The sequence below is a fragment of the Flavobacterium sp. genome, from assembly GCF_046293665.1.
Taxonomy (GTDB): Bacteria; Bacteroidota; Bacteroidia; order Flavobacteriales; family Flavobacteriaceae; genus Flavobacterium.
The window spans coordinates 1-56652 of record NZ_JBKBOL010000002.1 but is presented as its reverse complement, the minus strand read 5'-3'; the positions used below and the strand labels follow the sequence as shown (position 1 = coordinate 56652).

Genomic DNA, 56652 nt, shown 5'->3' with positions numbered 1-56652 from the left:
AACCGTACACCAACCTAAGAAATTTGCCTTTATAGAGTATGCCCGGAAAGATAGAAAACTACCGCAGCCACTTGATGCTTCTGAAGTAAAGAAAATTATTGACAACTGCACAAATATTAAGCACAAAGCCATTATTTACCTACTATATGGATGCGGTTTAAGAGTTGGCGAAGTCATTTCATTAAAAATAACCGACATCGATAGCCAAAAAATGATTATCAACATCATAGCGGCCAAAGGCGCAAAAGACAGACAAGTAATGTTGCCCATTGAAACCTTGCTTTTACTCCGGGAATATTTCAAACAATACAACCCAAAAGAATACTTATTCAACGGCCAATTTGGCCCACAATATTCCGAAAGATCAATAAACCAGTTCTTAAAAAAATATGCAGAATTAGCCGGAATAAGAAAAAACATTCACGCACACCTACTCCGACATTCATTTGCCACTCATGCGCTTGAAAATGGAACCGACATAAGACTAATTCAAAAATTACTAGGACACAGTTCGCCAAAAACTACAGAAATATACACGCACGTTTCATCGCAGTTAATTTCAAACATTCCTAGTCCAATATCTTATTTATCATGAAACTACACCTCTATCCTCAACAATTCGAATACCTCTTTGAGTTATTCTACGGAATGAAATTAGCCGGTGCAAACGATGAAGTTTTCAACAGCATTTTTGCCGATTTAGATTTCGAAGCAAAAGAATATTACGGCGACCGTTACAAAGAAGTTACCAAAGCTTACAACGACCAGTTTCAACTTTTAAATACTAATTGATATGTTTCCAACCAATTTTAACACTAAAGACATAACATTTTCAGAACACATGGAAAATATGTTTAATTGCATTCTGCCTGATTATTTAGCCGAAGCAATGTTTAACGATCAATTTAACGGCCACGGATTCCCATCAATGAAACCTGATTTTGACGAAAACGGATTGCGTTTTGATGTTCATTTCTTGAATAAAATTGGTCTAACAATTTCAATACTTCCTATTCAAGCATTGGCGCAGTTTGTTGATTATGTTACTTATAGTAATTATAAAAATGACCAACAAAATTTTGAACAAGAAATAGCCGATTTTACCGCATTTCAAGAAACTGATTTTGAACATATAAACGCCACCGCATTGGGAAATATGGCTTTCATATACCTAAACACAGAAAACCCATTGATAAAGCAAAAAATAAAAATAATCATCATCACTTGCGCAAGAGAAACCGCTAGAGCAATGGGAATTTTAAAAAACTTCAAACCTGAGTTATCAATCCCTAAAACTGATTATAAATGTTAAGTACAGCCAAAATTCAGACAATTGCCTCAAACCTAACCGCATTGATAAGACAACCAATTTTTGATAGTAGCGAACTCATTTTAGAAGAATTAGCTAATGTAAAAACGGAAGAAGAATTTAACAGAGTTCACAACATTTTTGGATTAATGCGTATTAATCGCTTCACTCCTTTTAGAGATTTAACCCAATGGTTAAAAATGGAACTTTCAGAAGAACAATTTGAAAGGACAATGAAAAAGTTTAACACATAACCCAACCCCGCAACCTTACCAATTGCGTAAACCAAAAACACCAAACAAAACAAAACCATTAAACCATGAGCCAAAAAAGAACCAACACCGGACTTAGTTTCGGTCAACTTTTTGCCAGTAATCTTTTCCCCATCAACGCTAGTTCAACGCTACCCAATGGCAGCCATACTCAAACCGCAACGGCTACCAAAAAGAACGTTGCAGTTACGAGATTGGAGCGTTTAACTTTCGTTGAAACTACCGTGCACCACGAGCCATTAATGGCGCATTACCCCTATATAAACAAGGATGCAATGGCTATGACCATGGATAACTACCGTTTATTCGTAGCCAATTACAATGAAAAGGTAAAAGAAGAAAATAACGCCATCGAAAAGCACAACGCAGCCGTTGAGCAATACCGTTCAAAAAACGCTAACAAACTAACCGATGTGCAAAAAGAATTCTCTCGATTATTCCTAAAACACAACTCGGGAAAAAAGACCAAAGAGTATAACGATGCCGTTGAGAAGTTCAACGCCGATTATGGTATGCTGCACAAAAAAGAGAAATTCAAAACCATCAAGTACGCCACCGAAATCATTTTTCAACAAATGATTTACCTCTATTCTGTTCAGTTGGCCAAGTCAACAAACGAGTATATGAAATTAGGCGTTTCAGAACCAACTCCGGTCAAGCAAATGAACATAAATGCGTGGCATATTGCATCCATCAAGCGAAATGAAATCTTTGCCGTTGATGTTTGCACCGCCACGATACGCAACCATAGAGAACGTTTAGAAGAAGCAGGAATTTTGGTAGATTATATGTTCAGAGGTCACAAATCAGGGCTTAAAATGAACATAAATAGCCAAATTTTGGTTGTTTTTGATGCCAAATCGGGCTTGTTTTCAAACGCTGAAAATCAGTCGCTTAGCCCCAAAACGTCGAAAGATTTTGCATATAATAAAGAAGCTACTAGAACCAATAAAAACAATATTAAGAAAATAGAAAACGGCGTGGCCGCTTTTCTTGGAGAAGGAACGCCTTCGGCTGTCCTTTTATCTTCTTTTCTACAAGAACATCCAATGCAAGGTGCGAAAGTCCAAACACCGGCGGCGTGCGAAAATGTTAAAGTTTCAGAAAATTTAAGCGATAAACTAGAAAATTCAATACTGCATCCGCAGGAATTGGCCGAAAAACTAGCCGCCGGAGAATTCAACAACTACCAACGCATCGACAAACGCATTTTATACAAAGAAGCCATTTACGGAACGTTGACCCCAGAAGAATTCAAGCAGCTAATTATTCAAGAATTCTTTTGCAACGCTGCCAAACTCTATAGAGGTAGAAATGTTTATATCGGAAGTTGGAAAAAAGCCATTAACGCCTACATCGAAAAGCTATTCTTAGTCAATAACGGTGCGGTTTACCTCTACAACAAAGAATTAATGGTCGATAAATTACAGGAAATGTTGTGGCGAATCAACAACGCTCAACGTTGGTTCATCAAAACTAAAATTAATTCGCTTTTCCCGTCCGACTATTTTGATTTTTCACGTACCGAAAAGAAAGAAATGGGCTTTGAATACACTAAAAAAGCGTACCAAAACCACTTGAAATACGTTCAAACCAAGCCACTTTTGGCACAAAAAGCGAAGAAAAACACAGAGTTGCGCAAAGCTTCAGTTAACCACTCGAAAAAATTTGATGCTAGATTGAATCTATTCTTCAAAGGCAAGGTTTCACTCGATGAATTAATAGACTACACAACAGCCAATTTACCGGCCGTTTACATGGAAAAATTATCCGAAGTAATTATAAAAATATCAACTAAATACACTTGTTAGCATGGAACCTTTAAGAAGAAATTTCAACCCAAAATTTTTAGTTGCATTGAGAATTTTACTTTTCTGCTATCTTTTTTTCTCATTTATAATTTGGGACTTGAATCCAGCAGAATGGAGATTATTAGACAGAGCAATTATGGCTATCACATTCATTTTATTAGACAAATTCATTAACAAATAACAACCATTAAACCATAAAAATCATGTACTACTCAGCTATCACAAACGCCGCTTACATTATCACTGCATTATTTATATTTCTTTTCATCAGAACGTTTTCCAAAGTTACATTGTCGCAACTATGGAAATTGGCCGTACAGAAAGTAAAAACCACACTTCGCATAAAATCAGAAATTGAAAAAGCCATAGCCCGTGGAGAAAGAGAATTTCTTTTTAAAAACGGAACCATCCGAATTTATGCCAAAACACAGCCAATGGCATTATACAAATTCAAAGAAATGCAACGCAAAGAAAAAGCCGCTCAATTATTGGCCACAATGAAAACCAAACCAAAAACCGCCACAAGAATATTGGCAAAAAACAATAAAAAAGCGAGTTAGTATGCCATTTTACGACAAAGAAAAATCACGTTTAAAAATGGTCATTCTCACGAAAAATGGCTACCCAAACCAAACCGTTTACAGCCCAATAGACCAAAACAAAAAACATGATAAAACCATTATGGAAGGAATGCTCCGGCGATGGTACGCAAAAGACATCATGAAAACCGCCCAAGTTATCCAGTTCTATGATAACCAAACCGGCCAACTAATCGAAAAAATCAAAGCGCAATGAAAAAAGTAACTCTCAAAAAATTGGAACATTCAGAATTACAGGTATTACAGGCACAAATAAACATTTTTGCCACGTTTTTAGGACAACATTTAAAATCGTCCGATTTGACCACGTTTTTAGATTCAATTATAGCCTTGGACCTGTCTAGTAATTTGTTCTACGTTCTTAGAAATCGAATTGAGAAACAAAACTCTTTTTCCAACCTTAATTTATCACTTGCACAAGCTGCAACCATAGTTAAAGCTTGCCAATTTCAAATTTACGAGCGCAACGAATACACTAAAAATGTAATGCTAAAAATTTCTAATTCTATAGATCAACAATTAAAATCACTCACATGAAAAAAATCCTAAAAATCATTGCAATAACGCTACTCGTTTTATTGTCATTATCCTGTCAACAAAAGGAAAAACCGCAGCCATCAATCAAAGTTTATCCCAACGTTGAAGTGTCGTATATCGACTATGCAATAATGAACGAAATCAACATTGTCCGGTTAGAAAACAACTGTGATTTGTTGACATTTAAGCAAGAACTAACCAACGTTGCGGCAACGCATTCCAACTGGATGGCTACCAACGAAAAAATGGATCACCACTATTACACCGAACGCCAAAAACACTTTCCGGAACAGTTGTTAGGCGAAGTAATAGCGTTTAATTTCCGTACGGCAAATGCAACCGTTCAAGCTTGGTTAAAATCACCCAAACACCGTGAAGTGATGCTTTCTAAGAAGTACAATTATTTTGGCGTTGCAACGGCTTACAACGCTCAAAATCGACCTTATGTAACTGCTTTATTCTTGACTAAATAATTATGGAAATAACGAATATAACTCTATCAGAATGTATGACAATTATTAAAGAGTTGTCTAAATCGGATTTTGCTTTTGTTGATGAAATACCGGAAGTTTTACAACCCGATTTTCACCAATTTATTGTTGGTCATACGATGTCAAATTTAGATGGCAGAACAATTACCTATGATATGAAAGCATATTACAAAAAACTAATGCATCAAGGAACTTATTATTCAATTCATTGGAAATTATAAACATAACAGCGGAAGCCGAAAAGCTAACAGAGTAGGCAAACCATTAAATCAGTTATTATGAATGCAACAGAAGGTAGAATCGTAACGTTTACACCAAGCGAAAGAACAAAAAAGAAGTTCAAAAACAAACAAAAAGACACCTATCCGGCTATCATTACAGAAGTAAATAAAGATAGCGTTGATTTGACCGTTTTTGGCGTTCGAGAAGAAGTTCACATTAGTAACGTTAAAAACCTCACTAAAGCAGAAGAAGGCCGTTCATTTTGGGATTGGCCGGTTAGACAATAACCAGTATCAACTACTTTATAAAACCACTCGCAACCGGGTGGTTTTTTTTATGAAAACTTCTCAAGAACCAACTTGACTTCAGTAGGTTTTAAAGTCTTAACATCGCCCGCTTCTTTCAAGCTGCATTGGCGACATTCTTTTATGATTTTGTTGATTTCTGTGCGAACTGTTTCCGTGTTAAACTCTCGCAAAATATGAAACAGTGCGCTTTTTTTTTGCGGCTTAATTAATTCATTTGGGTAAAACATAAGAACGTTGGTTTTGGTTTAATGGCACTTCAAAAATATAAATAAAATGCAATACCAAAAAATAAAAATCCTCGATAATCCTCAATAATGTTCGATAATCCTCAACAATCCTCGTGAAAACTACTCAAAACTCACGAATCGTAAAACCAAACAATACAATCGTTAAATCTTTGTTACCGTAATAATTTTCATTTAGTAGGTTGAGATTAGAATTAGTAAAAAAACAGGACTGAAAAAGTTTGTAGTACATCAAAAATACAACCGAATTAAAATCAGTCCTTTTTTACCTAAAAATTCAAGTATGACCGCCCAAGAAATTGAAATAGTAAATAGAGCGTTGTATCGGCCATTAAAATCAGGTCGTGAGTTTGAAGCAGTAATGCCAAGGTTTAACGGAATCATTCACAAATTCGATAAATCTACAGACAACAACAACACATTCAAAACGCTCGAATTTATGGAGTATTGGGCAAAGAAATACGCCTCTCAATGTGCCAAACTAGCCAAATTATTACAAGGAAAAACAATAGAGCAAACCTGTAAAAACATCTACACTTTTCTCTACGACCATTTCCAATACAAGTTAGACGGCGAAGCCCAAGACTTAAGAGCGTTGAGTGCTGCATGGTATGACAGACAAAACGGAATGGATTGCAAAAGTTACTCTCTAATAGCGGCAAAGATTTTACAAAATCTGAATATCAAATGCGCTTTTAGAATGGTGCAACTGGGTTCGCCAAAATGGTCACACGTTTACGTTGTGGTTCCCGATGGAAGCAAATACCACGTTATCGATGCCACAACGCACGACAACAAAGAAGTAAGATTTACAAAAAAATACGATAGAAATATGTATCATCAAGGTTTAGCATCACCCATAACTACTGGCTTAGGCTGTTCGTGCAACGGACAATCTATACATAAAACTGGTTTAGGCAATCCGGGAACGTTGGCACAATCTATCAAAAACCTTCATGTTTATTTAGATCATCTTGAAAACATGGGCGTTTCAAGAAATGTTACTGATACTATTTTGCAAATTGTTAAACGCAATGTTCAAAATGGCGTTGATCCTAATATGCAACAAGTTGTTCAAATGGCAGTAGCCATGAACAGACAACAAGGATTAGGCTTCAATTTTGGCGAAACAGCTTCCACAGCAGTAGCAGCTTATTCAGGCGACCCAATGGCTATCAAAAGTTTGATTAGCAAAATTATACCAACCAGTTTTATTAATTCAACATTCGGGGCCGTTTTTGCTAATGGCTTAAATTTTTCATGTTGGGGTGCAAGTTTAACACCACAAATGGCTACAGACAGAATTAAAAAAACGTATGCTCCATATTTTGAAAAGTTAATCAACAATATCAACAATGCTTCTTCTGACTATGCAAAAAAAGAAGCCATCAAAGAGTTCATTTTAAAAGCTAATATCATTTGTAGATACTACAAAGAGTTAAAGCTTTTAGAAGCTAGTTGGAGTAGTTGTGCTAAAAAAGCCATCAAAGAAGTTTACTGGAAATTTTTTGACCCTGTAAAAGCAAAAGCAGATCAATTGCTAGACTTAATGAAAAGCAAAGGAGCAACAGTAACATTAATTGCCAATAACCCTATTAGCTATGTAATTCCGGCTAACATGACAGGTGACGGCAAAGAATATCTTTCAAAAAAAGTTACCCGAGGGTTAAATGATGTACCTCTTGTTGATTTGTCAAAAGTTGATTTAAACCAACAAACGCAACCAACAGCACCAACACAAAATTTGGTTTGGACAGAAAACGCCGATGGAACAGTTACCGTTACGGACACCAATACAGGTCAAACGGCAACGATTAGTAAGGAAGAAGCCATTAAAGAAGGTTATAAACCAAAAAATGAAACCCCAAATAGCGGACTTTCAACAAATGCCGTTTTAGGAATTGGAGCCGCTGGATTAGCAGCATTTATGCTTTTTTCTCCTAAAACCGATGTTACAAAATCAACACCTCAAAATAGATCCACAAAAACCAAAAGTAAAATTAAATAAGTAAAAGTTATGTTTCAGAAACCAAACGTAAAATCAAGTGGAAACGCAGTTGTCAATTTATTGGCAGTTGGTGCGGGCGTAAAAGTCGCCGATGTTGCTTCCGCTGTTCTTCCTGCTGATTGGTCAGCATGGAAAAACTGGGCGTTATTCGGATTAGGCCTAGTAGGCGCTGCATCTGTTGACACCAAAAAACCAAATGGCGACAAAGCCCAAATGTTCTTTATTGGATTAGCCGGGAAACCGCTATACAATGAAATCACCGGAATTGCCAAAGAAAATGTTGCCGCACAAGATGAGACAACTATTACTGGTAAAATTATGAATGCTTTAGTTGGACATCAACTAGGTAGTTCATATGAGCCAGCAAATGACATCATGGCAAGATTAGGCAACTCAGCAGACTGGTCAGCTCGTGAATTTTTAGCGAATTCTGAAGAAGATATGTGGAGCAGAGCCGGAGCCGAAGAAGTTTCTTTTTCAGGAGTATAAGACACTCAAAAAATTAGTATAACCCAACATTCATCAATAATAATTAAATTTTAAAACAAGAAATCATGAATAAGATTTTCAACACAGCATTTTTCCTTACGGTATTGGCGTTTTTGTCAATGATCCCGCAACAATTATCAGCTCAATTGGTTAAAGACCTTAACACAGGTTCAATCGTTTTGGATGACCAAACCCTTGAAATCAAAAAAGAAGTCGTTGGTGGTGGTACAATCGATTTAATCGACGGTACAACTGAAAGAGTTGACGGTATTTGCTCTTTTGATAAGAACAAATTACAAACCGGTAGAGCTTTCGTATTTGACCAAATAGCGATTAATTATGCAACCGATGCAGCTTCAGGAAAAGAAGGCGAATTGGCTTATAATACTGCCGCTCCTGCTGCGCTTCAAAATGCCATTTTCATTTTAAGTCAAGATGGTAGAGTAGTATTTAGTGCACCGGTTCGTGACTTAACCAACATTTTAACTGGACAAAAGGCTTCTGATGCTTACACACAGTTAAAGTCATTGCGATACTTCGCCGATGATAGAACCATCACTATGCAAATTAAATTCCCTCCGGGAGTTTCATTGTCAAACGCAGCTAAACATTATGTTTATGTTCGTTTGAACGGCTTGCAAACAAGCAAAAAAGGCAACGCATAACACCCAACCATTCAAACCTTAAAAACGCCTTGTCTTTAGTTTAAGGCAAGGCGTTTTTTTATTCACTCACACTTTTAAAATTCACAAAATGAATAAAAGATATGAATTTGTTGTAGCCAATGTTTTTTTGGCTAAAACAACTGTTTTAGGAACAATTAATTTAGATGTTCCAAGCGGTAAAATTGTTGCAATTGGTAACGTGATAGCGGGTGATCCTGAAAACAGAATCATCAATTTATCTATTCTTAACAATGGTAATGAGGTTTTGAAGCCTGCTGATTACCGTTTTACTGAAAAAACAAACGGTGGCGATTGGTTACAATCATTGCGCCCTGTTGATTTTGACGGCGGTAGAATGTATGAAACTCGTTACACGGCTCCGGCAGCTTCAGCAACAGAAGATTTAAATTTCCAAGTACTTTTTGTAATCGAAAAACCTGAGTACTAATGTGCTTTCAAAAAGGAAATGTAATCAATAGCATCATAGGAAACGATCATTCTCAATATTCATTATTGGGAATGATTAGTCCTACGTTTCAAAATCAAGGTACAGCCTATGTAAATATTGCCGGTAGAAAAGTTTTACCCGGAGAATCATTTAGCATTGACTGTCCTAATGTTGAATTGCAAAACGCAATTTCAATCAATTTTGAAGCCGATCCTGCTAAAACGAAAATCCTATACATAGGGTTCGTAAAACTAGAAAAAAACTAACCAACTCAATTCACGCAAGATATGAGCAACATTCAAACAACCATTGATTTTTTGAAACAGTTTCCGGATAAACACTTTATCACGATAACCAATACAGAAAATTCTAATCCAGTAGGACAATCCAAAATTTTCATCAAAGACATTCCTAATGAAGATTTAAAAAATTACATCAAGTTCCAACTTGGAGCCATCACTAAACCAACTTTAGTTTGGGTAGAATTACGCCGTGAAAATGGCACTTCTTCACAAAAAAAAGGAGCGTGCGGCATTCAAGTTTCACCTGATTTTGTTCAAGAACTTGCTGCACCGGTGGTTCAAAATTTACAGGTTTCGGCTCCAACAGTTCATGAAGCTTCGCCTATGAATAATTCAATGTTAGGCAATTCTTTTGGATTAGGATTCCACGAAGTGATGAAAATGAATACCGATTCGGCTATGCTTATCGAAGTTAGAAAGCAATTGGATGATGCAAAAGAGGAGATCAAAGAACTAAAGCACAATAACCGAAAATTAGATCTTGATTTAATCGAGCAAAAAACAAAAGTTGCCACAGCAGAACAGCAAAAAGAGTTAGCCGTAATGCTGGCTACAGCCGGACAAAAAGGCTTCTTTGATGGCGAAGGCTTTCAAAAGCTATTAGAAAAAGCCCCGGATATGCTTGAAAAAATAGCAGCTATGAAAGCCGGTAATTCTGAAGGCGTAAGCACGTTGGGTAATCCAAGCTATAACGCTGCTCAAAAGGAATTCATTGATTACGTAGTTGAAAACTGTTCAGATGAACAAATCAAAGGTTTAATTGGCATTTGCTTCTATATAAAAAACCCGGAGTTCCAAGCTGAATTAACCGAATTGATTAACAAATACAAAGTTTAGTCATGGCAGAAAAAACAATAGTAGTCAAAGGCAGTTCAGATATGGACGTTTTGACAAGAATAGCGGCCGTTGAAGAAATTTTGGCATTACCAACCGATCAGTTAAAAAGGTTACGTGAATTAGCCAAAATTCCAAAGGCGAAAGGCTATTTAGAAAGCGAAATTAAGTTCCAAACATTAAGAGTTTTATTAAGATAATGACATATAAATCAAAAATAGGAAATCCGGCAATGATAGCAGCAGCATCAAAAGCCAAAGATTCAGAAGCAGCAAAACAAGCCGCCTCTACTATTCCTTTTTTGATTAAAGCCGGTGTAATTACCGGAATTGTCGTTGTTGGTGGCGTTGTCATTTACAAAATGGTAACTAAGTTCAAAAAAATGGATGAAGTTTCTAATTATTCTCCGGCAAATGTGACTTTTTCACAAGCTAGAGCAAAAGCAACAGCCATAAAAGAAGCTTTAGGATTTTTAGGATTTGGTAATGATTTTGAAACTATTTCCAGTCAGTTTGCTAATGTGAACTATAACGGTTTTGTTCGAATTTACAACGCCTTTAATGTTGAAGGAAATTGGTTAACCGGTTATTCTGATATGATTGAACTTTTGAATTCAAAACTCAATCGTGAACAAATTTTGCAACTCAAATTTTTATTAGGTGGTCAATTTTTTAGATCGGGCCAACAGCCAACGGTAAAAGAAATTCAAACGACTACAGAAGTGAAAAAATTAAAATTTGCAGGCGTATGACACCAAAGGAAAAAAAATATTTAACTATAGGCGTTTCAGCAGTAGCAGGAATTAGTGTTTTAATTCTCCTAACTCGCAAAAAAACAGAAACCGGAACCTATTCGGAACCAACAGGAAACGGAACGGTTAACGCTCCTACTTTTAATGCAGTTACAGTAATGAACAAATTACTTAACGCTATGAAAACAACCGGTACCGATGAAGCGGCAATTTTTAAAGCCTTGACTAACGTAAATCAAACCCAATTTGGCCAAGTGGTTAAAGCTTTCGGAATTAGACAATACAACAGCACTATGGGAAATCAAATCAATTATTTTCCGGTGTATCAATTGCCTTATGTAAACTTGAAAGGATGGTTAGAGAATGAGTTAAGCGACGAAAACTATTCTTCATTACAAAAAAAATATCCTAACTATTTGTAACATGAAAAATCCATATTTCTCACACGGTTTAGGCTATTCATTGGATAACAATATTTCTGCTGTTTCTACAGATAGAGATTATTATCCTTATGAAGATTTATCGCCTATAACAATAACATCACAACCAACGGTTCAAAACGCAATTCCTAAACCAATTGCAACTACGCCTATTACGATAAAAAACCAAGTCAATGCTACAATGACTTTAAAAACTTTGGTAGCTGATACTGTGGGAGTTTTGCCACTGGCAACGGTAAGCATCAATAACGATAAATTTTCAACTACTGAAACAGGTGTTTTCCAAAAAACAGGCATAGGCATTAATGATATTGTTACAATTACATACGTGGGTTACAAACCATTTACCGCCAAAGCATCTGATATTCCTGCTAAAGTGATTTTACAAGAAGCTTCAGAGCAATTAAATGAAGTTGTAATTATCACGCCCAAAACAACAAACTGGTTAGCATGGTTAGCCGTTGGAACAGTTGGAGCCGTTTTAGTTCGTGAAATGACAAAAAAATCAACACGAGAAACAAGAGTTATACAAAAACCAAAAGAGTTACCAAAAACAGTAAAAGCAAAGATATAAGTTAGTTCAGTTTCATTGCGTGAATGTTGCCCGATTGGCTGTTTTGTGAGAGTTAGAACAGCCAAAAAGGCAATTCTTAAAAAAAAATAAAAATGAGTTTGATTTACGAAAATAAAGTACCATATGCTTACCGTTCCGCATTTGTGGCAAGGGTAAAAGTCATTTCTGCTGCATTAGGCATAAATCCTAACTGGTTAATGGCCATCATGTACTGGGAAAGCGCACGTACATTTTCGCCATCAATTACTAATTCATTAGGCTATACTGGATTAATTCAATTTGGAACTGCCGCCGCTAAAGATTTAGGAACTACTACCGCAGCTTTGCGAGCCATGACAGCGGTACAACAGTTGGACTATGTTTATGCTTACTACAAACTTTGGTTTAGACGATTAGGCATAAAAAAAACAGACAGTTACATATCAACATACTTAATCACGTTGTTTCCGGCTGCTGTTAATAAGCCGCTTTCTCATATCATTCAAAAAGGTTCAATTACAGCTGAAAGATTTGCAAACAACAATCCGGCTTTTGATTTAAACAACGATAAAAAAGTAACCATTGCTGAAGTTGAAAAAGTTATGCTTAAACATTTACCAAGTGAATGGATTAAAGATTTTGTAAAAAAAAAGGAGTAGCCATCGGGATAGGTGGCAGTATTTTTTTGATAGGAACAGCATTGATAGTAAAACATTATTACGATAAAAAAAATTAAAATGGGCATTACAGTAGGAGTAGTAAAACCTGATAATTCTAACGGCGGTGGCGGTTCAACGCCTAACAATCTTATTGAAATAATTTCTATTGAAAACCAACAGGAATATGAACTACCTGAAGGCACGGTAATTCAATCTATTTTTTTTAATAAAGCATTGTGTTTGCCTAATGAATATGAAATAACGCTAAACGTTGTAAAATTTCTTTATCCTGACCCAATGACCGCCGGAGATTCAATAGCTATAATATCAGCAGTAACAGAATAATTCAAAATACAATGAAACCAATTTATAAAATATTAATTTTTCTTTTTTCTATAGGAGCATTGGCGCAGCCAAAGCCGGTTAGCTATACCCGTTTAATTTTAACTGAAAACCCATTAAAAGTTTCGGCAACACGTGCTTTAGTACAAGATTCAGCAACGGGAGAATTTGGCTATATCTCAAAAACCGACTTTGTAGAAATTGTTGAAGCCAATGACTTTGCTTCTTTCCCGGTGACAGGATTAGCCGGTCATATTTACGTTGACAAAACAAGCAATCTTACTTACCGTTGGAACGGTAGTGCTTACGTGCTTTTATCGCCGTTTAATTTAGAACCTTTAGAAGTCAATACAACCGATAGAACCGTTTGGAATAACGGAAAAGCGAATATTGCCAGCAATACATCATTTGGCGATGAAGCTTTGAGAAGCATCACTACCGGAAGTTCTAACACCGCTTACGGATTTTCGGCTTTGCGAAGTAATACATCAGCAGTTGCCAATACTGCTATAGGTTTAGGATCATTAAACCAAAACACAACAGGCTCTCGAAATGTATCTATAGGCACTCAAACGCTTTCTAACAATATTTCAGCTACGGAAAATGTTGCCGTTGGAAACAACGCTTTACTGCTAAACACCGCAGACAGTAACACGGCTTTAGGTCATGGTGCGCTTGCAACCAACACAACCGGAACTAATAACGTAGGTATTGGTCATAGCGCAAGAGGTTTAAATAACAATGATACTAACCAAATAGTTATAGGCCACAACGCCATTGGCGCCGGTTCTAACACCGCTACATTAGGGAATACCTCTATTACTACAACCCGATTACGTGGAGCCGTACAAGGTGGTTCATTTGTTAAAGATGGTGGTACAAATTTGCAGTATTTAATGGCGGATGGTTCAGTTTCAACTGCTCCGGCGCCTAAACAAAATATTTTAGTATTAATTGGTGGTCAATCTAATAGCGGTACTGATCCAGCAACAGGTCGTGTTCCTTATGCCGATATGCCAACATATCTACAAGGCACACCCACGAACATTAAATTTGTGAATGTCGTAATGTCGGCTTATGCTTTACAGGATTGGTCACCTGACCCAGCAAATCAATGGGGTTATTTAAATCAGATTCTTTATAATTTATCAAACGAATACACTAATGTAATTTTCTCTAAACGAGCAATTGGTGGGACTGATATTTTACCCGGTCATTTAGGAAATTACAACAGGGATGATTTTAAAGCTAAATCTTTATATGCAATTTCACAAGCAGATTCTCAATGGGGTGCCGGAAATTACGATGTTGTTGTTCTTTGGAATTTAGGAGAAACAAATGGCGCAACTTTAGTGGGCGCACAAGTTTTTGAAGACGCTTCAAAAGAGTGGTTTTTGGAGTTGCGAAGTCAGGTTGTAAACTTGCCTATAATTTACAACAAAATAGGTACACTTCAAAGGCAATCATTTCCGTATATTGTTTCAAATATCCAGCCGTCTCAATACAATTTAAGTTTGTTTGATTTTAGAAATAAATTAGTTACAGGAGAAAGTGATAGTAAGTGGGAATTGCAAGACATAACAGGAGATACTTCTCATTACAACAAATCAGGAGCGATAACCTTAGGAAACAATTTTACTGAAAAGATTTTTGAAGTTTTAGAAAGGGAAAAAACAAATAATATTCCGCCCGTTTTAGTTTCTGTAACCTGTACTAATGCTAGTCCAAATCAGGTAATATTGACGTATGATAAAACATTAAACCCAGCCGTTTCTCCATTTTGGAAAGATTTTGTTTTAAGCGGTACTCGAAAAGTTATATCGACTTCTATTAGTGGTTCAACTTGTATTTTGAATTTGTCAGAGCCATTTTACAACTCAGGAAGCACAATTACATTGACTTACTACAGGTGCGATAATACCGAAAGTTCAATTCAAGACTTATTCGGAAACAAAGCTATTGGATTTACATCTGTTCCAATAGTTTCAACAGTCACAACAGGTACGCCAACATATACCAATAGATATACTTCAAACTTTTCAGCAGGAGTGGATGGTTGGACTGGTGATGCAAACACCACACCATCAGCACCTGAAACGATTGACGGTGTGTCGAACGCTTTAAAAGTTTTGCTGAACGGAGATACAACGCCCTTAGTTTATAAAACAGGCGTTTTGACAGGTACAATTGGGCATACTTACCGAGTGAAATTTTCTATATATGTCCCAGAGGCTTATTTTGGAAATGGTGTTTCTGTTTCATCTATAAATCTGAAAACAAGCGCAGAAACATTTTCTTTTTTATATCCGCAATTAAGAGGGTATTTAATGGCAAACAAATGGCTGAATTTAGAATTCACGTTTACAACTGCTACTACAGGTACGCAATTGCGTTTTGAGGGTGTAGGCGTTTTAGGTAGTTCTTTTTATTTAAAAAATATAGTTGTAGATAAAATTAATTAAAACAAAAATATCATGATAACAAGCATTTTAACCAACATCGCTTTAGCCTTAATCGCAATCATAGTTCTAACACTATTCAAAGCACGTGCATCAGTTTTTAACGGCGAATTTCGCTTTAACATCTTTTGGCAAGAAAACCGTAACCGTTGGATTTGGACTATGCTAATGGTGTCGTTTATTGCTCTTGTCAATGCCTATGCTCCCGATGCGCTTACGTCAATTACCGCTTTAGTTGGGATTGAGTTAACCAGTTCGCCCGGTGCTTTTGCAACGTTGGGCGTTTTACTTCTCACGACCGGTAAAGGCAGTATGACCATTAGTAAAAGAAAGGCTAAAATTTCTAAACGAGAAGAAAAATTACAACCGTGAAAAAGCTGTTAGCCATACTATTGTTATTCACAGCGTTTTGCAATGCCCAAACTTTCGAGTTTGAAACCATTGATAAACGTACACCCGACGATTGGGAAATACGACCAATAACCGGAACGGTAACAATTACCGAAAAAGAGATAACAATAAAAACGGCTTACAACACACAGGTATTGCAAGTGCAAAACGCACACCAATTCATAAGGCAAAATGACAAAATTTTTCTTTGCATCAATGAAGCAGAAAAAGGCATAAACCTGCGCTTATGCTCGGATTATAAAGATAAAAGTTATTGCGAATTATATTATTACAGCGACGAACCCGGACAAAAGTATTTCAGGTTTTGTCTGAAGAAAATTTAAAACCCAAATCAAAACTAAAGTATATGCCATTACCAATTTTAGAACTGATTAAAACAATATTTCCCTATTTATTAGGTTCAGGCGGATTGATTCTTTTTTTACTTTCTCGAAAACAAAGAAATGCAAACGCCGAAGTAACCGAAGCCAGCGCATTGCAAGGGATGCAAAAGTCATATCAGCAGTATGTTAAAGACAATAACGAAGTGATTGCCGAATTGAGAAAAGAAATCAAAGAAATCAGAGGACAATTGAAGCGGTACATTAATCAGTGTAAAGACTGTTCTAATAATAAAATGTAAGATGAAAAAACCTGAACGAAAAGCAGCGAGTTACTTGATAGTATTTTTACTAATCCTGTATATTTTTTTTGGATGCAAAAGCACTCAAACGAGTGTTAGCACGGATGAAAATTTAGAAAGCAAATCAACCAAATTTGATTCGATTAATATTTCTTTAAAAGTAAAAGAAACAGAAAGCAGCGAAACAAAGCAAGGTTTCAAAATTCCCGATATGCAAACCGGTATTAAAAATTGTGACTCGCTTTGTGATATTGCCGTGAACAACGCTTTATCTAGCATTAATTTGGAACAAAACAACGGAAAAAACCAACTGAAGCTGTATTATGACAAGCTTCAAAAAACGCTTTTTCTCTACAACAAACTCAAAGGATCAAAAGATAGTATTGCCATAAATTCAAAAGTAAATAAACAATACTATCACGTAAACCACAGAAAAACAATTACCATAACCAAAACCACTAATATTTTAACACAGGAACAAATGGTTAATTTATGGACCGGTCGTATATTTTGGGTTGGTCTATTAGCATTTGGCATTTACAGACTTAGAAAAATAGTAATAGGATAATTAAACCAAAAATCATGAACACAGCAACAAAAGTAATCGCAGGAGCCGCATTAATAGGATTAATTGCATTTGGAATGCGCAAAAAAGAAGAAACTGCCAACACAGTAAAGGAACCATATAAACCAAACCAAACCGACTATGAAGGAAAGTTAGTTGTTATGGATAATGGTCACTGGTTTGTAGTAAAAGATGGTAAAAGATGGTACACCGGAAGCGTTGAAGCCATTGTTGATTTTCAAGCAGCTTACCCGGGTAATAATCAAGCCATTGAAAACGTGCCCGCTTCTGAACTTGAAAGATACCCAATTTCAGGACACATACAGGCCGGTTTAAATTTTGTGCCTTACGGAAAGGAAACCGCAAAATTAGGAAACTCATTTCAATCAACATTCATAGGCGTTTAAAATGAAGTCGAATAACACCCTTTTATACTTAGGCATCGGCACTATAGTGGTTGGCGGTATTGCATTGGCAGTAACAGGCAAAAAGGAGCCTAAACCGACAGAAACCACCGAAACGGATGTTTTGCCGGTTAGTAATGCTCCGGTGCAGCCTATACCTTTAAATCTAAAATTAGTTTTAAAGATGGGTGTTATTGGTCCCGAAGTTGCCAAACTCCAAACCCTTTTAAACGTAGGTAGTGATGGAAATTTTGGCCCAATAACAGAAGCGGCTTTGTTTAAGTTAAAAGGAGTTAAACAAACCACTTTAGAAGCATTTTCAAAAGCGCCAACGGTAAACCAAAACCGTTATCCTGTTGGCACTAAAGTAATGGCTAACAACAAAAACGGAACGCCGTTATATAATGCATTGTCAAAAGCTGACGGTTCTTACTACAGTGATTATGAAATTTTTACTACCAAAAAATTTGGAGAAGCTGTTGGAAAAGTTCGCAGCAGTAACCAAGCGGGAAATTGGTACACAGTTTATGTTGAATTGTGGAGTGGAACTAAAATATTTTTTGTCAAAGCTGAAGATATAAAAAATTACTAACCATGGCCAAGGATTATACAGTATTAAAGGCAGTAGGCATAGGCGCATTAGCACTAGGCCTATTTGCGTTTAAGAAAAAAAGCGATTACGAAAGTGTCATTAACGAAATGACAATTGACATTGATGATTTAAACAATCTTAGAAGTAGTCAGGGAAAACTTTATGTTAACATGAATGTTGCGCTGCATAATCCTACGAATATTGATTTTGAACCATACACAGCCGGATTAATCAGAGTAAAGCAAATTAAGGTTTTCCACAAAGGAGTTGAAATTGGAAATGCTTTTCACGATCTGTATGAAATATCACTTCCTAAAAAAAGTAACTTTTTAATAACCAATATTAAAGTAGAATTATTAGCTTTGAATATTGTTGATTTATTACTAAATGGTCAGCTTGATGATAATTTGAACAATTACCGAGTTCATATTTACGTTGAAGCATTAGGCAAGACTTGGATAATAGAGCAATAATAACCAAAAACCATTAAACCAAAGCCAAATGTCTGTAATTAACCAATTCAACCGATTGGGTGGCACTATTGCTACACGCCAATCACTCGAAGAACTTCGCGATAAAGCACTATTAGAAAAACCAAGCAAACAAAACACGGAATTGTTAAACCGAGTTGAAAAATTGCTTGAAGCTTATCCTGATGTTGAACAATTTGAGTTGGAACTTGATAACCCAATCAAAGAAGAATTTACCGGATTAGGCAAAATTGATGCCATTGTAAAAGGAAACGAACTGGTTTATTACCAAGACAAAGTTAAGTTGGCCACCATCAAAGAAAACGGCGTTATCACTTACCACAAAAAAAGACTTCCGGCCGGAGCACGAAACGAAATTAGAAAAGCCGCTAACATTATTGGTTTAGCTTCTCCTTATGTTGAAACGCCGATTGATGAATCAATGCTTCACGGTCTTGAATACATTTCAGAAGAAGCCGAATTTACAGGATTAGGCAAGCCGGTTTCTCCAAATGACATTTACAACTATGTTACTGATTTGATAATTAACACCATCAAAAAAGTAGGTCATTTGCCATGGCAAAAAGAATGGGTTGGCGGCGGCTCCGAAAATGAAGCCAAAAACTATGTGAGTAAAAAAACGTACAACGGAATCAATTTCGTTTTGCTCAACTTTGATATTAAACTCGACAAATTAACCGGGTATAATTACTTAGTGCCTATTAAATTTATTCAACCTTATTACCTTACTTTCAATCAAATTCAAGAAGCCGGAGCAACACTAAAAGCAGGAAGCAAAGCACATCGAGTAATTTATTACACGATGATTTTTGGTTATAAAAATGGCGATTTAGAAATTTCCACAAGCGACAAAGGTAAATACAGTTCTTTCATCCAGTCAAACGGAATCACAGCAGAACAGGTTAAGGAATTTGGAAAAAAAATACCGGTTGTTAAATACTACAACGTTTACCGTGCCGATGATTGCACCGGATTAAAGTTTCCACCAAAACCAAAGCCAAAAACAACATCGCCTATTGAACAGGCACAAGCCATTATTGACGGCTACCCAAAACCACCAAAATATACTTTTGTTGGTGCAGATGCTTATTACCAACCGGCAAACGATTTGGTTAATATGCCTAAGATTGCTGCGTTTACCAAAGAAGAATTCTACTACTCTACTTTTTTCCACGAAATAATTCACAGTACAGGACATTCAAAACGATTAGACAGAGGCAATGACAACCGCAAACGTGATGGCGGCAAAGAAGATAAAAAAGCGTATGCTTTCGAAGAATTGGTAGCCGAACTGGGAGCCGTTTTCTTGTGTTCAGAAGCCGGTATTTTATTTACCACAGTAGAGAATTCCGCTAAGTATTTAAAAGGTTGGAATAGCCGTTTAATTACCGAATTGGAAAACGATAACCGTTTCTTCTTAAAAGCTTCAGCGCAAGCGCAAAAAGCGGCCAATTGGATTTTAGACCGTAACCAAGAAAAAGACCAGGTACTTAAAACTCCCAAAGCCAAAAAAATTACACCGGCTAAACCTACTGTTGGTAAAAAAACCACCAAACCCGTAACAAAAAAGGGTAAAACCGTAACAAAAAAGGTTTCAACTGTACCGAAAACAGCAATTAAACCGCAAAAATCGCCTATTCAAGTTCCTGATTTGAAAGGTCGATTTGTGTTTATAAAATATGAAGGTCAACCAATAGAAGGCGCCGAATCAAAACGAATTATCAAATATCATGTTACGCCTGAAAAATACAGTCAAAGAGTTATAAAAATTCATTTGCAAAATGGCGCAACTGAAACTATAAAATCAAAAGATTGGGCCAAATTTCTTAAAGGCGAACCTATTATTTTGGTTAACGGTAAACAAGCTATTTCTATCGAGTTAAACAAAATGTTTAATCCGAAGAAGTCAACCATTAAGTTAACCGCAGTGCAAAAGAAACGCTACGATAAAGAATTAGCATCGGACAATTGGAAAAAGTATTCCAAAACTCAAAATGTTGCGAATAATTCAAAAAAGGTTTCCGATATCACGAAAAAAAATGAGAATAAAGCAACGATAAAACCAAAACCAACTCAAAAAGCCAAAACGAATAAATCCGGGAAACAGTTAAAATTAGCATTGGCAAAACCAATTGAGATTTTGGCATCGCCTATTCAAGATAACATTCCGGTTTATATCAATGCGCCAATGGATGATACTACAAGACAAATAGTTGATATTATCAAAGAAACCGTTACTGCTGAAGCAATTGTAGTTCATCAACCAAAACCAAGCAACAAACTAATGCAAATGGAGTTTGAAAGTTTGCCAATGGATAACGGTTGGGAAAAGCTAATGCAAGAACCGGCAGCCAATATGAAAATTGCGATGTTCGGGCCGCCTAAAAACGGTAAAACGGCAGCCGCTTTGCAGTTGGCCAATTACTTGACCAAATTTGGTAACGTTCTTTACAATTTCGCCGATCAAGGTTTTAACCTTTCTACACAAAAATTGTGGATAGAAAGCGGACTATCAAACAACCCAAAAGCAGAACCAAGCGACATCAATACATTGGCAGCTTTAGAAAAAGAAATTGCCACCGGTAAATACAAATTTGTTTTTATCGATATGATTTCAGATTACATTCGACTTGAGAAAATTAAGCCCGAAGAGTTTAAGGCTAATTTTATGCGAAAATACCCGGAAGTTTCATTCATCTTGATTTTTGAAGTGACCAAAGCCGGAACATTCAAAGGCGATGAAGGTTGGATGCACGTAGTTGATGCCATTATGAACGTTGAAAACTTTGTCATTTCTAACCGTGGCCGTTATGGTTTTGGAAAGCGTGTAATTTGGGAAAAAGGATTTGCCGAAAGCGATCCAAAAGGTTACGCCGAATGGCTAGAAGAAAACACCGAAGAAGTAGATCCAGAAGAAGTACATTTTTCTGAAGAAATAGAAAGAATTTAACCATTAAACCAAACCAACCATGTCAACAGGAAAAGTCATTTTAGGAGTTGTATTAGCAGCAACAATAATCGGATTAGCAAGTAAAAAGAAATCAACCGCAATCGCATCTACAACCAATAGAAAAACAACTGTTTTAAATTGGTTAGCTCCTCAATTATCGCAAAGCGAAAGAGAAAACCCTGATTTACTCAAAGTATTTGACAGAATGAGCGAACAGGAACTACAATTAATAATTGACGTTCTTGTAAAACCAATTTACCAAAAGCCACTACCGGCTAACATTTTGGCACAATTCGACGCATTATCTGCAAAGTATAATATTTTCACATAACCATTAAACCATAGAAACCATGCCAACAAAGAAAAAAGCATCAAAACCGGCTAAAAGCAAAACGGTAAGAGTATCAAAATCAACTGGACTAACCTCATGCGGAACACACTTGAAAAAGGGCTACAAGTATATTAAAGGTGGCGGCGTTGTAAAAGTTGTGAAAGCAACAACCAAAAAGAAAAAATAACGGGGTCCAATCTTTTATTTTCCCGAACCGGAGCAAAGCAATTTGTTTCGGTTTTTTTATTAATTTAGTAAAAAAAATAATGGCACATTTTGAACTTGAAGATTTCTTTTTGCATTTAAGTCACAATAGTATTCAAAGACTAATTGCTGACTTTTCTAATTTACCTGAAAATTTTAAGATTAATGAAGTTGTAATTCGTGATGGACAATCCGGAAAAATTCTCAAAAAATTCAAAACCAAAAAGCAGTACCATGCTTATCTAAAAAAACAACTTTCAAAAGATTTATTAAACAGTAATTTGAAAATAAAACTGAACGGTTTAGATTTATCTCAAAAATCTAACGTATAAAATTCGCCGTAATCTTTTGGCAACAAAGCGCCCACATCACGCAAATACTTTTCGGTGGTTTCTTCGTTCGAGTGGCCAATAATTGGCATTAATTTACTCACAGCTTCAGTATGAGTTGCGCCGTTTTTTGTAAATGTTTTATAAAGGTCGAGTGCAGCAGTATGACGAAAAGAGTAAATGCCATAATCTTTGCCAAATCCTAAAGCCAATTTTACTTTTTTGAAACGGTTTCCAAAGTGATCTGTTTTGGTTTTCTCTTTCGCATCCCAAATTTCAAATTTTCCCGTATTGGTAAAAATATGCACACCGCTGGCCAACGAATCTACATTTATGCTTTCTAAATATTCAATTACAGGCGAAATCAGTTTTTTAGTTTTCTTACGGCTAGTCTTGGTTTCAACCGCTAGTGTTTTTTCTTTAAAATTGATGTTTTCAGCTTTCAGTCTGACAATCTCAACTGGTCGCAAAAACTCATAAATCACAAACAAAATATAATTGTAGAGCTGCACATCATTGGCCAAAAGATATTCTTTTATTTTTAGAACTTCGGGACCGGTAAAAGGCGTGTTTTTTAGAGGTTCATCTTTCGAGGTTTCAAAATCTACAATGTTCTTTTCTATTAATTTATCCTTTTTCAACTTGCCAAACAATGACGACAACGCACGTTTATAATTATCCTGTGAAGTCATTCCAAGATTACGGCCATCCGGAGCAACTAAATGATTAAAGAAACCAATCATGTGAACCTCTTTCAGTTCGCGAACATTTAGGCCGTCTAAGCCATTATTCACGCACCATTCAACAAATACACCGGCTCTAGTGGTATAATCATCAATAGTGGCTGTTTTCAGTTCTCCCGCCTTATTATTTAATGCGTAAGTAATGGCATCTTTAACAGTGTAGTTTTCAAAGTCGAAGTTGTCTTTGACAATAGGAATGCCTTCAGCATGAAAAGGGTTGAAACCATTTTGAAGTAAAAGCAATTGTGCCTTTACCGAAGCATTACCGGCTTTGGTTCTTTCGGCAATGGTTTTGTAGCGATTGATTTTCCAAGTATCTTGTTTCTTTTCCATCAACCCAGTTACAGGATTTCTATAGTAGTAATAAATATACCAAGCTTTGCCAGGAACAATTGTAGGATTTCCATCCTTGTCCGTTGTCTTGTATAATTTTACCTCTGAGAACAAATCTTCCATTACGTTGATAGTAATTTTTACAGGTGCATTTACAGGTGCGTTTTGAATATAAATTTCAATTCTTCTCATGTGAAATGAAACCTGCAAAAACAAAAAAACCCTTTAAAATAAAGGGTTTTTGTTGTACTCAAGGCGGGACTTGAACCCGCACGAACATTGCTGTTCACTGGATTTTAAGTCCAGCGTGTCTACCAATTTCACCACTCGAGCATTATAAGTAGTTGAGCGAAAAACGGGGCTCGAACCCGCGACCTCGACCTTGGCAAGGTCGCGCTCTACCAACTGAGCTATTTTCGCATTTCAAAGTTTGTAAGAACAACAATACTTATACCGTATTGCGGATGCAAATGTAACACTAAAATTGAATTATACAAACCTTTTTTTGAAAAAAACTTTTAGAAATTCTAATCCCTTGATTAGCAAAATCAAGCGACACAACTTATTTTTTCAACAACATTCTTTTCAACTCATTTAATTTCATCAAAGCTTCAACAGGTGTCAAAGTATTGATGTCTAAATTTAGAATGTCTTCTCTAATTTCTTCTAATAAAGGATCGTCCATACTGAAAATATTGAGTTGCATTTCATCTTTAGAAGATCTAATCGTATTGAGTGCGTCGCTGGAATGGTTTTTCTCCAGTTTTTTCAACAACTTTTGCGCTTTTTGGATAACCATCTGCGGCATTCCGGCCATTTTGGCTACGTGAATACCAAAACTGTGCGCGCTTCCGCCTTTTACTAATTTTCTAATAAAAAGCACATTGTCTTTTAACTCTTTTACCGAAACATTATAATTTTGAATTCTCGGCAGCAATTCGCTCATTTCGTTCAGTTCATGGTAATGTGTGGCGAACAAGGTTTTAGGTCTTGCCGGATTTTCGTGTAAAAACTCCGCAATAGCCCAAGCAATCGAAATTCCGTCATACGTACTGGTTCCACGACCTATTTCGTCTAACAGCACCAAACTTCTATCTGAAATATTATTCAAGATAGAAGCGGTTTCATTCATTTCCACCATAAAAGTCGATTCACCCATCGAAATATTATCGCTGGCACCAACTCTAGTGAAAATTTTATCCACCACTCCCATTCGTACTTTTTCTGCCGGAACAAAACTTCCCATTTGGGCCAAGAGCACAATCAAAGCCGTTTGTCTCAATATCGCCGACTTACCCGACATGTTAGGTCCGGTAATCATAATGAGTTGTTGCGTTTCTCTGTCTAGGAAAACATCATTGGCTACATAAGGCACGCCAACCGGCAATTGTTTTTCAATCACAGGATGACGACCATTGGTAATTTCCAACTCAAAAGTATCATCCAAAATCGGACATACATAATCGTTTTCAATAGCCAATTGCGCAAAAGAAGTCAAACAGTCCAATTGGGCTATCAAATTGGCATTTAACTGTACTTGTTTAATATAAGTCCCAATCCAAATCACCAATTGCTCAAACAAATGGCTTTCGATTTGGTGAATTTTTTCTTCGGCTCCAAGAATTTTGGTTTCGTATTCTTTTAATTCTTCAGTAATATATCTTTCGGCATTAACTAAAGTTTGCTTTCGAATCCATTCCGACGGCACTTTGTCTTTATGCGTGTTTCGTACTTCAATATAATAACCAAATACATTATTGAAGGATATTTTAAGCGATGTAATTCCGGTTCTTTCAGATTCTCTCGCTTCGATGCCTTCCAAATATTCTTTCCCAGAGAAAGCTATATTTCGCAGTTCATCCAATTCCGGATGAATTCCGGCGGCAATAGCATTTCCTTTGGCAATCGAAACCGGTGAATCTTGATTTAGTGTCGTTTTTATTTTTTCGCGAAGCAAATCACAAGCATGCAAATTGTCGCCAATTACTCGAACAGCTTCTTGTTTGCTGGCTAAAGCGATTTCTTTTATTGGGATAATGGCGTCTAAAGATTCTTTCAAATAAATAACTTCTCTAGGCGAAATTTTCCCGATAGCTACTTTCGAAATCAAACGTTCTAAATCGGAAATCTGTTTGATTTGGTATTGTATTTTTCGAAGAATTTCTTGGTTATCTTTCAAATAAGTAACCACTTCGTGACGGCTTCTTATCTTATTAACATCTTTCAAAGGCAGAGCCAACCAGCGTTTCAATAATCTTGAACCCATAGGCGAAAGCGTCTTGTCTATCACATCCAAAAGCGTTACGGCATTTTGAGAATGACTGTGGTACAATTCTAAATTCCGGATAGTGAATCGATCCATCCAAACATAAGCATCTTCGGCTATTCGTTGGATATTGGTGATGTGTTGAACTTTATTGTGTTGCGTTTCAGACAAATAATAGAGAATCGCCCCTGAAGCAATGATGCCATCGGGTAATTCTTCAACGCCAAAACCTTTTAAAGAATTGGTTTGGAAATGATTTTGCAAAGTTTCTGCTGCGTAATCTTCTTTGTAAACCCAATCTTCAAGGTAAAACACATTGAAATCTTCGCCGAAACTTTCTTTAAATTTACCTTTGTTATTCTTTTGAATCAAAATTTCACTTGGACTGAAGTTTTGCAACAGTTTATCAATATATTCTTCATTGCCTTGTGCCGTTAGAAACTCACCGGTAGAAACGTCCAAAAACGCAACTCCTAATTGTTTTTTTCCAAAATAAATCGAAGCCAAAAAATTATTAGCCCTCGAATTCAAAACCTCATCATTCATCGAAACTCCGGGCGTTACCAATTCGGTTACACCGCGCTTGACGATAGTTTTGGTCATTTTCGGATCTTCTAATTGGTCACAAATCGCTACGCGCAATCCTGCTTTGACCAACTTAGGCAAGTAAGTATTTAAAGAATGGTGAGGGAATCCGGCTAAAGCGGTTTCTGTTTCCGAACCTGCACCACGTTTAGTTAAAACAATACCGAGAATTTTAGAAGCACGAACGGCATCTTCTCCAAAAGTCTCATAAAAATCGCCCACTCTGAACAACAAACAAGCATCGGGATACTTTCTTTTGATCTCGTTGTATTGCTTCATTAAAGGCGTTTCCTTGACTTTGTTTTCTTTGGCTGACAATGGATTTCGAATTAAATTTATAAGAAAGCGAATTTAAATATTTTAGGTCGAATAGCTGATGCAAAAAAAATTAATTTAATATTAAGGCAAAAAAAAAGACTCGGTTTCATATTTTAAATAGATTTGCTTCAGAAACTTAAAAAACATTAAAAATGAAAAAAATAATTTTACTTGCTGCCTTAGTTGCTTTTGGCGTTACTAACTCTAATGCTCAAACGGCAAAAAAAGTAGTTAAAAAAGAAACTGCTAAAATTGAAACTCCAAAAGTAGACGGACCGGGAATGTTATTCGAAAACGAAACTATCGATTACGGGACTATTCCTGCTAACTCTGACGGAAAAAGAGAATTTGTATTCGTAAACAACGGAACAAAACCTTTAATCATCGAAAGTGCGCAAGGTTCTTGCGGATGTACTGTTCCAACAAAACCTGAAAAAGCAATTCAACCAGGGGAAAAAGGATCAATTGGAGTTAAATATGATACTTCAAGAGCCGGACAACCTTTTACCAAAACGGTAACTATAAAATCAAACGCAGTAGGTCAAGAAACTAAAGTGCTTACCATCAAAGGAAATGTTTTACCAGCTGAAACAAAAGTTGAGCCTGTTAAAAGTTAATTATACTTAGTTATAAATTCGAAAAGTCCTGTCTCGTTCTAAAAACTAGACGGGACTTTTTTTTGAATATCTTTGCCGTTCATGAAAGACAGAAGAGCGATACGAAGCTCTGGCTGAACTAGTGAAACAATTTTATAAAACATAAGAATGCGAAAGCTTGAAAACAAAGAGTTAGAACGAAAATCTGTAGCCGACTTTAAAGAAGCCGAAAAAACACCAATCGTTATTATTCTTGATGACATTAGAAGTCTGCACAACATTGGCTCAGTTTTCAGAACTGCTGATGCTTTTTTAATTGAAAAAATATACCTGTGTGGCATTACCGCCATTCCGCCACATAAAGAAATACACAAAACTGCTTTAGGAGCGACAGAAACAGTAATTTGGGAGTATCAAAAAGAAGTGACAACTGTTATTAGAGATTTAAAAAAAGATCACTTCAACGTCTTTGCCATTGAACAAGTAGAAAATGCTACTTTTTTGCAAAATTTTGTGGTTGAGAAAGAAAAAAAATACGCTTTGGTTTTTGGTAATGAAGTCTATGGAGTGTCTCAAAAAGCAATTGAAATCTGTGATGGTTCTATTGAGATTCCACAAATTGGAACCAAACATTCATTAAATATTTCGGTAAGTGCCGGTATTGTCGTTTGGGATTTATTCCAAAAAATGAAGTTTTAAATGGAAATCTTATTCCGAATTTCTTCTAAAACAAAAACATAATCGTCTTGGTTGTTCAAAAAATCTCGATTGGTTACATCAACAATTAAAACATTTAAATCTTTTTGTGATTTAATGTAATCCAAATAACCATTGTTGATTTTCTCTAAATACTCCGCCGGAATTTCTTGTTCATAGCTTCGGCCTCTGGTTTTAATATTGGCCAAAAGACGTTCGGTGCTTTGGTACAAATAAATATACAAATCGGGCTTCGGCATTTCTTTGTAAATGATATCAAACATCGTTTTATACAAACGGAATTCATCTTCTGCCAAAGTCACTTTAGCAAAAATCAACGATTTAAAAATATGATAATCGGCAACAATAAAGTCTTTGAACAAATCAAACTGTGCCAAATCATCAGAAATCTGCTGGTATCGGTCGGCCAAAAAAGACATCTCTAGTGGAAACGCATAACGATTTTGGTCTTCGTAAAATTTCGGCAAAAAAGGATTGTCTGCAAAACGTTCTAGAACGGTCTTGGCATTGAAATCTTCGGCCAATTTATTGGTCAAAGTGGTTTTTCCGGCACCAATATTTCCCTCAATCGCGATGTAATTGAAATGGTCTAATTTGATTTTGGCAATCGGGATTTCAAGATTTTGAACCACTTTGCAGTTGCTCTTGTCTTCTGAAAGCACCAACAATTCATGCAAGTATTTTTGTAAAATCGGATGACGCCAATCAAGGTTTAAATCACGCATTGGCAACAACACAAAAAGTCGATTTTGCATTTCAGGATGCGGTACTTGCAACTTTTCAGAAGCAATAATTTCCTCGTCGAAAGCAATGACATCAATGTCTATAATACGGGCTTGATAACCTTCTTTCTCTTCTCGAACTCTGCCCAATGCTTCTTCGAGCAACAATACTTCTTCGAGAATTTGTTCTGCCGACTTATGGGTATTCACAACCACTGCACAATTGTAAAATTTCTCGCTTTCAAAACCCCAAGACGGTGTTTCATAAAGCTTAGAAACTCGGATTATGGTACCGACTTCCTTGTGCAAATCAGCAATACATCGCTCAATATTTTCGAGACGATTGCCTTGGTTACTACCTAAAGAAAGTATGACTTGATGCTGCTTGTTCATAGAAGCACAAATTAACTAAAACTATTTCAGAATAAAGACAAAAACTAACCGACTGTTAATAACAATTTCTCAACAATTTGATTAATTTAAAATCATAAAACTTCTTTAAATAGTAACCGCTTTGTGCCGAAAAGGCATTATTTTTGTTTAGCTAATGCGTAACTAAATCTATCACATCATGTTAAAGAAAATCTTAAAAATAGTCGGAATTGTTTTGTTGCTCCTTGTAGTGTCCGCTTTTGCGATTCCGTATTTCTTTAAAGACCAAATCAAAGCCAAAATTTTGTCTGCTATCAATGAAAAAGTCGATGCTAAAGTTGCTTTCACCGATGCTGATTTGAGTTTGTTTAAAAACTTTCCGAATGCGAGTGTGAATATTGAAAAACTATCCATCATTAACAAAGCACCATTTGATGGTGATACTTTAGTGGCTTTTGAAGAATTGAATCTGAAAATGTCTATCAAGGAATTATTCAAAGGCGATAACGAACCTATGATTATTGACGGTGTTGATTCTAAAAACGGACTGATTAATATTATTTTTAACAAAGATGGTGTTGGCAATTTTGACATCGCCCTAAAAGAAGAAAGTAAAGCCGATGATGAAAAAAGCAAACCGCTTTCACTAAAAATAAAAGAATATTCCGTTGAAAACTTCAAGTTCAAATATTACGATGAGCGTTCAAAAATCAAAATGGTTTTAGACAGCATCAATCACAAAGGAACCGGAGATTTTGCGGCTTCTAAATTGGATTTAGCAACCAAAACCACTACCAAAGTTTCCCTTGACATGGACAAAGTCAACTACATGAAAAACGTAGCGATTTCATTGGATGCGATTTTAGGAATCGATTTAGACCAAAACAAATATACCTTTAAGGAAAACGAAGCCAAAATCAACGAATTGCCTTTGAAATTTAATGGTTTTATTCAAATGGTTGATGACGGACAAGTTTATGATTTGACTTTTGAAACACCAACCTCTTCTTTTAAAAACTTTTTAGGCTTGATTCCGGCGCAATATTCAAGCAATTTAAAAGACGTGAAAACCAGTGGAGATTTCATCGTAAAAGGATTTGCCAAAGGAAAATTAACCGATACTACTGTGCCGAAATTCAACATCGATATCGCTTCAAATAATGCTTCGTTCCAATATCCGAACTTGCCTAAATCAGTGCAAAATATTGTCATTGACACCAAGATTATCAACGAAACCGGTTTAATGAATGATACTTATGTCAACTTGGATAAATTGTCTTTCCAGATTGACCAAGACATTTTTAGTGCGAAAGCCAATATTAAAAACATAGCCGAAAATGCATTGGTAAATGCCGATTTAAAAGGGACAATTAACTTAGGTAATCTAACGAAAGCTTATCCGGTAAAATTAGACAAACCGTTAAGCGGCGTTCTAAAAGCCGATGTGACTACGGAATTCGACATGCAATCGGTAGAAAAGAGCGATTATGCCCGAATCAAAAATGCAGGCACAATCGATTTAACCGGTTTCAATTATACCGATGAGAATGGAAAAACAATGAACATTAATCGCGCTTTGGTTTCCTTTGATCCAAGTCGAGTGAACTTGCAACAGTTTAATGCCACAACCGGAAAAACCGATTTAGCCGTAACCGGTGTTTTGGAAAATTTCTATGGTTTTATCTTTAAAAACCAAGAGCTGAAAGGAAACTTTAATCTGAATTCAAACCAATTAGCGGTAAGTGATTTTATGACCACCGGAACAGAAACGGCGAAAGACGCTAAATCAAGTGAACCCATGAAAATCCCGGCATTTTTGAATTGTTCGTTAACAGCCAAAGCTAACACCGTTTTATATGACAATTTAGTTTTAAAAAATGTATCCGGAAAAATAATTATCAAAGATCAAAAAGCGACTTTAGAAAACGGGAAAACCGATATTTTTGGGGGCTCAATTGCGTTTAACGGTGATGTTTCCACCAAAGAAAAAACCCCGAAATTCAACATGGACTTAGGCTTAAACGGCGTTGATATTGCGCAAACCTTTACCCAATTGGAAATGATGAGCAAAATAGCGCCAATTGCCGGTGTAATTAACGGAAAACTGAATTCTAAGATCAAGCTATCCGGAAATTTAGACGCTAAAGAAATGACGCCTGATTTAAAAAGTATTTCGGGAGATTTACTGGGGCAATTGCTTTCGACTACTGTAAACTCAAGCAACTCGACTTTGTTAACCGCTTTGGATAATAAATTAGGTTTTGTGGATTTAACCAAATTAAATTTGAATGATTTGAAAGCGGCCTTAACTTTCAAAGACGGAAAAGTCAATGTAAAACCATTTGACATCAAATACCAAGATATAACAGCTACTATCGGAGGAACTCATGGTTTTGATCAATTGATGAATTACAATGTAAAGTTGGATGTTCCGGCCAAATACTTAGGCAACGATATCAATAATTTAATTGCAAAACTAACACCGGCTGACGCTAAGAAATTTGAAACCATTCCGATAAATGCGATACTCAGCGGGAATTTTAAAAGTCCGAATGTAACAACAGATGTAAAACAAGCCACAACCACTTTGGTAAACAACTTGGTAAAACAACAAAAAGACAAACTAGTTTCGGGAGGAAGAGATGCGCTAAACAATGTTATTTCAAACGCAACGAAACCAAAAACCGACACCACTAAAACAGATGTCAAAACAGATGTGAAGACTAAAGCGAACGACTTGATCAAAGATTTGTTCAACAAAAAGAAAAAAGAAGCCCCAAAAACAGAAACAACTGCGCCGGCGCCAACAAAATAAAAAAAGACACGAGCGAAGCGAACTGACGAAGTAAACCCTTTCTCAACAGAAAGGGTTTCTTTTTTAAACGTTTATCTTAACTACATAACCTTCAAAAGTTCGAACATTAAAAACGGTTCCGTCTTCAAACATCAAATATTGTCCTTTGACACCCGTTAGTTTTCCGGAGAAATTAGGTGATTTATCCAAATTTAAACTATTGACTTTATTTGGATATTGTAAAACGGGGTATTGCAATTCGTATAAATCTTCCTTATTCGGATTATAAAATTCTTGAACTTCCGTTGGAATTAAATTTTCCAGTTTTACTCTTTCAGCAACCAAATCAACCGTTGGCACTTCATTTTTCAGCATTTTTTGCCAATTGGTTTTATCAGCGTAATGATTTTTCAAAGCAACTTCGGTAATTCCTGCCAAGTAACGATTTGGCACTTCCACAATCTGAATGGCTTGTACAGCGCCTTGGTCAATCCATCGAGTTGGCACTTGGGTTTTTCGGGTTACGCCAACTTTAATCTCGCTCGACAAAGCCAAATAAACTATATGTGGTTGCAATTGGACTTTCTTTTCATATTCCAAATCGCGGTCTTCAATATCTAAATGAGCGGTACTCAACTCGGGTTTCATAATCCAATCACCTGCGGCGGCGGAACTCATAAAGCAATCGTAACAAAAACCTTGACGGAAAATCTTCTTTTTTTTACCGCAATTCAAACATTGATACCCTTGAAAAGAGATTTCCAACGATTTGTCTAACAATTGGTTCAAGCTTAAAAAACTGTTCTCAAACACCAAATAATATTGGATTGGGTTTGAGAATTCGGCTTGCATTTTGGTTAATACACCTTCGTATGTCATCTTTTATTCTTAAAATTATTTCCTATATTTGGTAAAGTTATCACTCCTAATTCGTAATTCATAATTCCCAATTCTAAAATATGCTATTTCCAATCATCAATTCTATCGCCTCTTGGGTTTTGAAACAGCGCATTCATCAGATTGAGCTTTTTTTGAAATATCCGCATGAAGTTCAGGATGAGTTGTTGATGAATTTGATTCGTAATTGTGATGAAACAGTTTTGGGTAAAAAATATGATTTCGAAAGCATTAAATCTTACCAAACTTTTGCCGAAAGAATTCCGGTTTCTTCTTATGAAGATTTAGAACCACTAATTGAAGAAACCCGAAAAGGCTATCAGAATATTTTTTGGAACACACCGATTAAATGGTTTGCCAAATCGAGCGGAACTACCAATGCTAAAAGCAAATTTATCCCGGTTAGCAACGAAGCGCTCGAAGATTGTCATTATAAAGCCAGCAAGGATTTGCTGTGTATGTATTTGAACAACAATGAGAATTCCGAAATGTTTTTAGGCAAAAGTTTGCGGTTGGGCGGTAGTTCTCAGATTCACGAAAACAACAACACTTTCTTTGGCGACTTGTCAGCGATTTTGATTGAAAACATGCCGATGTGGGCGGAATTCAGCAGTACGCCTAGCAATAAAATCTCGTTAATGAGCGAATGGGAAAGCAAACTCACCGCGATTATTAACGAAACCAAAACCGAAAACGTAACCAGTTTTGCCGGCGTTCCTTCTTGGATGTTGGTTTTACTAAATAGAATTTTAACCGAATCAGGAAAAGAAAATATGTTCGAGCTTTGGCCAAATTTGGAAGTCTATTTCCATGGCGGTGTAAGTTTTGAACCCTATCGCGAACAATACAAAAAAATATTGCCGAAATCTGATTTTAAATATTACGAGATTTATAATGCTTCCGAGGGGTTTTTTGCCATTCAGGATTTGAATTATTCCAATGATTTGTTGTTGATGTTGGATTATGGCATTTTCTACGAGTTTATTCCAATGGATACTTTTGGCACACCAAATCAAAAAATAGTTCGATTAGCCGATGTCGAATTGTTCAAAAATTATGCAATGGTCATTACGACCAATGCCGGACTTTGGCGCTATATGATAGGCGATACTGTTCGTTTCACTTCTTTAAACCCATACCGAATCAGAGTTTCCGGAAGAACCAAGCACCACATAAATGTTTTTGGCGAAGAATTAATGGTAGAAAATACCGATTTGGCTTTGGCTAAAACCTGTTCAGCGCTAGATTGCGAAGTAATTGATTATACAGTTGCGCCAATTTTCATGCAAGGTAAAGAAAAAGGTTCACACGAATGGATGATAGAGTTCAAAAAACATCCGGAAGATTTGGCTTTATTCCAAAAAGCATTAGACGAAAATATTCAGTCTGTCAACTCAGACTACGAAGCCAAACGGTATAACAACATGACATTAAACGAACTCAAGATTAATGTCGCCCGTGAAAATTTATTTTATGACTGGCTCAAAGAGAATGACAAACTCGGCGGTCAACACAAGATTCCAAGACTTTCGAATCAGAGAGATTATTTGGAACAGTTGTTGAGTATGCAAGTTGAAATTCCTAAAAACAAATAGTAAAGTTCCAATGAAAAAACTCCTCACGATAATAGTCTTACTCAGCTTTCTAACGTCTTGTGGCCCAAAAAGATTGGGTTGTGGTCCGGGACGATGTTCTATTGAAGCCCCTAAAACAACTCCTTCGCTAAAAAATATTTGCTAAAAATTGATTTTTTGATTGTAACATTTTTTTTGATTTGAAGTCTTACTGACAATCATCAATCACAGAGGCTAAATCAACTAGTTGGATTGCCTCAAAAAAATCAATCAAAAATGAAATCACTAAGCATTGCCTTGTGCTTCCTTGTCACGGGCACACTTTTCGCGCAAGAAACGCCGAAAACAGAAGAAACCAAACCTTCAGAAAAAACAAACGAACTCAAAGAAGTTACCATTTACGGCAACAAAAAGCAGTTTTTAAAAGTCGAATCAGACAAAACCACCATCAATGTTAGAGATAACGCCATGTTGAATAGTGGTAGCAGTTTGGAAGCTGTAAAAAAAATTCCGGGCGTTATTACTTCACCAACAGGAACGATTACTTTGAACAGTAAAGGTGTTACTATTTATATCGATGGTGCTCCGAGTTCTTTAAGTGGAACCGATTTGCAAAATTATTTATCCACTTTACCGGCAAATGCGATTGAAAAAGTAGAACTCATTTACAATCCCGGTGCTTCTTTTGATGCCGATGCGAGTGGTTCGATCATCAATATTGTAACTAGTACCAAACGCAAAAAAGGCTTAAATGCAAGCTTTAATATTAATTACAATTTTAATAAATACCAAAAGCCCAGTCCACAAATTTTATTGAACGGAAAGGTCAAAGAGTTGAGTTGGCAAACCATGATTGGCTACAATTATATTGACAGTGAAAGCAAAAATGAAAACGACCAAACCTTTACCTCTTTTTCTCCGGAAGAAAATTTATACCAAAAGAATTTGGCCAAATTTACCAATCGGAATTTTTATTTCAGAACCGGAACAAATTATAAATTGAATGGAAAATCAAATTTGCTATTCAACTACAATTTGAATTTAGGGAACGACCGAATCGTAAGCGAAGCTTCCACAAACGGAACCGGAGTTGACTTTGATAACAATGCGCTGTCTAAAATGAAAAACAGCATGAACGAATTGAGTTTACAATACAGAACCAAATTAGATACATTAGGTAGAATGTTTGATATTACCGCTTATAGTAACTTTTTTAATCGAAATCCAAACACTACCTCAACCGGTCAAAACAATGGAGAATCGACTTTCTTTAATGGGAAAATCGACTTTAATTTGGCCAATTATTATTTGAAATACGACTTTAATATTCCTTTCAAAAAGATGGATTTCTCTATCAATACAGGTGGAAAATTCAATTACATCAAAGTGGATGACAAAGGGATTTACAATTTGAATTCGGCTTCCAATTCTATTGTAGATTTTGATTACGACGAAACCAATTTGGCCTTTTATGTTGAAGCCAGAAAAAAAATCAAGAAGTTCAATTTCACTGCCGGTCTTCGTTTTGAAGATTACAAAGTTGACCGATTAGCAGTACAAGATGGTGATGAAACTAAGATAAATTTCAAGAACACCAACTTTTTCCCGAATGTAAGTGCCTTATACGAAATCAATGAAAACATGAATTTATCGGCTTCGTATTCGAAAAAAATCCAACAAGCGGATTACAATGTTTTGGACCCGAATAACTTTGCTAATTTTGACCAATACAACACTTCGCAAGGAAATCCGTTTTTGAACCCGACATTTTTTGACAACTTTGAGATGAAATTAACGGCGTTTCAATTTGTGAATTTGGGAGGAAATTATACCATTGCTAATGACATCAATCGGTTTGTTTTTGATGCCGAACCCGGAGAATTGGTGAGCAACCAAACCTTCCGACAATTTGACAAAACCAAAACCCTGAGTTTCTTTGCTTCGTTCCCTGTTCCGTTGGATTATTTCTTTAAAAGCAAAGAAGAATTCCAGAAACGAATGGCCAATATGGACAACATGAATTACATTTTCTTTAATGTAAATTATATCAAAACCACTACAGAAGGCTATACTTTTTCGTTTGAAAACAAACCCATTTGGAACTATTCGGCGCAAGCGCAATTTATTTTACCTTGGGGAATTAAGAACTCTATGTCCTATTTTATTTTGCCAAAAGGTACTTGGGAAATCTACCAAATCACTAAACCAATTCAGCAGTTTGATATTTCATTCAACAAAGAGTTCATGAACAAAAACCTAAAAATCGGAGTGCATTGTTTTGATGTTTTCAACAGTAATGAAGTAAATGCATTGATTTCTTCTACTAATTTGGAGACCAAGTTTTACCAAAAGCAAGATACTAGAACCTTTAGAATATCATTGACCTATAACTTTGGGGATTTGTCTTTAAAGAAAGAAGAAACGAACATCAATATTGAGAAAAACCAATCGGGTGGTGGTTTTATGAAGTAACCAAAATTTTAAATCAAATAAATGATACAATCCCATCACTACAGATTCATCTATGCGCTACTATTTCTTTTCACTGGAGCGATAAATCCTGTTTACTCTCAAGATCTCTCTGAAAGAATTAATAATCTGATAGTAACCGAAATTAAAGACAAAAATGGTCCCGGCGGTGTTTTCATGGTAGCAAAAAATGATGCAATTATTTATCAAAATGCCTTTGGAAAAGCCAATCTTGAATTAGAGGTTCCTTTGACCACTGATTATGTTTTCCAAATTGGTTCGATGACCAAACAATTTACAGCCGTTGCCATCATGATGCTTCAACAGCAAGGCATATTGAACACTAATGATTTGTTGTCAAAGTATATTCCTGATTTTCCTTCAGGAGATAAAATTACGATTCATCATTTGTTGACGCATACTTCGGGAATTAAAGATTTTACCAAAATGAAATCTATCAAAGACATTGCTCAGAAAGAAATGACTCCTAAGATGATGGTTGACTTTTTTAAAAATGAACCGGTTGACTTTTTGCCCGGAGAAAAGTTTGATTACAACAACTCGGGCTATGTTATCTTAGGCTATATCATTGAGTTAGTTTCCGATAAAACTTATGAAGATTTCATTGAAAACGATATTTTTAAAAAAATCGGTATGACGCAATCTTATTATGCTACCGACAGACAAATCATTAGCAAAAGAGCTTATGGTTATCAGAAAAAAGAGTCCGGTTATGTCAACAAAACGGTGATTAATTATAGCGTTCCCTTTGCTTCCGGCGCTATTATGTCGACTTTAAAAGACATGCTGACATGGCAAATGGCTTTAAACAACAACACTTTATTGAACACCGAAAACACTCAAAAATTATTCAACAATTACTCGCTCAATAATGGTGAAGCAACAAACTATGGTTACGGTTGGCACTTGAAAAAAATAAACAAGAGCGATTCCAGAGAACATGGCGGGAGTATTTTTGGGTATAAATCAATGGGCATTTACTTACCCGGTGAAAACATTTATGTATTGGGATTCACCAACTGTGATTGTATTTCACCCACGGTACTGACTCAAAACATTGCCAAATTGGTCTTGGAGAATTCTCAAAAATAAATCCAGATACCTACATAAAATCCCTTTATTGAGAGATCTTTGTTAAATTATCAAGGTGCTATTTTTAAATGTTACTGATAATTATTTTAATTGCCGTACGGGAATTGAGCGATTGCCGTACGGGAATTGTTTCATTTCCGTACACGAATTAACCAAAAGATGTACAGCAATTAAAAATACTTTCAGGAGGAAATAAAAAAAGGGAACTGATGTGTTCCCTTTTTTATGCTTATCAAAGTCTGAATTAAGAAGCTATTTCTAAACGTTTCAGTAAATTTTTGGTCAACGCATCGTGCGTGTAATCCAAATCGATGTGAAGTTGTTTTTCGTCCGAGCTAGGTAAGTCGTACATCGCATCGGTTAAAATGGCTTCACACAACGAACGCAATCCTCGTGCGCCGAGTTTGTACTCTAACGCTTTTTCAACAATATAATCTAAAGCCTCGTCTGTGATGGTGAATTTTACTTCATCCATGGCGAATAACTTTTCGTATTGTTTGATTAAAGCATTTTTTGGTTCGGTTAGAATGGCTCGTAATGTGGCTTTATCTAACGGATCCATGTGTGTCAACACCGGCAAACGGCCAATGATTTCCGGAATCAAACCAAAATCTTTGATGTCTTTAGGAATGATGTATTGCAACAAATTGTCTTTATCTATTCCATCCACATTTTTGGAAGTGCTGTAACCAACGGCTTGGCGATTTAATCGTTTAGAAATAATTCTTTCCACACCGTCAAAAGCACCACCGGCGATAAACAAAATATCTTTGGTATTGACTTCTACAAATTTTTGGTCGGGATGTTTTCTGCCACCTTTTGGCGGTACGTTTACCATAGTTCCTTCCAATAATTTCAGTAAAGCCTGTTGTACGCCTTCCCCCGAAACATCACGAGTAATGGATGGATTATCGCTTTTACGAGCAATTTTATCTATTTCGTCAATGAATACAATTCCTCTTTCTGCTTTGGGTACATCGTAATCGGCGGCTTGTAAAAGACGTGTCAAAATACTTTCCACATCTTCCCCAACATAACCGGCTTCGGTTAAAACCGTTGCATCTACGATTGCTAAAGGAACGTCTAACATTTTCGCAATGGTTTTTGCCACCAATGTTTTTCCGGTTCCGGTTTGGCCTACCATGATGATGTTGGACTTTTCAATCTCAACGTCTTCTTCGTGTTGGAGCTGCATCAATCTTTTGTAGTGATTGTATACGGCCACCGACATTACTTTTTTGGTTTGGTCTTGCCCGATAACGTATTGATCAAGGAAAGCTCTGATTTCTTTTGGCTTTTTTAAAACCAAATCTGCCGATTGTTTTACTGCATTTCCTTTTAATTCCTCCATCACTATGCCATGTGCTTGTTCGATACAACGATCGCAGACATGCGCATTAATCCCGGCGATTAACAAATTGGTCTCCGGTTTTTTTCTCCCACAAAAGGAACATTCTAAAACTTGTTTTGCCATTATTTACTTGTTTCAAGTTTAAAGTTTAAAGTTCCAAGTTGAAAAACCTGAAACTTGAAACCTGAAACCTGCAATTTATTTATCTTCTTAACACTTCATCAATCATTCCGTATTCTTTTGCTTCATCGGCAATCATCCAATAATCGCGTTCAGAATCTTTGTGTACTTTTTCGAAAGTTTGCCCTGAATGGTGCGAAATGATTTGGTACAATTCATCTTTCAGCTTCAACATTTCTTTTAAGTTGATTTCCATATCAGTCGCTACCCCTTGTGCCCCGCCTGATGGTTGGTGAATCATGACTCTTGAATGTGGTAACGCCGAACGTTTTCCGGCGGCTCCGGCACATAGTAAAACCGCGCCCATTGACGCTGCCATACCGGTACAGATAGTCGCTACATCAGGTCGGATGTATTGCATGGTGTCGTAAATTCCTAAACCGGCATACACGCTTCCTCCTGGTGAATTGATGTAGATTTGTATGTCTTTAGAAGCGTCAACACTTTCTAAGAATAACAATTGCGCTTGAATAATGTTGGCCATATAATCGTCGACACCGGTTCCCATGAAGATGATTCTGTCCATCATTAAACGGGAGAATACGTCGAGTTGTGAAATGTTTAATTGACGTTCTTCAATAATATAAGGTGTCATGCTTCCTACGATTTTATCGTAATACAGACTGTTTACGCCGTGTTTTTTGGTCGCAAACTTTTTAAATTCTTTTCCGTAGTCCATTTTTATTAGTTATGAATTAAGAGTTATAAGTTATGAATTCTTCTTTTGGTTAGTCAAAGTTCGTGCCTTGTTGTTAAGGTGACAATGTGTCGCTTAATCAAAAACCCTAGCCCGGATAGTAGTGAAAATCCTTTTTATTGTATAGAAAAAGCCCTTCGACATGCTCAGGGTGACAACAATAAAAAGATTGTAACGTATAGCCGGATTAGCTTCTAATAAAAAAAGCGCCAAAATTACTTTGACGCTCAAATATAGTAAAATATATGATTAGTGTTTTAATTCGCCATACATTGCTTTGATGAACTCGTCGTAGCTTACTTCTTTTGACTTGGCTTTTACTTTGTCTTTGAATAAGTTTAGCATTTTTTCGTTCATTACTTGCTCTGACAAGCGACGCACTTCGTCTTGGTTTGACATTACGCGGGCTACGATACCTTGCACATCTTCATCACTTGGATCCATTTGGCCGAATTGCGCCATTTGTTTTTTGATGATTTCAGTGGTGTATGATTTTAGGTCTTCGAAAGTGATTTGTAGACCATTTTCGTTGATGATTTTGCCTTCGATTAATTGGTAACGCAAACCGTTTTCAGATTTGGTGTATTCTGCTTCTGCTTCTTCAGCACTTAGTGGATTTTCACCTGCGGTTTGGATCCATTTTTTTAGGAACTCCGCCGGTAAATCAAACTTGGTATTGGCGATTAATGACACGGTCACATCGTTTAAGAATTTTTGATCCGCTTGTTGGGCGAATTGTTTTTCGGCGTCTTCTTTGATTTTCGCTTTTAATTCGGCTACAGAAGTTACTACTTTTGGTCCGAATAATTTATCGAATAACTCTTGGTCTAAAACTGCAGGTTCATGTGTTGTTACTTCGTCGATAGTGAAGGTTACTTCGATGTCTAAACCGTGAACGTCATCGTGACTAACGGCTAAGAAATCCATTAATTTGTGATCATCATCGAATAAACCTTTAGTTTTTAACGTTACTACATCGCCTACTTTTTTACCCATAAAAGCTTTTGCGGTTTTCTTGTCAGCAAAAACATCTAAAGATAATGTTGTTCTGTTGTTGATGCCTTTTTCTTCATTGGCAAAAACACCCGAAACGTCGTTTCCTTCTTCAACAGTGTCTTTTGCGATTAGTTTGCCGTATTGTTTTTGGATACGGGCCACTTGGTCGTTTAGCATTTTGTCATCGGCGATGATTTTGTATTGTACCACATCGTTTTTGGCTCCTAAATCAACCGTGAATTCCGGGGCTAAACCCAATTCAAATTCGAATTTATAATCTTCCACATCCCAGTTGAAATCTTCGGTTACTTTTGGTAACGGATTACCCAAGATGTCTAGTTTTTCTTCTACTAAATATTTGTTCAGATTGTCTTGCAACACTTTGTTTACTTCGTCTAATAAAACAGCTTTACCATATTGTTTTTGGATTAAGCTCATTGGGACAGCTCCTTTCCTAAATCCGGGAATAGCAGCATTTTTTCTATAATCTGCTAAAACTTTCTCTACTTTTTCTGCATAATCCGATTTTGATACTTCAACAGTAACTACAGCATTTAATGCGTCTACATTATTTCTTGTGATGTTCATTTCTTGTGTTTTTTACATACTAAAATTGGGTTGCAAAATTATAACATTTCTGCAACCCAACCAAGTTTTATTTTATTGATTTTTACCGATTTATTTTGCCTCGCCGGTGATTTGATAAACCAATGATTGCGAAAGTGATAAGATGATACTGAAGAGCATGGCTGTCCAAAACGAACTCACCTCAAATCCGTCGACAAACTCGTCACAAAGCAAGATGATAATCGCGTTGATTACCAACAAAAATAAACCCAATGTAAAAAAGGTTATCGGCAAGGTTAACAGTACCAAAACAGGTTTTACGAAAAAATTCAACAAGGCTAAAACGACTGCTACTGTTAATGCGGTGGTGAATTCGTTAACAATTACGCCTTTCATTAAATAGGCGATTGCCATTACTAAAACGGCGGTTATAAATATTCTGAGGAGTAGTTTCATAAAATTTATTTTTAATCAAATATGCAAATAAATTTCTATATGCCATAAAATTTAGTTCATTTTCCGGAAAGCAACCTTTAATTTCTATTACAACATTTTTTTTACTAAACATCTGTTTATCAGTTACAAAAGTTAATTATTAAAAATAAAAAAAATATTGCCTATATTTGTTTTTATTAACTTTTAATAAAACCGATATGAAAAAATTATTACTTTCTTTTTTACTAATTGGCAGTTTGAATTTATATTCTCAATCTACAATTTTTGCTGAAAACTGGGATGGTATAGGTCCTGGGATTGATGAATGGATATTATACAATTTAGACAACAGAACACCTGTAGGTCCTGGAGGAACAGAGGGTGAAGCATTGTCTTATTTAATACAAGATGCTTGGACTGTTTTGTCTTTGTTTGAAATTCAAGAAGCAAACGAAAATTTTGAATATGCCTATCCTGCTGCGGCAACCGGCATGGCTGATAATATCATTGCCAGCAATTCTTGGTATACTCCCGTTGGAGTGGCAAATGACTGGCTGGTTTCTCCTCTAATTGAGATTCCTGCAGGTGCTACTGGGGTTACACTTAAATGGGCTGCAACAAGCTTAGGAAGCTCTTCATTTTTAGAAGATTATCAGGTTTACATTTCGCCAACAGGTGGTCCGGCAGTAGCTAATTTCACCACATTATTGTTAGATGTTAATAACGAATTAAACACAGGAAATTACAGAACGGTAGCACTAAATGGATATGCAGGCACTTCGATTAGAATTGCTTTTAGAAACGATGGAAATGACCAATATGTAATGTTTTTAGACAATATTTCAATTGATGGTACATTGTCGAGTACTGAGTTTACTTCATCAAAATTTTCGACTTATCCAAACCCTGCCAATAACTTAGTTACCATTTCAAACAACGAGAACATCTTAGTTTCAAACGTAACAATCACAGATATCAATGGAAGAACTATTAAAAATGTATCTGTTAACAATTTGTCAACGGTTCAGATGAACGTCTCTGACTTGACTTCAGGAGTTTATTTTATGAATATTGATTCAGATTCGGGTAAGGCCGTTAAGAAATTTATCAAAAGCTAACTAGCTTAAATAAATTATAAAAAAGCCCTTTTCAGTTGAAAAGGGCTTTTTTAATTTTAATTTTTTGAAGTTTCATTGGCAAATACAAATACTTAATTACAATGAAGCAATAGACTTACTCAAAAACCTTTTTAGAAAAAAGTTAATTTTTACTAAACAAAATTTATATTTAATATATTTGCAACATTAACTTAATATATTCTAATTATGAAAAAATTATTACTATCTTTTGCATTATTAACGTCACTTTATGGCAGTTCTCAAATATTATCTGAGGGATTTGAAGGTGCAACTTTTCCTCCAACAGGATGGACAACTCAAACACAAGTAGCAACAAGATTTTGGAGACCAACCACGGACTATTCGGCTACTACTCAAGCAACCTTCAATATTACTGGTGCAAAATCTGCCATTATTGCTTGGATTCTTGATCCAAATGACGCCACTTTAACCAGCCCTACTTTTAGCTTGGATGGTTATGCAGATGCTACCTTTAGTTTCAATGCTAAAATAGGATATGAATACATGGTGGCACCATTTCCTAATGGAGATTTAAATGTTCAAATTAGTGACAATGGTCTAGATTGGACTACTCTATGGGTAGAAGAAGACTATGGCCCTTATGACGATTATGAAACTTTGGCTGTTTCCTTAGATTTAGCTGATTATGTAGGACTATCAGGCCTTCAAGTTAGATTCCAGTATTTAGCTACTGATGCTGACACTTTATCAATTGATGACGTTCTAATCACTGGAACTTTAGGTGTTAATGAATCATTTGCTAATAAGTTCAGCACTTATCCAAATCCTGTTGACAATACAGTTAGCATCTCTAACAACTACAACATCCTTTTAACTGATATAAGTATTACTGATGTTAACGGAAGAACAGTTAAAACCCTAAGAGTAAACAACCTTTCTCAAGTTGAAATAAATGTTTCCGATTTAAATTCTGGTGTATACTTTATGAATATCAACACTGATTCAGGTAAAGCAGTTAAGAAATTTATCAAAAGCTAAACAGCTTTAATTAACTATAGAAAAGCCCTTTCAATTGAAAGGGCTTTTTTTATTTTAAAAAACTTAAGCTTTCCTCAAAAAACAACTTTGGGTTTTCGGCATGAAGCCAATGGCCGACATTAGGAATCGTTACTAACTTGAAATTAGGAAAGTGTTTTTGAATGTGGACTACATCGCTATCTAAAATATATTTAGAATTGCCTCCGCGGATAAACAAGGTTGGTTTATCAAAATGATTTTCTTCAGGCAAAGCTTCACCTATTGCTTCTATTTTGGCATTAAAAACCGTTAAGTTGAATCGGAATGCTAATTGTCCGGGCTCAACCCAATAGAGATTTTTCATTAAGAATTGGCGTGTTCCAAAATCCGGAATAAACGGATACAAAGTTTCTTCAACTTCGGCTCTGTCAGGTTTTGTTGAAAAATCAACGGCATTCAATCCTGCTAAAATATCTTGATGATGCGGTGCATAATATTTTGGCCCGATATCAGCAATAATTAATTTTTCTACTAAATCAGGATAAGCAGTTGCTAAAAGCATAGCTACTTTTCCACCCATAGAATGACCTATGATGTTGATATTTTTTAAATCATGACCTTGGCAATACTCTAACACATCGCTTGTCATTACTGAGTAACTAAAATCTTCTGAATGAAAACTTCTTCCATGATTGCGCAAATCAAGCATGTGTACCTGAAAACCTTCAGCCGCGTACAGCGACCCGAAGGATTTCCAGTTATCACTCATACCCAGAAAACCGTGAATTATTATTAGTGGCTTGCCTTCGCCTTCAATTCTTGAGTGTAACATTATTTCAATTTTTGCAAATACATATTTACTACATTGTCCAAACCAAGATACAATGCTTCTGAAATCAAAGCATGACCAATGGAAACTTCCAATAAACCGGGAATATTTTCTTTAAAAAACTTAATGTTATCCAAACTTAAATCGTGGCCGGCATTAATCCCTAACCCTAATTCATTGGCCAAAACCGCAGCTTTTACATACGACTCGATTCCGGCTTTATTACCCAATCCGTATTGGTGCGCAAATTCCTCAGTGTATAATTCGATTCGGTCTGTTCCTATTTTTTTGGCACCTTCAATCATATTCAAAATCGGGTCAACAAAAATAGATGTTCGAATACCATTTCTCTTGAATTCGGCAATGACTTCTGTTAAATAATCTTGGAATTTAATCGTATCCCAACCGGCCGAAGACGTAATTGCTCCAATCGCATCAGGAACCAAAGTCACTTGATCAGGTTTACATTCTAAAACCAAATCGATAAAATTGTGTTGTGGATTACCTTCGATATTGAATTCAGTATAGACAATTGGTTTTAAATCACGTGCGTCTTGATAGCGAATGTGTCTCTCATCCGGTCTTGGATGAATAGTGATTCCTTGTGCTCCGAATTTTTGAATGTCTTTGGCAACTTGCAATAAATCGGGCACATTGCCACCTCTAGCATTTCGCAAAGTGGCTATTTTATTGATGTTAACGCTTAATTTTGTCATGCTTTATTTTTTATCCACGAATTCGCAAATTATTGTTTTTCAAACCTAGGAAATCTACAAATTATTAGGTAAATTAATTTTTAGACAAAAATACAAAGTTAAGCAAGTCGGCATGTCCCAAAATTTGATTATTTTGCAGTCGCTAAAGAAAAGAATACATGAGAGAACTTTCAGAATATGTCAATAACGATTTTAAACCTTTTTCGAACCAAGAAAAAGTAGCAGAAATTCAGGATTTTTTTGCCGAAAGTACTTTTTCCCATTTTCCTGTTTTGGATCATGGAATTTATTTAGGTTGTATCTCTTCGGTTGATGCTGAAACTTTTGAAACGCAAAAAAACTTAGCCGATTACCGTTATGCTTTAGAAGGTTTTTTTGTTAGGATTGGAATGATTTGGTTGGATGTTTTAGAAGTTTTTGCAAGAAACAATGCTAATTTGGTTCCGATTTTAGATGAAAATAATAAATATGTTGGTTATTACGAAATCACAGATGTGATCAAGTTTTTAAACGAAACGCCTTTCTTAAAAGAAACCGGCGGCATTATTGTGGTTGAAAAATCAACCAATGAGTATTCGATGAGTCAAATTGCTCAAATTGTAGAAAGTAATAACGGCAAGCTTTTAGGCATTTTTGTTTCGGAAGCCAATGCGGAAAAAGTGCAAGTAACTGTTAAAATCACTTTGGGCGGCATGAATGAAATCATCCAAACGTTTCGTCGTTACAATTATGAAATTATTTCTGAACACCAAGAAGACAACTATTTGAACAATTTGAAGGAACGTTCTGAATACTTGGATAAATATTTAAATATGTAAAATTGAAGTTGGAAGTTGGAAGTTGGAAGTTGGAAGTAAAATTCTAAATTCTGACCTCTGGAATCTGACGTCTGATAACTCATTACTATGAAAGTTGCCATCTTCGGACAATATTATCAAAACGACACGCGACCGATTATCAAGGATATTTTTGTTTTTTTCAACAGAAACAATATAGAATTGGTCATTGAAGAAAAGTTTTTGAAAATATTATATGAAGAAAAAATTGTTGAAAAACAATACAATACCTTTTCCATTCATTCTGATTTAGACAACAGTTTCGACATTCTTATCAGTATTGGCGGCGATGGAACTATTTTAAGAGCCGCAACTTTTGTGCGTGATTCAGGTATTCCCATTTTAGGGGTTAATGCCGGAAGATTAGGTTTTTTAGCCAAAGTACAAAAGGAAAATATTGGTGCTTTTTTGCAAATCGTACTTGAAAAAAAATATACCATCTCCGAACGATCATTGTTAACTATTGAATGCTCTCCAAACAATTCGGAAATCGACATTAATTTTGCCATGAATGAAGTTGCTGTAAGTCGAAAAGACACCACTTCGATGATTACTATTGAAACTTTTTTGAATGGTGAATACTTGAACTCTTATTGGGCAGACGGATTGATTATTGCCACGCCAACCGGTTCCACCGGCTATTCATTGAGTTGTGGCGGACCAATTTTAACTCCCGAGGTAAAGGGATTGGTAATAACCCCTATTGCGCCCCATAATTTAAACGCACGACCATTGGTTATTCCAGACAATACTGAAATTACTCTAAAAGTTTCGGGTCGAGAAGAACAATATCTGGTTTCTTTGGATTCAAGAATCACCTCGGTAGATAACCATTCGATCATTAAAATTAAGAAAACACCATTCAATATTAATATGGTGGAAATTCCGGAAGAAACCTTTTTCAAGACGCTTCGAACCAAATTACTTTGGGGTGAAGACAAGAGAAACTAGAAAAAAATCCATTCATTTTATACTACAATTCTAAAAAAATCGTTTTAGAATAGAACCTTGCTAACCTTGGTAATTATCAGCACTTTATTTTATTTGGCAGAAATCCGAAATTCATGCTATATAAGTACTGAGAATTATTATATTTGCACGCTATTTTCAATTTGATGAAAAAGATTTTAGTATTATTTTTTTGTTTGGTTTTCCAAAATATTTTGACCGCACAAATCAACGAGATTGGTGTTTTCTTGGGCGGTAGTAATTTCATTGGCGATGTGGGTAAAACCAATTATATTGCTCCAAATGAATTGGCTATCGGTATTTTATATAAATGGAATAAAAGCCCTAGACATTCGTATAGATTTTCCTATACGCAGTCAACTATTACAGGAAATGATTTAGACTCTGAAGTTCCGGGAAGGAATTTGAGAGGTTATAAATTTAAAAATAACATCAAAGAGCTTTCAGCCGGGATGGAATTCAATTTTTTTGATTTCAATCTACACGAAACTTTGAAAAAGAAAATAACACCATATGTCTTTACAGGTCTTTCCTATTTTGCCTACGATGAATTGTATGTAATTAATGGACAAACAAAGAAAGACTATACCGAAAGCACTTTTGCCATTCCAATGATTGTTGGCGTCAAAAGCAATATTTTTGACAACATCGTTTTGGGCTTTGAAGTTGGTGCAAGGTATACTTTCACCGATAACTTGGACGGAAGCTTTCCGAAGAATGAAAATTTAGCGCCATTACAATTTGGCAATATAAACAGCAAAGACTGGTATGTTTTCACTGGGTTTACACTTACGTACACCTTTACTGAAAAACCCTGTTATTGCGCAGAATAAAGAATGAATTTACTAGACAAAATAAACAAAGACAATTTACCCAAACACCTTGCCATCATTATGGACGGGAATGGTCGTTGGGCGAAACAGAAAGGTTTATTGCGTGCATTTGGTCATGAAAACGGAACAAAATCAGTTCGAGTTACCGTAGAAACCTGTGCCAAATTAGGCATAAATAACCTTACGCTTTACGCATTCTCAACTGAAAATTGGAACCGTCCCAAGCTAGAAGTGGACACTTTGATGAAACTTTTGATTTCTTCCCTCAAGAAAGAGTTCGAAACCCTTCAAAAAAACAACATTCGATTGAACTGTATCGGGAACATTGATTTGCTTCCTTCCTCAGCAAAAAAAGAACTTTTAAGTGTTATTGAAAAGACAAAAAACAATACCCGGATGACCTTGACATTAGCGTTAAGCTACGGCTCGAGAGAGGAATTGTTAAATGCTGTTAAAATAATCAGTGATAAAGTTAAAAATAATATAATTTCGATAGACACTATTGATGAATCAATTATTAATCAGCATCTTTACACGCACAATCTACCCGATGTAGATTTAGTAATTAGAACCAGTGGCGAACACAGGATCAGTAATTTTCTGCTTTGGCAAATCGCTTATGCAGAATTTTATTTTACAGACGTATTGTGGCCCGATTTTAAAGAAGACGATTTATATGAAGCGATCATTAGCTATCAAAAAAGAGAACGACGATTTGGAAAAACAAGTGAACAAATTAAATAAAATTTCAGTGCAGATTACACCCTCAAGAATATTTCTAATTATCTTATTTTTTGGAAGTATTTTTCAATTACAAGCCCAAGACAGACTGCCTTTTGAACAAGGAAAAAAATATATTTTAGCAGACGTTAAAGTAAATGGAAAAATCAGTTATAACGAGCAAACAGTAGTTACTTTTTCCGGCTTGGAAAAAGGACAACAATTGACGGTTCCCGGAGAAGAAATCAGTAATGCCATTAAAAAATTAGGAAAACTTGGACTGTTTAGTGACATCGACTTTTATGTAAACAAAACAGAAGGTGACAGTATTTGGCTTGACCTTGATATCGTAGAATTACCAAAATTAAGTGAAGCAAAAATTCAAGGCGTAAAAAAATCGAAAACGGAAGCTTTAATCAAAGAAAACAATCTAACAAAAGGTAAAATTGTTAATGAGAATCTGATTACAACGACCAAAAACTACATCGAAAACAAATACAAAAAAGACGGTTATTACAAAACTAAAGTCTTTATAACCACAACACCTGATACTACTGAAGGCAATCAAGTAAAAATGTTGGTAAACATTGACAAAGGAGACAAATTAAAAATCTCCAAAATCAATTTTGATGGCAACGAAAAATTCTCAGACAAGAAACTGAGAAAAGCCATGAAAAACACCAAACAAATTAATCCTATACGAATTTTCAAATCCTCTAAATTCATCAAGGAAAAATACCAAGAAGATTTAACTTCTATCGTTGAAAAATATAAAGAAAAAGGATATAGAGATGCCCGAGTAATTAAAGATTCTGTTTTTTTAAATGAAAAAAAATCTAAACTAGCCATCAATATAAAAGTAGAAGAAGGAAGAAAATACTACTTTGGTAATATCAAATTCCTTGGGAACTCTGTTTACTCAGATCAATTATTAGAAAGAGTATTAGGAATTAAAAAAGGGGAAACCTATAACGGCGTTTTATTAGAAAAAAGAATCGCTGACAAGTCAAAACCTGATGGTGATGATATAACAAACTTGTATCAAAACAATGGTTATTTATTCTCCAACATCAATGCAGTTGAAGTAAAAACCGCCAATGACACTATCGATTTTGAAATTAGAATAATGGAAGGTCCAATTGCTTATTTCAACAACATTACTGTAGTAGGAAATGACAAAACCAATGACAGGGTAATTTACAGAGAACTTAAAACCCGTCCGGGACAAAAATACAGCAAAGAAGATCTAGTAAGAACCATTCGTGAAATTGGACAATTAGGATTCTTTGACCCGGAAGCCATTGATCCAAAATTCAAAAATGTTGATCCGGCCGCAGGAACAGTCGATATTGAATACAACGTTGTTGAAAAAGGATCAAGTCAAATCGAACTACAAGGCGGTTACGGTGGAGGTGGCTTTATTGGAACTTTAGGTTTGTCTTTCAATAATTTCTCGGCCAGAAATATGTTTAAAAAAGAAGCTTACAAACCATTACCAATGGGTGACGGACAAAAAGTGGCCTTGCGTTTACAAGCCAGTTCTTTCTTCCAAACCTATAGTTTGTCTTTTTCTGAACCTTGGTTAGGGGGTAAAAAACCAATTCAATTTTCTACCTCTTTGTCACACAGTAAACAATTTTTATACTCCGGACGCTCGGCTAATGTTGACCGAACTAAGAGTTTTAACATCACTTCTTTGTCTGTTGGGTATGCCAAAAGATTAACGGTGCCGGATGATTTCTTTGTATTCTCTAATTCAGTTAGTTTCCAATACTATGATTTGAACAACTACAATACCGGTTTGTTTACTTTTGGTGATGGTGCCTCGCGCAACTTGGCTTTTTCACTTGGACTGAGCAGAAATAATAAAGGAGTAAACCCAATTTATCCAACTTCGGGTTCTGAATTTAGTTTTTCAGCCAAATTCACTTTGCCGTATTCTTTATTTAATGGTATTAATTATGGTGATTTAGAAAACCAAGCAGCCTACAAATTAAAAAACAAAGGTGTAGGCTATTTCGACTCTAATAACAATTGGGTGCCTACTGGCGCTCTTGTTGATGGTATCGGTGGAAATGTGGTAACCAACTTAGAAGATGCTGCTGTTGATCAAGGTAAAGTAGACCAAGAAAAATTTAACTGGCTGGAATACTATAAATTAAAATTCAAAGCCGATTGGTACACAAGACTAGCCGGAACACAATCAAAGGCATTGGTTTTAAGAGCTTTGGGTGAGTTTGGATACTTAGGCGCTTACAACAACGGTCGCGGACTAGTTCCGTTTGAAAGATTCTTTTTGGGCGGAGACGGTTTGGCTAACTTTTCTTTAGACGGTCGTGAAGTGATTCAATTAAGAGGTTACCCTAATCAATCCTTATCTGATCAAGATGGAGCAACGGTTTACAATAAATTCTCATTAGAACTAAGATATCCTTTAACATTGAAAGCTGCGGCATCGATTTATGCACTAACTTTCCTGGAAGCCGGTTCATCTTATAATTCTTTTAAAGAATACAATCCATTTGTATTGCAACGATCTGCCGGATTTGGTATTAGAATTTTCATGCCGGCATTTGGTTTATTAGGGATAGATTTTGCCCACGGGTTTGATGCAGTTCCTGGTTTTAATCAAAAGAATGGTTGGGAAACACATTTTATAATTGGTCAACAATTTTAATTATATTTGATATATTATTTCTAAATCATAATCGTATGAAAAAATATTTTGCAATATCAATATTACTTATATCCTTTACTTTTGAGGCTAATGCCCAAACAAGAGGTATAAAAATTGGTTACATCGACATGGAATATATACTGCAAAATGTTCCTGACTACACAGAAGCCAATAACCAATTAGAGCTAAAAGCTCAAAAATGGAAACAAGATATTGAAACCAAAAAAGTTGAAATTGCAAAGTTAAAAGATGCCCTAAAAACCGAAAAAGCATTATTAACCAAAGAGCTAATCGATGAAAGAGAAGAAGAAATCAAGTTTCAAGAAGATGAACTTTTAGATTTCCAACAAAAGAGATTTGGTCCTAATGGCGATTTAATGACTCAAAAAGCTGTATTGGTTAAACCCATTCAAGATCAAGTTTTCAATGCTGTACAAGATATTGCAGAGCTAAAAAAATACGATTTTATCTTTGACAAATCTTCTGATTTAACCATGTTATTTTCGGCTAAAAGACACGACATCAGCGACCAAGTAGTTAGAGCCATTACCCGTGCGGAAAGAAGAGAACAGTTGTCTAAAAAAGAATTAAAAGAACAAGAAAAGAAGGAATACCAAGAAGATGTAGAAGATGAAAATCCTGCTCTGGCTGCCAGAAAAAAAGCTTTAGAAGATAAAAAAGCAGCTCGAGATAAGTTAATTGAAGATCGCAAACTAGCCGCCGAAGCCAAGAAAAAAGAGCAAGAAGACAAAAGGAAAGCATTATTGGAGGAAAGAGAAGCTAAAAAAAATGGCACGGTTCCTGCTAACGATAAAACAAATGACAAACCGGCAACTCCTGAAAACAAAAAAGTTTCTGATTCAACAAAAGTGGAGTCTGCCCCAAAAGATACAAAAGCAGCCGAGAGAGCAAAACTTGTAGAAGACAAGAAAAAAGCTTTAGAAGAAAAAAAGAAAAAAGTTCTAGCGGATAGGGAAGCGGCTAAAAAAGCCAAAGAAGAAAAAACCGGTGAACCGAAAAAAGAAGAATAAACAATAATAATTAATTAATACCTTTAAAAATGAAACGATTGAAATCATTACTAATAGCTACTGTATTGTTTTTAGGAACAAGTCACACCATCAATGCCCAAGCTAAAACTGCACACGTAGATGTAAATGAAATTATTTCTAAAATGCCGGCAATGTTAGATGCTCAAAAGCAATTGGAAAAATTGAGCGCCACTTATGATGCGGAATACAAAACAATGGCTGAAGAATATCAAAAGAAAATTCAAAAATACGACCAAGAAGCCTCTACTGTTGGAGATGCCGTTAACGCAACCCGTCAAACAGAAGTACAAGACTTAGTAAAACGCATCACTGATTACAGAGACAATGCGCAAAAAGAATTGCAAAAGAAAGAAACTGACTTAGTAAAGCCTTTGATGGAAAAAATCAAAGCTTCTATTGCTAAAGTAGGAAAAGCTAAAGGATACCAATACGTTTTAAATGTAGCTGATTTACTTTTAGCTGACGGTCCGGATTTAACGGCTGACATTAAAAAAGATTTAGGTTTCTAAAATCTAAAATACAAACTTGAAAACTGCTCACCTGAAACTTTAGGATTGAGCAGTTTTTTTTTACTTTTGTTTTTATGACAAATAACAATCCCATAGGCCTTTTTGATTCCGGTGTTGGCGGTACCTCTATTTGGAGAGAAATTCATGACTTGCTTCCCAACGAAGACACCGTATACTTAGCCGATAGCAAAAATGCACCTTATGGACAAAAGTCAAAAGAAGAAATTATCGCGTTAAGTATTAAAAACACCGAATATCTTCTCAATCAAAATGCTAAAATCATAGTCGTAGCTTGCAATACCGCCACCACCAATGCCATCAAAGAATTGCGCGCCAAATATGACGTTCCGTTTATTGGAATTGAACCGGCTATAAAAACTGCCGCAATAAATTCTGAAAAACACGTGATCGGAATTTTAGCCACAAAAGGAACTTTAAATAGTGAACTCTTTCACCAAACAGTAGAAAAATACCAAGACACTAAAATCATTGAACAAATTGGTGTGGGTTTAGTAACATTAATTGAAAACGGTGAAATCAATTCGCCCGAAATGAACCAATTACTTCACGCCTATTTAGAACCTATGATTGAAGCCAATATCGATTACCTCGTGCTCGGTTGCAGCCATTATCCTTATCTGATTCCTCAAATCAAAAAAATCCTCCCAAATCACATTAAAATCATCGATTCAGGGGAAGCTGTAGCACGGCAGACAAAGAAAGTTTTAACAGAAAGTGTCGGCCTGAGTAATGATACCAAAAAAGGAAATGTACTTTTCTATACCAATGCCAATCCAAAGGTCTTAAGCGATATCCTAAACAATAAATACGAAGTAAAAAGGAAAGATTTTTAGGAGCACAACATTTAATATTCTTTGAACCATTGACCCGCTATCCGCTACAATCTTTTTTGCTTGTCATGTTGTCCCGATAGCTATCGGGATGTCGAAGTACAAGCAAAAAAGGATTTCCACTACTATCGGGGCTATAAATCAAGTACAGTTCTTTTAGCACAATCAAAAACCAATGTCCACTGGACATTCTCCTCTTAACATCAAACTATCAAGACTAGCTAAACGTTTAGTTTTCTTAGAAAAAATAACCGACAGCCACCGGCAGTCCTCCTTTTAATTTCAAATTTCTTTAAACCAGCTCGAATACATCACATAGTTATTCGAAATACGCTCAATCTCACCCGCAAAGTCCGATTGGTCAATGTCTTTCACTTTCTTTGCAGGAACACCGGCATAAATCGTCCCCGATTCTACTACTGTGTTTTGAGTAACCACAGCTCCGGCCGCAATAATCGAATGGCTTTCCACTATACAATTGTCCATCACAATTGAACCCATTCCAATCAATACATTGTCATGAATTTTACAACCATGAACAATCGCATTGTGACCTATAGAAACATTATTCCCTATTTCAGTTGGATGCTTTTGATAAGTACAGTGAATGATAGCACCATCTTGAATGTTGACCTTATTACCGATTTTGATATAATGAACATCGCCTCTAATGACGGCATTAAACCAAACACTACAAGAACTGCCTAACACAACATCGCCTACGATAGTGGCATTTTCTGCCACATAACAATCACTTGGAATTTGAGGATATTTACCGTTTACTGATTTTATTACCATAAAAAAAATAGTCCCGAGAATATCGGGACTTATAGTTAAAATTAATTAATCGCTGGACAATTACAGTGGTATTTCTCAGGAGCACAGAATAAATTTATACCCAAGGTAATTTGATGAAAACCTCCGTTATCAAAATTTACATTTCCTAACAAATGTGAATAAGTATAAGAGAACACATAATTTTTAAAGTTCACCCCTAAAATAGGGGTTATATATTGCATTTTTTGATCAGAAACAGCATTTCCTTCCACAAACTGAGCACCATCAAGACTTCTTCTGTAAGAGATTCCGCCCCATAATTTTCCAAATTCCAACTCTTTGTAAGCTTTGATATTCAAATCAACTGTCTTCTCTTGAGTCTGAGTAACCAACTGGAACATAAATGATGGCTCCCAAAGAATTCCTTCTTCATCTCCAAAAGTATAACCTGAATTCAAAATGAACCTTCTTAAGTTAACCGGCTCTCTGTCTGAATATAACTTTCTGTCACTGGCCAAAGCATTTTTTACTGTAGCATGAACATAAAAATCAAGGAAATTATAAGAAGCTCCAATATCAACATTAAAATAAGAAGCTCTTTGAATTGAATTAAAAATTAATGGATCATAAGTAGGATCATTTGTATAAAACGTACTTTGATCTAAACTACTTTGCACAAAACCGGCACTCATACCAAATGAAAGTTGATTTAAGTCAACTCTGTCACGAGAAAACATCAAATGATGCGCATAAGTCAATTTCATACCGGTTTGAGAGTGATATCCATTCTTGTCATTAAAAACAATGATACCACCGCCCGATCTTTCGCCTAACGATCCGTTAAAACTTAACGTTTGTAGAGCCGGAGCATCTTCTTGACCAAACCATTGTTGTCTTGCCGTTAGTCTGAGCTTAGCACAATTTGCAGCTCCCGCCATAGAAGGATGTAACAAATAATAATTGTCTGATAAATAATCAGAATAAACAGGCAATCCTTCTTGAGAATTTGAAAGCTGTGATACAAAAAGTATAGCTAGTAGACAAAGTTTTCTAAAATTCATTTTAATTTATCTTTTTAATGAGAAATGGGCTTTAAATTGTTTCATTGTGTTTTGCTCCGGATAATCCACCGTAAACCAGTAATCCGTTGAAGGCAATGGCTGGCCGTTGTAGGTACCATCCCATCCATCTCCTGCCGAACTGATTTGTTTCAGTAGTTTTCCGTAGCGGTCAAATATATAAATTTTTGTTTGATCTGCATAATTAAATAATCCTACCACATTCCATGTATCATGAATACCATCACCATTCGGAGTAAAGTAATGTGGGTAATCTATTACTTGTACATTATTAATGATAAACTCCTCACAGCTAAAGGCCAATCCGCCCTCAGTATCC

The 56652-nt window shown here is 35.8% G+C and carries 65 protein-coding genes and 2 tRNA genes (1 of these 67 only partly in view); 51 read left to right on the top strand and 16 right to left on the bottom strand.

Translation table 11 applies throughout. From position 1 onward, the window contains the following. From xerA to ACK4R1_RS04600, 11 genes are all read left to right on the top strand, one after another. A protein-coding gene (xerA, locus tag ACK4R1_RS04650) for a site-specific tyrosine recombinase/integron integrase (protein WP_409684183.1) crosses the window boundary here: on the top strand, positions 1-595 show its 3' portion. Its footprint begins 233 nt before the window's first position; 595 of the gene's 828 nt are visible here — the last part of the coding sequence; its start codon lies off the left edge, out of view; it ends in the stop codon at positions 593-595. Further along, entirely contained in the window at positions 592-792 is a 201-nt protein-coding gene (locus ACK4R1_RS04645; RefSeq protein ID WP_409684181.1) for a hypothetical protein, read from the top strand. The genes xerA and ACK4R1_RS04645 overlap by 4 nt, the downstream gene beginning before the upstream one ends. A 1-nt stretch (position 793) precedes the next feature. Beyond that, the gene (locus ACK4R1_RS04640) at positions 794-1312 is read left to right on the top strand and encodes a hypothetical protein (RefSeq protein WP_409684180.1); all 519 of its coding nucleotides are present in this window, start codon (positions 794-796) and stop codon (positions 1310-1312) included. Further along, positions 1306-1563, top strand: coding sequence for a hypothetical protein (locus tag ACK4R1_RS04635; RefSeq protein ID WP_409684178.1), 258 nt, complete (start codon positions 1306-1308; stop codon positions 1561-1563). The genes ACK4R1_RS04640 and ACK4R1_RS04635 overlap by 7 nt, the downstream gene beginning before the upstream one ends. Before the next feature lie 65 nt (positions 1564-1628). Next, positions 1629-3392 carry a hypothetical protein gene (locus ACK4R1_RS04630; protein WP_409684176.1) on the top strand — a complete coding sequence of 588 codons (1764 nt, stop codon included), beginning with the start codon at positions 1629-1631 and terminating at the stop codon, positions 3390-3392. Positions 3393-3595: 203 nt separating this feature from the next. After that, positions 3596-3952 (top strand): hypothetical protein, encoded by a 357-nt coding sequence (locus ACK4R1_RS04625; RefSeq protein ID WP_409684174.1) that lies wholly within the window; start codon positions 3596-3598, stop codon positions 3950-3952. A 1-nt stretch (position 3953) separates the two neighbouring features. Next, positions 3954-4187, top strand: coding sequence for a hypothetical protein (locus tag ACK4R1_RS04620; protein WP_409684173.1), 234 nt, complete (start codon positions 3954-3956; stop codon positions 4185-4187). After that, complete coding sequence (locus tag ACK4R1_RS04615) at positions 4184-4528, top strand: hypothetical protein (RefSeq protein ID WP_409684171.1); 345 nt, start codon at positions 4184-4186, stop codon at positions 4526-4528. Before ACK4R1_RS04620 ends, ACK4R1_RS04615 begins: the two co-directional genes overlap by 4 nt. Then, a complete protein-coding gene (locus ACK4R1_RS04610; RefSeq protein ID WP_409684169.1) occupies positions 4525-5001 on the top strand; it encodes a CAP domain-containing protein in 477 nt (158 codons plus the stop codon). The genes ACK4R1_RS04615 and ACK4R1_RS04610 overlap by 4 nt, the downstream gene beginning before the upstream one ends. Before the next feature lie 35 nt (positions 5002-5036). After that, positions 5037-5240, top strand: a complete 204-nt coding sequence (locus tag ACK4R1_RS04605) for a hypothetical protein (protein ID WP_409684167.1) — start codon at positions 5037-5039, stop codon at positions 5238-5240. Positions 5241-5297: 57 nt separating this feature from the next. Next, positions 5298-5528, top strand: coding sequence for a hypothetical protein (locus tag ACK4R1_RS04600; protein ID WP_409684166.1), 231 nt, complete (start codon positions 5298-5300; stop codon positions 5526-5528). 47 nt (positions 5529-5575) lie between these two features. Here ACK4R1_RS04600 and ACK4R1_RS04595 read toward each other — a convergent pair whose 3' ends face one another. Then, positions 5576-5776 (bottom strand): hypothetical protein, encoded by a 201-nt coding sequence (locus ACK4R1_RS04595; protein WP_409684165.1) that lies wholly within the window; start codon positions 5774-5776, stop codon positions 5576-5578. Positions 5777-6077: 301 nt separating this feature from the next. On the opposite strand from ACK4R1_RS04595, the gene ACK4R1_RS04590 reads away from it, so the two are divergent. The 24 genes from ACK4R1_RS04590 (at position 6078) to ACK4R1_RS04475 (ending at position 22646) form a co-directional block, all read left to right on the top strand. Then, on the top strand, positions 6078-7802 hold the full coding sequence (locus ACK4R1_RS04590; RefSeq protein ID WP_409684163.1) for a hypothetical protein: 1725 nt from the start codon (positions 6078-6080) through the stop codon (positions 7800-7802). Positions 7803-7811: 9 nt separating this feature from the next. Then, on the top strand, positions 7812-8291 hold the full coding sequence (locus tag ACK4R1_RS04585; RefSeq protein WP_409684161.1) for a hypothetical protein: 480 nt from the start codon (positions 7812-7814) through the stop codon (positions 8289-8291). Positions 8292-8356: 65 nt separating this feature from the next. Then, the gene (locus ACK4R1_RS04580) at positions 8357-8956 is read left to right on the top strand and encodes a hypothetical protein (protein WP_409684159.1); all 600 of its coding nucleotides are present in this window, start codon (positions 8357-8359) and stop codon (positions 8954-8956) included. An 88-nt stretch (positions 8957-9044) separates the two neighbouring features. After that, on the top strand, positions 9045-9404 hold the full coding sequence (locus ACK4R1_RS04575; protein WP_409684157.1) for a hypothetical protein: 360 nt from the start codon (positions 9045-9047) through the stop codon (positions 9402-9404). After that, entirely contained in the window at positions 9404-9670 is a 267-nt protein-coding gene (locus ACK4R1_RS04570) for a hypothetical protein (protein ID WP_409684155.1), read from the top strand. The genes ACK4R1_RS04575 and ACK4R1_RS04570 overlap by 1 nt, the downstream gene beginning before the upstream one ends. 21 nt (positions 9671-9691) lie before the next feature. Next, positions 9692-10543: a hypothetical protein gene (locus tag ACK4R1_RS04565; protein WP_409684153.1), complete on the top strand. Its 852-nt coding sequence runs from the start codon at positions 9692-9694 to the stop codon at positions 10541-10543. A 2-nt stretch (positions 10544-10545) separates the two neighbouring features. Further along, on the top strand, positions 10546-10740 hold the full coding sequence (locus ACK4R1_RS04560) for a hypothetical protein (RefSeq protein ID WP_409684151.1): 195 nt from the start codon (positions 10546-10548) through the stop codon (positions 10738-10740). Then, a complete protein-coding gene (locus ACK4R1_RS04555) occupies positions 10740-11291 on the top strand; it encodes a hypothetical protein (protein ID WP_409684149.1) in 552 nt (183 codons plus the stop codon). The genes ACK4R1_RS04560 and ACK4R1_RS04555 overlap by 1 nt, the downstream gene beginning before the upstream one ends. Next, a complete protein-coding gene (locus ACK4R1_RS04550; RefSeq protein WP_409684147.1) occupies positions 11288-11713 on the top strand; it encodes a hypothetical protein in 426 nt (141 codons plus the stop codon). The genes ACK4R1_RS04555 and ACK4R1_RS04550 overlap by 4 nt, the downstream gene beginning before the upstream one ends. A gap of 1 nt (position 11714) precedes the next feature. Continuing rightward, complete coding sequence (locus tag ACK4R1_RS04545) at positions 11715-12305, top strand: hypothetical protein (protein WP_409684145.1); 591 nt, start codon at positions 11715-11717, stop codon at positions 12303-12305. Positions 12306-12397: 92 nt separating this feature from the next. Then, the gene (locus ACK4R1_RS04540; RefSeq protein ID WP_409684143.1) at positions 12398-12943 is read left to right on the top strand and encodes a hypothetical protein; all 546 of its coding nucleotides are present in this window, start codon (positions 12398-12400) and stop codon (positions 12941-12943) included. Between the two features lie 78 nt (positions 12944-13021). Further along, positions 13022-13288: a hypothetical protein gene (locus ACK4R1_RS04535; protein WP_409684141.1), complete on the top strand. Its 267-nt coding sequence runs from the start codon at positions 13022-13024 to the stop codon at positions 13286-13288. An 11-nt stretch (positions 13289-13299) separates the two neighbouring features. Then, a complete protein-coding gene (locus ACK4R1_RS04530; RefSeq protein ID WP_409684139.1) occupies positions 13300-15747 on the top strand; it encodes a hypothetical protein in 2448 nt (815 codons plus the stop codon). A 12-nt stretch (positions 15748-15759) separates the two neighbouring features. Further along, entirely contained in the window at positions 15760-16116 is a 357-nt protein-coding gene (locus ACK4R1_RS04525; protein WP_409684137.1) for a hypothetical protein, read from the top strand. Beyond that, positions 16113-16478, top strand: coding sequence for a hypothetical protein (locus ACK4R1_RS04520; protein ID WP_409684135.1), 366 nt, complete (start codon positions 16113-16115; stop codon positions 16476-16478). Before ACK4R1_RS04525 ends, ACK4R1_RS04520 begins: the two co-directional genes overlap by 4 nt. Before the next feature lie 23 nt (positions 16479-16501). After that, positions 16502-16777, top strand: coding sequence for a hypothetical protein (locus ACK4R1_RS04515; protein ID WP_409684134.1), 276 nt, complete (start codon positions 16502-16504; stop codon positions 16775-16777). A gap of 1 nt (position 16778) precedes the next feature. Further along, positions 16779-17345, top strand: a complete 567-nt coding sequence (locus tag ACK4R1_RS04510; protein WP_409684132.1) for a hypothetical protein — start codon at positions 16779-16781, stop codon at positions 17343-17345. A gap of 14 nt (positions 17346-17359) precedes the next feature. Beyond that, entirely contained in the window at positions 17360-17749 is a 390-nt protein-coding gene (locus tag ACK4R1_RS04505; RefSeq protein ID WP_409684130.1) for a hypothetical protein, read from the top strand. 1 nt (position 17750) lies between these two features. Continuing rightward, complete coding sequence (locus ACK4R1_RS04500) at positions 17751-18338, top strand: peptidoglycan-binding domain-containing protein (protein WP_409684128.1); 588 nt, start codon at positions 17751-17753, stop codon at positions 18336-18338. Positions 18339-18340: 2 nt separating this feature from the next. Next, positions 18341-18811: a hypothetical protein gene (locus ACK4R1_RS04495; RefSeq protein ID WP_409684126.1), complete on the top strand. Its 471-nt coding sequence runs from the start codon at positions 18341-18343 to the stop codon at positions 18809-18811. A gap of 28 nt (positions 18812-18839) precedes the next feature. Continuing rightward, positions 18840-21779: a zincin-like metallopeptidase domain-containing protein gene (locus tag ACK4R1_RS04490; protein WP_409684124.1), complete on the top strand. Its 2940-nt coding sequence runs from the start codon at positions 18840-18842 to the stop codon at positions 21777-21779. Positions 21780-21798: 19 nt separating this feature from the next. Then, a complete protein-coding gene (locus ACK4R1_RS04485; RefSeq protein WP_409684122.1) occupies positions 21799-22110 on the top strand; it encodes a hypothetical protein in 312 nt (103 codons plus the stop codon). 19 nt (positions 22111-22129) lie between these two features. Further along, a complete protein-coding gene (locus tag ACK4R1_RS04480; protein ID WP_409684120.1) occupies positions 22130-22297 on the top strand; it encodes a hypothetical protein in 168 nt (55 codons plus the stop codon). A gap of 79 nt (positions 22298-22376) precedes the next feature. Then, entirely contained in the window at positions 22377-22646 is a 270-nt protein-coding gene (locus ACK4R1_RS04475) for a hypothetical protein (RefSeq protein ID WP_409684118.1), read from the top strand. On the opposite strand, the gene ACK4R1_RS04470 is transcribed toward ACK4R1_RS04475, so the two are convergent. The 4 genes from ACK4R1_RS04470 to mutS all read right to left on the bottom strand — a co-directional run bounded on the left by ACK4R1_RS04470 (position 22628) and on the right by mutS (position 26888). Beyond that, positions 22628-23911 (bottom strand): tyrosine-type recombinase/integrase, encoded by a 1284-nt coding sequence (locus tag ACK4R1_RS04470; RefSeq protein WP_409684116.1) that lies wholly within the window; start codon positions 23909-23911, stop codon positions 22628-22630. The two genes, ACK4R1_RS04475 and ACK4R1_RS04470, sit on opposite strands and share 19 nt — an antisense overlap. A 55-nt stretch (positions 23912-23966) precedes the next feature. Next, positions 23967-24052, bottom strand: a tRNA-Leu gene (locus tag ACK4R1_RS04465). Positions 24053-24066: 14 nt separating this feature from the next. After that, positions 24067-24139: transfer RNA gene (locus ACK4R1_RS04460), tRNA-Gly, on the bottom strand. A 142-nt stretch (positions 24140-24281) separates the two neighbouring features. Further along, entirely contained in the window at positions 24282-26888 is a 2607-nt protein-coding gene (mutS, locus tag ACK4R1_RS04455) for a DNA mismatch repair protein MutS (RefSeq protein WP_409684114.1), read from the bottom strand. A 152-nt stretch (positions 26889-27040) separates the two neighbouring features. Between mutS and ACK4R1_RS04450 the strand changes: the two genes are divergently transcribed. Both ACK4R1_RS04450 and ACK4R1_RS04445 read left to right on the top strand, forming a co-directional pair. Beyond that, positions 27041-27505 carry a DUF1573 domain-containing protein gene (locus ACK4R1_RS04450; RefSeq protein WP_409684112.1) on the top strand — a complete coding sequence of 155 codons (465 nt, stop codon included), beginning with the start codon at positions 27041-27043 and terminating at the stop codon, positions 27503-27505. Positions 27506-27652: 147 nt separating this feature from the next. Then, complete coding sequence (locus ACK4R1_RS04445) at positions 27653-28183, top strand: RNA methyltransferase (protein WP_409684110.1); 531 nt, start codon at positions 27653-27655, stop codon at positions 28181-28183. Here ACK4R1_RS04445 and folK read toward each other — a convergent pair. Continuing rightward, positions 28180-29316 (bottom strand): 2-amino-4-hydroxy-6-hydroxymethyldihydropteridine diphosphokinase, encoded by a 1137-nt coding sequence (gene folK / locus ACK4R1_RS04440; protein WP_409684108.1) that lies wholly within the window; start codon positions 29314-29316, stop codon positions 28180-28182. The two genes, ACK4R1_RS04445 and folK, sit on opposite strands and share 4 nt — an antisense overlap. A 178-nt stretch (positions 29317-29494) precedes the next feature. On the opposite strand from folK, the gene ACK4R1_RS04435 reads away from it, so the two are divergent. Then, the gene (locus ACK4R1_RS04435) at positions 29495-32110 is read left to right on the top strand and encodes an AsmA-like C-terminal region-containing protein (protein ID WP_409684106.1); all 2616 of its coding nucleotides are present in this window, start codon (positions 29495-29497) and stop codon (positions 32108-32110) included. A 63-nt stretch (positions 32111-32173) separates the two neighbouring features. On the opposite strand, the gene ACK4R1_RS04430 is transcribed toward ACK4R1_RS04435, so the two are convergent. Next, a complete protein-coding gene (locus ACK4R1_RS04430) occupies positions 32174-32968 on the bottom strand; it encodes a DUF2797 domain-containing protein (protein WP_409684105.1) in 795 nt (264 codons plus the stop codon). A gap of 80 nt (positions 32969-33048) precedes the next feature. Here ACK4R1_RS04430 and ACK4R1_RS04425 point away from each other — a divergent pair, with 80 nt between their 5' ends. The 3 genes from ACK4R1_RS04425 (at position 33049) to ACK4R1_RS04415 (ending at position 38142) form a co-directional block, all read left to right on the top strand. Continuing rightward, complete coding sequence (locus ACK4R1_RS04425; protein ID WP_409684103.1) at positions 33049-34581, top strand: GH3 auxin-responsive promoter family protein; 1533 nt, start codon at positions 33049-33051, stop codon at positions 34579-34581. Positions 34582-34836: 255 nt separating this feature from the next. Continuing rightward, the gene (locus ACK4R1_RS04420; protein WP_409684102.1) at positions 34837-37032 is read left to right on the top strand and encodes a TonB-dependent receptor domain-containing protein; all 2196 of its coding nucleotides are present in this window, start codon (positions 34837-34839) and stop codon (positions 37030-37032) included. A 21-nt stretch (positions 37033-37053) separates the two neighbouring features. After that, positions 37054-38142: a serine hydrolase domain-containing protein gene (locus tag ACK4R1_RS04415; protein WP_409684100.1), complete on the top strand. Its 1089-nt coding sequence runs from the start codon at positions 37054-37056 to the stop codon at positions 38140-38142. Positions 38143-38386: 244 nt separating this feature from the next. Here ACK4R1_RS04415 and clpX read toward each other — a convergent pair whose 3' ends face one another. The 4 genes from clpX to ACK4R1_RS04395 form a co-directional block, all read right to left on the bottom strand. After that, on the bottom strand, positions 38387-39616 hold the full coding sequence (gene clpX / locus ACK4R1_RS04410) for an ATP-dependent Clp protease ATP-binding subunit ClpX (RefSeq protein WP_409684098.1): 1230 nt from the start codon (positions 39614-39616) through the stop codon (positions 38387-38389). 79 nt (positions 39617-39695) lie between these two features. Then, complete coding sequence (gene clpP / locus ACK4R1_RS04405) at positions 39696-40352, bottom strand: ATP-dependent Clp endopeptidase proteolytic subunit ClpP (protein ID WP_409684096.1); 657 nt, start codon at positions 40350-40352, stop codon at positions 39696-39698. A gap of 267 nt (positions 40353-40619) precedes the next feature. Then, positions 40620-41954: a trigger factor gene (gene tig / locus ACK4R1_RS04400; protein WP_409684094.1), complete on the bottom strand. Its 1335-nt coding sequence runs from the start codon at positions 41952-41954 to the stop codon at positions 40620-40622. 90 nt (positions 41955-42044) lie between these two features. Next, positions 42045-42389, bottom strand: coding sequence for a phage holin family protein (locus ACK4R1_RS04395; RefSeq protein WP_409684092.1), 345 nt, complete (start codon positions 42387-42389; stop codon positions 42045-42047). A gap of 197 nt (positions 42390-42586) precedes the next feature. On the opposite strand from ACK4R1_RS04395, the gene ACK4R1_RS04390 reads away from it, so the two are divergent. Both ACK4R1_RS04390 and ACK4R1_RS04385 read left to right on the top strand, forming a co-directional pair. Then, the gene (locus tag ACK4R1_RS04390) at positions 42587-43486 is read left to right on the top strand and encodes a choice-of-anchor J domain-containing protein (RefSeq protein ID WP_409684090.1); all 900 of its coding nucleotides are present in this window, start codon (positions 42587-42589) and stop codon (positions 43484-43486) included. Positions 43487-43693: 207 nt separating this feature from the next. Beyond that, entirely contained in the window at positions 43694-44506 is an 813-nt protein-coding gene (locus ACK4R1_RS04385; RefSeq protein ID WP_409684088.1) for a T9SS type A sorting domain-containing protein, read from the top strand. A 49-nt stretch (positions 44507-44555) separates the two neighbouring features. On the opposite strand, the gene ACK4R1_RS04380 is transcribed toward ACK4R1_RS04385, so the two are convergent. Continuing rightward, entirely contained in the window at positions 44556-45317 is a 762-nt protein-coding gene (locus ACK4R1_RS04380) for an alpha/beta fold hydrolase (protein ID WP_409684086.1), read from the bottom strand. Then, complete coding sequence (locus ACK4R1_RS04375) at positions 45317-46030, bottom strand: pyridoxine 5'-phosphate synthase (protein ID WP_409684084.1); 714 nt, start codon at positions 46028-46030, stop codon at positions 45317-45319. Before ACK4R1_RS04375 ends, ACK4R1_RS04380 begins: the two co-directional genes overlap by 1 nt. A gap of 158 nt (positions 46031-46188) precedes the next feature. Here ACK4R1_RS04375 and ACK4R1_RS04370 point away from each other — a divergent pair, with 158 nt between their 5' ends. The 8 genes from ACK4R1_RS04370 (at position 46189) to murI (ending at position 54480) form a co-directional block, all read left to right on the top strand. Then, a complete protein-coding gene (locus ACK4R1_RS04370) occupies positions 46189-46848 on the top strand; it encodes a CBS domain-containing protein (protein WP_409684082.1) in 660 nt (219 codons plus the stop codon). 87 nt (positions 46849-46935) lie between these two features. After that, positions 46936-47817, top strand: coding sequence for an NAD kinase (locus ACK4R1_RS04365; RefSeq protein WP_409684080.1), 882 nt, complete (start codon positions 46936-46938; stop codon positions 47815-47817). Positions 47818-47981: 164 nt separating this feature from the next. Continuing rightward, positions 47982-48668, top strand: a complete 687-nt coding sequence (locus tag ACK4R1_RS04360; RefSeq protein WP_409684078.1) for a DUF6089 family protein — start codon at positions 47982-47984, stop codon at positions 48666-48668. A gap of 3 nt (positions 48669-48671) precedes the next feature. Next, the gene (locus ACK4R1_RS04355; RefSeq protein WP_409684076.1) at positions 48672-49412 is read left to right on the top strand and encodes an isoprenyl transferase; all 741 of its coding nucleotides are present in this window, start codon (positions 48672-48674) and stop codon (positions 49410-49412) included. Then, the gene (locus ACK4R1_RS04350; RefSeq protein WP_409684074.1) at positions 49345-52065 is read left to right on the top strand and encodes an outer membrane protein assembly factor; all 2721 of its coding nucleotides are present in this window, start codon (positions 49345-49347) and stop codon (positions 52063-52065) included. Before ACK4R1_RS04355 ends, ACK4R1_RS04350 begins: the two co-directional genes overlap by 68 nt. A 35-nt stretch (positions 52066-52100) precedes the next feature. Then, positions 52101-53096, top strand: coding sequence for an OmpH family outer membrane protein (locus tag ACK4R1_RS04345; RefSeq protein ID WP_409684072.1), 996 nt, complete (start codon positions 52101-52103; stop codon positions 53094-53096). A gap of 29 nt (positions 53097-53125) precedes the next feature. Next, the gene (locus ACK4R1_RS04340; protein ID WP_409684070.1) at positions 53126-53626 is read left to right on the top strand and encodes an OmpH family outer membrane protein; all 501 of its coding nucleotides are present in this window, start codon (positions 53126-53128) and stop codon (positions 53624-53626) included. Between the two features lie 74 nt (positions 53627-53700). Beyond that, positions 53701-54480 carry a glutamate racemase gene (gene murI, locus ACK4R1_RS04335; RefSeq protein WP_409684068.1) on the top strand — a complete coding sequence of 260 codons (780 nt, stop codon included), beginning with the start codon at positions 53701-53703 and terminating at the stop codon, positions 54478-54480. Between the two features lie 279 nt (positions 54481-54759). Here the strand turns inward: murI and ACK4R1_RS04330 are convergent, their stop codons facing one another. The 3 genes from ACK4R1_RS04330 to ACK4R1_RS04320 all read right to left on the bottom strand — a co-directional run. Further along, positions 54760-55275 carry a gamma carbonic anhydrase family protein gene (locus ACK4R1_RS04330; protein WP_409684067.1) on the bottom strand — a complete coding sequence of 172 codons (516 nt, stop codon included), beginning with the start codon at positions 55273-55275 and terminating at the stop codon, positions 54760-54762. Positions 55276-55316: 41 nt separating this feature from the next. Further along, on the bottom strand, positions 55317-56315 hold the full coding sequence (locus tag ACK4R1_RS04325; protein WP_409684065.1) for a type IX secretion system membrane protein PorP/SprF: 999 nt from the start codon (positions 56313-56315) through the stop codon (positions 55317-55319). Positions 56316-56321: 6 nt separating this feature from the next. Then, on the bottom strand, positions 56322-56652 hold a 331-nt coding region (locus ACK4R1_RS04320), incomplete at its 5' end, for a T9SS type B sorting domain-containing protein (RefSeq protein WP_409684063.1).

Coding starts and splice junctions, on each gene's coding strand:
- ACK4R1_RS04565 (WP_409684153.1), top strand. CDS start 9,692: ATGAGCAACATTCAAACAACCATTGATTTTTTGAAACAGTTTCCGGAT.
- ACK4R1_RS04510 (WP_409684132.1), top strand. CDS start 16,779: ATGAAAAAACCTGAACGAAAAGCAGCGAGTTACTTGATAGTATTTTTA.
- ACK4R1_RS04580 (WP_409684159.1), top strand. CDS start 8,357: ATGAATAAGATTTTCAACACAGCATTTTTCCTTACGGTATTGGCGTTT.
- ACK4R1_RS04525 (WP_409684137.1), top strand. CDS start 15,760: ATGATAACAAGCATTTTAACCAACATCGCTTTAGCCTTAATCGCAATC.
- ACK4R1_RS04535 (WP_409684141.1), top strand. CDS start 13,022: ATGGGCATTACAGTAGGAGTAGTAAAACCTGATAATTCTAACGGCGGT.
- ACK4R1_RS04355 (WP_409684076.1), top strand. CDS start 48,672: ATGAATTTACTAGACAAAATAAACAAAGACAATTTACCCAAACACCTT.
- ACK4R1_RS04415 (WP_409684100.1), top strand. CDS start 37,054: ATGATACAATCCCATCACTACAGATTCATCTATGCGCTACTATTTCTT.
- ACK4R1_RS04435 (WP_409684106.1), top strand. CDS start 29,495: ATGTTAAAGAAAATCTTAAAAATAGTCGGAATTGTTTTGTTGCTCCTT.
- ACK4R1_RS04570 (WP_409684155.1), top strand. CDS start 9,404: ATGTGCTTTCAAAAAGGAAATGTAATCAATAGCATCATAGGAAACGAT.
- murI (WP_409684068.1), top strand. CDS start 53,701: ATGACAAATAACAATCCCATAGGCCTTTTTGATTCCGGTGTTGGCGGT.
- ACK4R1_RS04395 (WP_409684092.1), bottom strand. CDS start 42,389: ATGAAACTACTCCTCAGAATATTTATAACCGCCGTTTTAGTAATGGCA.
- ACK4R1_RS04635 (WP_409684178.1), top strand. CDS start 1,306: ATGTTAAGTACAGCCAAAATTCAGACAATTGCCTCAAACCTAACCGCA.
- ACK4R1_RS04615 (WP_409684171.1), top strand. CDS start 4,184: ATGAAAAAAGTAACTCTCAAAAAATTGGAACATTCAGAATTACAGGTA.
- clpX (WP_409684098.1), bottom strand. CDS start 39,616: ATGGCAAAACAAGTTTTAGAATGTTCCTTTTGTGGGAGAAAAAAACCG.
- ACK4R1_RS04390 (WP_409684090.1), top strand. CDS start 42,587: ATGAAAAAATTATTACTTTCTTTTTTACTAATTGGCAGTTTGAATTTA.
- ACK4R1_RS04530 (WP_409684139.1), top strand. CDS start 13,300: ATGAAACCAATTTATAAAATATTAATTTTTCTTTTTTCTATAGGAGCA.
- ACK4R1_RS04325 (WP_409684065.1), bottom strand. CDS start 56,315: ATGAATTTTAGAAAACTTTGTCTACTAGCTATACTTTTTGTATCACAG.
- ACK4R1_RS04640 (WP_409684180.1), top strand. CDS start 794: ATGTTTCCAACCAATTTTAACACTAAAGACATAACATTTTCAGAACAC.
- ACK4R1_RS04370 (WP_409684082.1), top strand. CDS start 46,189: ATGAGAGAACTTTCAGAATATGTCAATAACGATTTTAAACCTTTTTCG.
- ACK4R1_RS04385 (WP_409684088.1), top strand. CDS start 43,694: ATGAAAAAATTATTACTATCTTTTGCATTATTAACGTCACTTTATGGC.
- ACK4R1_RS04575 (WP_409684157.1), top strand. CDS start 9,045: ATGAATAAAAGATATGAATTTGTTGTAGCCAATGTTTTTTTGGCTAAA.
- ACK4R1_RS04475 (WP_409684118.1), top strand. CDS start 22,377: ATGGCACATTTTGAACTTGAAGATTTCTTTTTGCATTTAAGTCACAAT.
- ACK4R1_RS04605 (WP_409684167.1), top strand. CDS start 5,037: ATGACAATTATTAAAGAGTTGTCTAAATCGGATTTTGCTTTTGTTGAT.
- ACK4R1_RS04505 (WP_409684130.1), top strand. CDS start 17,360: ATGAACACAGCAACAAAAGTAATCGCAGGAGCCGCATTAATAGGATTA.
- ACK4R1_RS04545 (WP_409684145.1), top strand. CDS start 11,715: ATGAAAAATCCATATTTCTCACACGGTTTAGGCTATTCATTGGATAAC.
- ACK4R1_RS04365 (WP_409684080.1), top strand. CDS start 46,936: ATGAAAGTTGCCATCTTCGGACAATATTATCAAAACGACACGCGACCG.
- ACK4R1_RS04555 (WP_409684149.1), top strand. CDS start 10,740: ATGACATATAAATCAAAAATAGGAAATCCGGCAATGATAGCAGCAGCA.
- folK (WP_409684108.1), bottom strand. CDS start 29,316: ATGAACAAGCAGCATCAAGTCATACTTTCTTTAGGTAGTAACCAAGGC.
- ACK4R1_RS04625 (WP_409684174.1), top strand. CDS start 3,596: ATGTACTACTCAGCTATCACAAACGCCGCTTACATTATCACTGCATTA.
- ACK4R1_RS04330 (WP_409684067.1), bottom strand. CDS start 55,275: ATGGTAATAAAATCAGTAAACGGTAAATATCCTCAAATTCCAAGTGAT.
- ACK4R1_RS04425 (WP_409684103.1), top strand. CDS start 33,049: ATGCTATTTCCAATCATCAATTCTATCGCCTCTTGGGTTTTGAAACAG.
- ACK4R1_RS04620 (WP_409684173.1), top strand. CDS start 3,954: ATGCCATTTTACGACAAAGAAAAATCACGTTTAAAAATGGTCATTCTC.
- ACK4R1_RS04515 (WP_409684134.1), top strand. CDS start 16,502: ATGCCATTACCAATTTTAGAACTGATTAAAACAATATTTCCCTATTTA.
- ACK4R1_RS04490 (WP_409684124.1), top strand. CDS start 18,840: ATGTCTGTAATTAACCAATTCAACCGATTGGGTGGCACTATTGCTACA.
- ACK4R1_RS04485 (WP_409684122.1), top strand. CDS start 21,799: ATGTCAACAGGAAAAGTCATTTTAGGAGTTGTATTAGCAGCAACAATA.
- tig (WP_409684094.1), bottom strand. CDS start 41,954: ATGAACATCACAAGAAATAATGTAGACGCATTAAATGCTGTAGTTACT.
- ACK4R1_RS04595 (WP_409684165.1), bottom strand. CDS start 5,776: ATGTTTTACCCAAATGAATTAATTAAGCCGCAAAAAAAAAGCGCACTG.
- ACK4R1_RS04450 (WP_409684112.1), top strand. CDS start 27,041: ATGAAAAAAATAATTTTACTTGCTGCCTTAGTTGCTTTTGGCGTTACT.
- ACK4R1_RS04470 (WP_409684116.1), bottom strand. CDS start 23,911: ATGAGAAGAATTGAAATTTATATTCAAAACGCACCTGTAAATGCACCT.
- ACK4R1_RS04630 (WP_409684176.1), top strand. CDS start 1,629: ATGAGCCAAAAAAGAACCAACACCGGACTTAGTTTCGGTCAACTTTTT.
- ACK4R1_RS04480 (WP_409684120.1), top strand. CDS start 22,130: ATGCCAACAAAGAAAAAAGCATCAAAACCGGCTAAAAGCAAAACGGTA.
- ACK4R1_RS04375 (WP_409684084.1), bottom strand. CDS start 46,030: ATGACAAAATTAAGCGTTAACATCAATAAAATAGCCACTTTGCGAAAT.
- ACK4R1_RS04610 (WP_409684169.1), top strand. CDS start 4,525: ATGAAAAAAATCCTAAAAATCATTGCAATAACGCTACTCGTTTTATTG.
- ACK4R1_RS04560 (WP_409684151.1), top strand. CDS start 10,546: ATGGCAGAAAAAACAATAGTAGTCAAAGGCAGTTCAGATATGGACGTT.
- ACK4R1_RS04500 (WP_409684128.1), top strand. CDS start 17,751: ATGAAGTCGAATAACACCCTTTTATACTTAGGCATCGGCACTATAGTG.
- ACK4R1_RS04445 (WP_409684110.1), top strand. CDS start 27,653: ATGCGAAAGCTTGAAAACAAAGAGTTAGAACGAAAATCTGTAGCCGAC.
- clpP (WP_409684096.1), bottom strand. CDS start 40,352: ATGGACTACGGAAAAGAATTTAAAAAGTTTGCGACCAAAAAACACGGC.
- ACK4R1_RS04600 (WP_409684166.1), top strand. CDS start 5,298: ATGAATGCAACAGAAGGTAGAATCGTAACGTTTACACCAAGCGAAAGA.
- ACK4R1_RS04590 (WP_409684163.1), top strand. CDS start 6,078: ATGACCGCCCAAGAAATTGAAATAGTAAATAGAGCGTTGTATCGGCCA.
- ACK4R1_RS04495 (WP_409684126.1), top strand. CDS start 18,341: ATGGCCAAGGATTATACAGTATTAAAGGCAGTAGGCATAGGCGCATTA.
- ACK4R1_RS04645 (WP_409684181.1), top strand. CDS start 592: ATGAAACTACACCTCTATCCTCAACAATTCGAATACCTCTTTGAGTTA.
- ACK4R1_RS04340 (WP_409684070.1), top strand. CDS start 53,126: ATGAAACGATTGAAATCATTACTAATAGCTACTGTATTGTTTTTAGGA.
- ACK4R1_RS04345 (WP_409684072.1), top strand. CDS start 52,101: ATGAAAAAATATTTTGCAATATCAATATTACTTATATCCTTTACTTTT.
- ACK4R1_RS04585 (WP_409684161.1), top strand. CDS start 7,812: ATGTTTCAGAAACCAAACGTAAAATCAAGTGGAAACGCAGTTGTCAAT.
- ACK4R1_RS04420 (WP_409684102.1), top strand. CDS start 34,837: ATGAAATCACTAAGCATTGCCTTGTGCTTCCTTGTCACGGGCACACTT.
- ACK4R1_RS04430 (WP_409684105.1), bottom strand. CDS start 32,968: ATGACATACGAAGGTGTATTAACCAAAATGCAAGCCGAATTCTCAAAC.
- ACK4R1_RS04350 (WP_409684074.1), top strand. CDS start 49,345: ATGAAGCGATCATTAGCTATCAAAAAAGAGAACGACGATTTGGAAAAA.
- ACK4R1_RS04360 (WP_409684078.1), top strand. CDS start 47,982: ATGAAAAAGATTTTAGTATTATTTTTTTGTTTGGTTTTCCAAAATATT.
- ACK4R1_RS04380 (WP_409684086.1), bottom strand. CDS start 45,317: ATGTTACACTCAAGAATTGAAGGCGAAGGCAAGCCACTAATAATAATT.
- ACK4R1_RS04540 (WP_409684143.1), top strand. CDS start 12,398: ATGAGTTTGATTTACGAAAATAAAGTACCATATGCTTACCGTTCCGCA.
- ACK4R1_RS04550 (WP_409684147.1), top strand. CDS start 11,288: ATGACACCAAAGGAAAAAAAATATTTAACTATAGGCGTTTCAGCAGTA.